This is a genomic window from Streptomyces sp. NPDC054783 (genome assembly GCF_053611725.1).
On sequence record NZ_JBSHAY010000005.1, the window covers coordinates 120546 to 175900 of the forward strand.

52 protein-coding genes and 3 pseudogenes (2 of these 55 cut by a window edge) are annotated in these 55355 nt (G+C 72.3%); 28 read left to right on the forward strand and 27 right to left on the reverse strand.

The window, feature by feature from the left end; all coding sequences use genetic code 11:
* Together ACWGJ5_RS12280 and ACWGJ5_RS12285 are read right to left on the reverse strand one after the other, a co-directional pair.
* Nucleotides 1–241 carry the 5' portion of a hypothetical protein gene (locus ACWGJ5_RS12280; protein ID WP_228622071.1) on the reverse strand. Its footprint begins 80 nt before the window's first position, so the window shows 241 of its 321 coding nt (coding positions 1–241); its start codon is at nucleotides 239–241; its stop codon lies beyond the left edge, outside the window.
* Nucleotides 242–498: 257 nt separating this feature from the next.
* A complete protein-coding gene (locus tag ACWGJ5_RS12285) occupies nucleotides 499–1707 on the reverse strand; it encodes a hypothetical protein (RefSeq protein WP_453309661.1) in 1209 nt (402 codons plus the stop codon).
* 184 nt (nucleotides 1708–1891) lie between these two features.
* Here ACWGJ5_RS12285 and ACWGJ5_RS12290 point away from each other — a divergent pair, with 184 nt between their 5' ends.
* The gene (locus ACWGJ5_RS12290) at nucleotides 1892–3337 is read left to right on the forward strand and encodes a glyceraldehyde-3-phosphate dehydrogenase (RefSeq protein ID WP_453309662.1); all 1446 of its coding nucleotides are present in this window, start codon (nucleotides 1892–1894) and stop codon (nucleotides 3335–3337) included.
* A gap of 76 nt (nucleotides 3338–3413) precedes the next feature.
* Here the strand turns inward: ACWGJ5_RS12290 and ACWGJ5_RS12295 are convergent, their stop codons facing one another.
* The 3 genes and pseudogenes from ACWGJ5_RS12295 to ACWGJ5_RS12305 all read right to left on the reverse strand — a co-directional run.
* Nucleotides 3414–5375 carry a collagenase gene (locus ACWGJ5_RS12295; RefSeq protein WP_453309663.1) on the reverse strand — a complete coding sequence of 654 codons (1962 nt, stop codon included), beginning with the start codon at nucleotides 5373–5375 and terminating at the stop codon, nucleotides 3414–3416.
* Nucleotides 5376–5523: 148 nt separating this feature from the next.
* The gene (locus ACWGJ5_RS12300) at nucleotides 5524–6477 is read right to left on the reverse strand and encodes a LysR family transcriptional regulator (RefSeq protein ID WP_453309664.1); all 954 of its coding nucleotides are present in this window, start codon (nucleotides 6475–6477) and stop codon (nucleotides 5524–5526) included.
* A 500-nt stretch (nucleotides 6478–6977) separates the two neighbouring features.
* Nucleotides 6978–7895: pseudogene (locus ACWGJ5_RS12305) on the reverse strand (His/Gly/Thr/Pro-type tRNA ligase C-terminal domain-containing protein); the annotation flags it as partial.
* A 4-nt stretch (nucleotides 7896–7899) separates the two neighbouring features.
* On the opposite strand from ACWGJ5_RS12305, the gene ACWGJ5_RS12310 reads away from it, so the two are divergent.
* From ACWGJ5_RS12310 to ACWGJ5_RS12325, 4 genes are read left to right on the forward strand one after another with little or no spacing between them, the layout of a single operon-like run.
* Complete coding sequence (locus tag ACWGJ5_RS12310; RefSeq protein WP_453309665.1) at nucleotides 7900–8118, forward strand: hypothetical protein; 219 nt, start codon at nucleotides 7900–7902, stop codon at nucleotides 8116–8118.
* A gap of 2 nt (nucleotides 8119–8120) precedes the next feature.
* Nucleotides 8121–8597, forward strand: a complete 477-nt coding sequence (locus ACWGJ5_RS12315) for a LacI family DNA-binding transcriptional regulator (protein ID WP_453309666.1) — start codon at nucleotides 8121–8123, stop codon at nucleotides 8595–8597.
* Nucleotides 8598–8645: 48 nt separating this feature from the next.
* The gene (locus tag ACWGJ5_RS12320; RefSeq protein ID WP_453309667.1) at nucleotides 8646–9215 is read left to right on the forward strand and encodes a TetR/AcrR family transcriptional regulator; all 570 of its coding nucleotides are present in this window, start codon (nucleotides 8646–8648) and stop codon (nucleotides 9213–9215) included.
* A gap of 24 nt (nucleotides 9216–9239) precedes the next feature.
* Entirely contained in the window at nucleotides 9240–10406 is a 1167-nt protein-coding gene (locus ACWGJ5_RS12325) for a GDSL-type esterase/lipase family protein (protein WP_453309668.1), read from the forward strand.
* Nucleotides 10407–10421: 15 nt separating this feature from the next.
* On the opposite strand, the gene ACWGJ5_RS12330 is transcribed toward ACWGJ5_RS12325, so the two are convergent.
* From ACWGJ5_RS12330 to ACWGJ5_RS12340, 3 genes and pseudogenes are all read right to left on the reverse strand, one after another.
* Nucleotides 10422–11168 (reverse strand): class F sortase, encoded by a 747-nt coding sequence (locus ACWGJ5_RS12330; RefSeq protein WP_453309669.1) that lies wholly within the window; start codon nucleotides 11166–11168, stop codon nucleotides 10422–10424.
* A gap of 213 nt (nucleotides 11169–11381) precedes the next feature.
* Nucleotides 11382–12224 carry a hypothetical protein gene (locus ACWGJ5_RS12335; RefSeq protein ID WP_453309670.1) on the reverse strand — a complete coding sequence of 281 codons (843 nt, stop codon included), beginning with the start codon at nucleotides 12222–12224 and terminating at the stop codon, nucleotides 11382–11384.
* A 178-nt stretch (nucleotides 12225–12402) separates the two neighbouring features.
* Nucleotides 12403–13302 (reverse strand): annotated as a pseudogene (locus ACWGJ5_RS12340) (aminoglycoside phosphotransferase family protein).
* A gap of 148 nt (nucleotides 13303–13450) precedes the next feature.
* On the opposite strand from ACWGJ5_RS12340, the gene ACWGJ5_RS12345 reads away from it, so the two are divergent.
* Entirely contained in the window at nucleotides 13451–14329 is an 879-nt protein-coding gene (locus ACWGJ5_RS12345; protein WP_453309671.1) for an SCO6745 family protein, read from the forward strand.
* Nucleotides 14330–14855: 526 nt separating this feature from the next.
* On the opposite strand, the gene ACWGJ5_RS12350 is transcribed toward ACWGJ5_RS12345, so the two are convergent.
* Together ACWGJ5_RS12350 and ACWGJ5_RS12355 are read right to left on the reverse strand one after the other, a co-directional pair.
* Entirely contained in the window at nucleotides 14856–16067 is a 1212-nt protein-coding gene (locus tag ACWGJ5_RS12350; RefSeq protein ID WP_453309672.1) for a cytochrome P450, read from the reverse strand.
* Nucleotides 16064–16777: a tRNA-dependent cyclodipeptide synthase gene (locus ACWGJ5_RS12355; protein ID WP_453309673.1), complete on the reverse strand. Its 714-nt coding sequence runs from the start codon at nucleotides 16775–16777 to the stop codon at nucleotides 16064–16066. Before ACWGJ5_RS12355 ends, ACWGJ5_RS12350 begins: the two co-directional genes overlap by 4 nt.
* 188 nt (nucleotides 16778–16965) lie before the next feature.
* On the opposite strand from ACWGJ5_RS12355, the gene ACWGJ5_RS12360 reads away from it, so the two are divergent.
* From ACWGJ5_RS12360 to ACWGJ5_RS12375, 4 genes are all read left to right on the forward strand, one after another.
* The gene (locus tag ACWGJ5_RS12360; RefSeq protein WP_453309674.1) at nucleotides 16966–17847 is read left to right on the forward strand and encodes a fructosamine kinase family protein; all 882 of its coding nucleotides are present in this window, start codon (nucleotides 16966–16968) and stop codon (nucleotides 17845–17847) included.
* 184 nt (nucleotides 17848–18031) lie between these two features.
* Complete coding sequence (gene tgmA, locus ACWGJ5_RS12365; protein ID WP_020938095.1) at nucleotides 18032–18223, forward strand: putative ATP-grasp-modified RiPP; 192 nt, start codon at nucleotides 18032–18034, stop codon at nucleotides 18221–18223.
* Nucleotides 18224–18239: 16 nt separating this feature from the next.
* Nucleotides 18240–19223, forward strand: a complete 984-nt coding sequence (gene tgmB, locus ACWGJ5_RS12370) for an ATP-grasp ribosomal peptide maturase (protein ID WP_453309675.1) — start codon at nucleotides 18240–18242, stop codon at nucleotides 19221–19223.
* Nucleotides 19224–19258: 35 nt separating this feature from the next.
* Nucleotides 19259–20161, forward strand: a complete 903-nt coding sequence (locus tag ACWGJ5_RS12375; protein WP_453309676.1) for a Gfo/Idh/MocA family protein — start codon at nucleotides 19259–19261, stop codon at nucleotides 20159–20161.
* A gap of 144 nt (nucleotides 20162–20305) precedes the next feature.
* Here ACWGJ5_RS12375 and ACWGJ5_RS12380 read toward each other — a convergent pair whose 3' ends face one another.
* The 3 genes from ACWGJ5_RS12380 to ACWGJ5_RS12390 are packed head-to-tail and all read right to left on the reverse strand — an operon-like array spanning nucleotide 20306 to nucleotide 22495.
* Nucleotides 20306–21151, reverse strand: a complete 846-nt coding sequence (locus ACWGJ5_RS12380) for a lipocalin-like domain-containing protein (RefSeq protein ID WP_453309677.1) — start codon at nucleotides 21149–21151, stop codon at nucleotides 20306–20308.
* An 11-nt stretch (nucleotides 21152–21162) separates the two neighbouring features.
* The gene (locus ACWGJ5_RS12385; protein WP_453309678.1) at nucleotides 21163–21540 is read right to left on the reverse strand and encodes a hypothetical protein; all 378 of its coding nucleotides are present in this window, start codon (nucleotides 21538–21540) and stop codon (nucleotides 21163–21165) included.
* A gap of 46 nt (nucleotides 21541–21586) precedes the next feature.
* Nucleotides 21587–22495: a GNAT family N-acetyltransferase gene (locus tag ACWGJ5_RS12390; protein WP_453309679.1), complete on the reverse strand. Its 909-nt coding sequence runs from the start codon at nucleotides 22493–22495 to the stop codon at nucleotides 21587–21589.
* A 261-nt stretch (nucleotides 22496–22756) separates the two neighbouring features.
* Here ACWGJ5_RS12390 and ACWGJ5_RS12395 point away from each other — a divergent pair, with 261 nt between their 5' ends.
* Nucleotides 22757–23863 carry a PP2C family protein-serine/threonine phosphatase gene (locus tag ACWGJ5_RS12395; protein ID WP_453309680.1) on the forward strand — a complete coding sequence of 369 codons (1107 nt, stop codon included), beginning with the start codon at nucleotides 22757–22759 and terminating at the stop codon, nucleotides 23861–23863.
* 12 nt (nucleotides 23864–23875) lie between these two features.
* Here ACWGJ5_RS12395 and ACWGJ5_RS12400 read toward each other — a convergent pair whose 3' ends face one another.
* On the reverse strand, nucleotides 23876–24316 hold the full coding sequence (locus ACWGJ5_RS12400; RefSeq protein ID WP_228622050.1) for an Lrp/AsnC family transcriptional regulator: 441 nt from the start codon (nucleotides 24314–24316) through the stop codon (nucleotides 23876–23878).
* A 33-nt stretch (nucleotides 24317–24349) separates the two neighbouring features.
* Nucleotides 24350–25699: a transaminase gene (locus tag ACWGJ5_RS12405; RefSeq protein WP_453309681.1), complete on the reverse strand. Its 1350-nt coding sequence runs from the start codon at nucleotides 25697–25699 to the stop codon at nucleotides 24350–24352.
* Between the two features lie 289 nt (nucleotides 25700–25988).
* On the opposite strand from ACWGJ5_RS12405, the gene ACWGJ5_RS12410 reads away from it, so the two are divergent.
* Nucleotides 25989–26456, forward strand: a complete 468-nt coding sequence (locus ACWGJ5_RS12410) for a hypothetical protein (RefSeq protein WP_453309682.1) — start codon at nucleotides 25989–25991, stop codon at nucleotides 26454–26456.
* A gap of 10 nt (nucleotides 26457–26466) precedes the next feature.
* Here ACWGJ5_RS12410 and ACWGJ5_RS12415 read toward each other — a convergent pair whose 3' ends face one another.
* A complete protein-coding gene (locus ACWGJ5_RS12415; RefSeq protein ID WP_453309683.1) occupies nucleotides 26467–26703 on the reverse strand; it encodes a hypothetical protein in 237 nt (78 codons plus the stop codon).
* A gap of 247 nt (nucleotides 26704–26950) precedes the next feature.
* Between ACWGJ5_RS12415 and ACWGJ5_RS12420 the strand changes: the two genes are divergently transcribed.
* Complete coding sequence (locus tag ACWGJ5_RS12420) at nucleotides 26951–28201, forward strand: serine hydrolase domain-containing protein (RefSeq protein WP_453309684.1); 1251 nt, start codon at nucleotides 26951–26953, stop codon at nucleotides 28199–28201.
* Between the two features lie 177 nt (nucleotides 28202–28378).
* On the opposite strand, the gene ACWGJ5_RS12425 is transcribed toward ACWGJ5_RS12420, so the two are convergent.
* Nucleotides 28379–29935 carry a helix-turn-helix domain-containing protein gene (locus ACWGJ5_RS12425; RefSeq protein ID WP_453309685.1) on the reverse strand — a complete coding sequence of 519 codons (1557 nt, stop codon included), beginning with the start codon at nucleotides 29933–29935 and terminating at the stop codon, nucleotides 28379–28381.
* A gap of 304 nt (nucleotides 29936–30239) precedes the next feature.
* Between ACWGJ5_RS12425 and ACWGJ5_RS12430 the strand changes: the two genes are divergently transcribed.
* Both ACWGJ5_RS12430 and ACWGJ5_RS12435 read left to right on the forward strand, forming a co-directional pair.
* The gene (locus ACWGJ5_RS12430) at nucleotides 30240–30860 is read left to right on the forward strand and encodes an L-threonylcarbamoyladenylate synthase (RefSeq protein WP_453309686.1); all 621 of its coding nucleotides are present in this window, start codon (nucleotides 30240–30242) and stop codon (nucleotides 30858–30860) included.
* Between the two features lie 188 nt (nucleotides 30861–31048).
* Nucleotides 31049–32248 (forward strand): glycoside hydrolase family 64 protein, encoded by a 1200-nt coding sequence (locus ACWGJ5_RS12435; RefSeq protein ID WP_453309687.1) that lies wholly within the window; start codon nucleotides 31049–31051, stop codon nucleotides 32246–32248.
* 69 nt (nucleotides 32249–32317) lie between these two features.
* Here ACWGJ5_RS12435 and ACWGJ5_RS12440 read toward each other — a convergent pair whose 3' ends face one another.
* The gene (locus tag ACWGJ5_RS12440; protein ID WP_453309688.1) at nucleotides 32318–34720 is read right to left on the reverse strand and encodes a M4 family metallopeptidase; all 2403 of its coding nucleotides are present in this window, start codon (nucleotides 34718–34720) and stop codon (nucleotides 32318–32320) included.
* 539 nt (nucleotides 34721–35259) lie between these two features.
* On the reverse strand, nucleotides 35260–35547 hold the full coding sequence (locus ACWGJ5_RS12445) for a DUF1905 domain-containing protein (protein WP_453309689.1): 288 nt from the start codon (nucleotides 35545–35547) through the stop codon (nucleotides 35260–35262).
* Between the two features lie 93 nt (nucleotides 35548–35640).
* Here ACWGJ5_RS12445 and ACWGJ5_RS12450 point away from each other — a divergent pair, with 93 nt between their 5' ends.
* The gene (locus ACWGJ5_RS12450; protein ID WP_453309690.1) at nucleotides 35641–37143 is read left to right on the forward strand and encodes a metallophosphoesterase family protein; all 1503 of its coding nucleotides are present in this window, start codon (nucleotides 35641–35643) and stop codon (nucleotides 37141–37143) included.
* Nucleotides 37144–37211: 68 nt separating this feature from the next.
* The gene (locus ACWGJ5_RS12455; RefSeq protein WP_453309691.1) at nucleotides 37212–38240 is read left to right on the forward strand and encodes an LLM class flavin-dependent oxidoreductase; all 1029 of its coding nucleotides are present in this window, start codon (nucleotides 37212–37214) and stop codon (nucleotides 38238–38240) included.
* Between the two features lie 110 nt (nucleotides 38241–38350).
* Here ACWGJ5_RS12455 and ACWGJ5_RS12460 read toward each other — a convergent pair whose 3' ends face one another.
* Complete coding sequence (locus ACWGJ5_RS12460) at nucleotides 38351–39346, reverse strand: TauD/TfdA dioxygenase family protein (protein ID WP_453309692.1); 996 nt, start codon at nucleotides 39344–39346, stop codon at nucleotides 38351–38353.
* Between the two features lie 663 nt (nucleotides 39347–40009).
* On the opposite strand from ACWGJ5_RS12460, the gene ACWGJ5_RS12465 reads away from it, so the two are divergent.
* The gene (locus ACWGJ5_RS12465; RefSeq protein WP_453309693.1) at nucleotides 40010–40840 is read left to right on the forward strand and encodes an aldo/keto reductase; all 831 of its coding nucleotides are present in this window, start codon (nucleotides 40010–40012) and stop codon (nucleotides 40838–40840) included.
* Nucleotides 40841–40854: 14 nt separating this feature from the next.
* On the opposite strand, the gene ACWGJ5_RS12470 is transcribed toward ACWGJ5_RS12465, so the two are convergent.
* Nucleotides 40855–41730: a helix-turn-helix domain-containing protein gene (locus ACWGJ5_RS12470; protein WP_453309694.1), complete on the reverse strand. Its 876-nt coding sequence runs from the start codon at nucleotides 41728–41730 to the stop codon at nucleotides 40855–40857.
* Nucleotides 41731–41890: 160 nt separating this feature from the next.
* Between ACWGJ5_RS12470 and ACWGJ5_RS12475 the strand changes: the two genes are divergently transcribed.
* The 4 genes from ACWGJ5_RS12475 (at nucleotide 41891) to ACWGJ5_RS12490 (ending at nucleotide 44977) form a co-directional block, all read left to right on the forward strand.
* Entirely contained in the window at nucleotides 41891–42754 is an 864-nt protein-coding gene (locus ACWGJ5_RS12475; RefSeq protein WP_453309695.1) for an oxidoreductase, read from the forward strand.
* A 57-nt stretch (nucleotides 42755–42811) separates the two neighbouring features.
* The gene (locus ACWGJ5_RS12480) at nucleotides 42812–43420 is read left to right on the forward strand and encodes a DNA polymerase ligase N-terminal domain-containing protein (RefSeq protein WP_453309696.1); all 609 of its coding nucleotides are present in this window, start codon (nucleotides 42812–42814) and stop codon (nucleotides 43418–43420) included.
* A gap of 6 nt (nucleotides 43421–43426) precedes the next feature.
* Complete coding sequence (ligD, locus tag ACWGJ5_RS12485; RefSeq protein WP_453309697.1) at nucleotides 43427–44437, forward strand: non-homologous end-joining DNA ligase; 1011 nt, start codon at nucleotides 43427–43429, stop codon at nucleotides 44435–44437.
* A 105-nt stretch (nucleotides 44438–44542) separates the two neighbouring features.
* On the forward strand, nucleotides 44543–44977 hold the full coding sequence (locus tag ACWGJ5_RS12490) for a cupin domain-containing protein (protein ID WP_453309698.1): 435 nt from the start codon (nucleotides 44543–44545) through the stop codon (nucleotides 44975–44977).
* Between the two features lie 19 nt (nucleotides 44978–44996).
* On the opposite strand, the gene ACWGJ5_RS12495 is transcribed toward ACWGJ5_RS12490, so the two are convergent.
* The 4 genes and pseudogenes from ACWGJ5_RS12495 to ACWGJ5_RS12510 all read right to left on the reverse strand — a co-directional run.
* Nucleotides 44997–47327, reverse strand: coding sequence for a SpoIIE family protein phosphatase (locus tag ACWGJ5_RS12495; protein WP_453309699.1), 2331 nt, complete (start codon nucleotides 47325–47327; stop codon nucleotides 44997–44999).
* Between the two features lie 123 nt (nucleotides 47328–47450).
* The gene (locus tag ACWGJ5_RS12500) at nucleotides 47451–47918 is read right to left on the reverse strand and encodes a peroxiredoxin (protein WP_453309700.1); all 468 of its coding nucleotides are present in this window, start codon (nucleotides 47916–47918) and stop codon (nucleotides 47451–47453) included.
* On the reverse strand, nucleotides 47915–48295 hold the full coding sequence (locus ACWGJ5_RS12505) for a DoxX family protein (RefSeq protein ID WP_453309701.1): 381 nt from the start codon (nucleotides 48293–48295) through the stop codon (nucleotides 47915–47917). The genes ACWGJ5_RS12500 and ACWGJ5_RS12505 overlap by 4 nt, the downstream gene beginning before the upstream one ends.
* Nucleotides 48296–48378: 83 nt before the next feature.
* Nucleotides 48379–48605, reverse strand: a pseudogene (locus ACWGJ5_RS12510) (hypothetical protein); the annotation flags it as partial.
* A gap of 174 nt (nucleotides 48606–48779) precedes the next feature.
* Here ACWGJ5_RS12510 and ACWGJ5_RS12515 point away from each other — a divergent pair.
* The 3 genes from ACWGJ5_RS12515 (at nucleotide 48780) to ACWGJ5_RS12525 (ending at nucleotide 50942) form a co-directional block, all read left to right on the forward strand.
* Entirely contained in the window at nucleotides 48780–49067 is a 288-nt protein-coding gene (locus tag ACWGJ5_RS12515) for a putative quinol monooxygenase (RefSeq protein WP_453309702.1), read from the forward strand.
* Between the two features lie 240 nt (nucleotides 49068–49307).
* Nucleotides 49308–49940, forward strand: a complete 633-nt coding sequence (locus tag ACWGJ5_RS12520) for a hypothetical protein (RefSeq protein ID WP_453309703.1) — start codon at nucleotides 49308–49310, stop codon at nucleotides 49938–49940.
* 186 nt (nucleotides 49941–50126) lie between these two features.
* Nucleotides 50127–50942, forward strand: a complete 816-nt coding sequence (locus ACWGJ5_RS12525) for an XRE family transcriptional regulator (RefSeq protein WP_453309704.1) — start codon at nucleotides 50127–50129, stop codon at nucleotides 50940–50942.
* A 170-nt stretch (nucleotides 50943–51112) separates the two neighbouring features.
* Here ACWGJ5_RS12525 and ACWGJ5_RS12530 read toward each other — a convergent pair whose 3' ends face one another.
* The gene (locus tag ACWGJ5_RS12530; RefSeq protein ID WP_453309705.1) at nucleotides 51113–51970 is read right to left on the reverse strand and encodes a LysR family transcriptional regulator; all 858 of its coding nucleotides are present in this window, start codon (nucleotides 51968–51970) and stop codon (nucleotides 51113–51115) included.
* A 147-nt stretch (nucleotides 51971–52117) separates the two neighbouring features.
* On the opposite strand from ACWGJ5_RS12530, the gene ACWGJ5_RS12535 reads away from it, so the two are divergent.
* From ACWGJ5_RS12535 to ACWGJ5_RS12545, 3 genes are all read left to right on the forward strand, one after another.
* Nucleotides 52118–52930 carry an EamA family transporter gene (locus ACWGJ5_RS12535; protein WP_453309856.1) on the forward strand — a complete coding sequence of 271 codons (813 nt, stop codon included), beginning with the start codon at nucleotides 52118–52120 and terminating at the stop codon, nucleotides 52928–52930.
* A 126-nt stretch (nucleotides 52931–53056) separates the two neighbouring features.
* Entirely contained in the window at nucleotides 53057–53815 is a 759-nt protein-coding gene (locus ACWGJ5_RS12540) for an IclR family transcriptional regulator (protein ID WP_453309706.1), read from the forward strand.
* 96 nt (nucleotides 53816–53911) lie between these two features.
* Entirely contained in the window at nucleotides 53912–55084 is a 1173-nt protein-coding gene (locus ACWGJ5_RS12545) for a PP2C family protein-serine/threonine phosphatase (protein ID WP_453309857.1), read from the forward strand.
* On the opposite strand, the gene ACWGJ5_RS12550 is transcribed toward ACWGJ5_RS12545, so the two are convergent.
* Nucleotides 55081–55355: the 3' portion of an ATP-binding protein gene (locus ACWGJ5_RS12550; protein ID WP_453309707.1), read on the reverse strand. It continues 148 nt past the right edge of the window; the window shows 275 of its 423 coding nt (coding positions 149–423); its start codon lies beyond the right edge, outside the window — the gene reads right to left on this strand; the stop codon is at nucleotides 55081–55083. The two genes, ACWGJ5_RS12545 and ACWGJ5_RS12550, sit on opposite strands and share 4 nt — an antisense overlap.

A 55355-nucleotide genomic window follows, 5' to 3' on the forward strand; every position in this document is an offset into this window, starting at 1 on the left:
GGGCGGAGCCGGCGAGCCGGCGGGCCTCCTGCTCTGCGTGCGGGCCGGTGTCCGCCTCGACGGACAGCCGGAGGGTGAAGGTGTTGTCCTCGTTGACACTGAGCACGTCCAGGCCCTCGGCGCTGCCCATCCGGGTGCCGTGCGGATCGGCGGGCCTGAGCGCCCTGGCCAGGCGGGTCCGGGCGTCCGTCCCGATGTCCGCGGTGAAGGTGCCGGGGACGCTGATCACGTAGGTCGTCATGACGGTCCTTTCCTCGGGCGTCCCCCCGCCTACCCCGATTCGCGGCCTTCGCACAGCGCCTGCGCGGACCGGCGTCGGCCGTCCGCACCGGGAACGGAACACGGACGGCACGTTCGCCGCGGAAAACACCGTGGCCGCCCTGCTGCTCGTCGCGATGCAGTCGGGCGCCGCCCGGGTCCCGTCCTGGGCGGCTCCGCGGTCGGCGGGGGGCTCGGCGGTCACGCGCCGGTCGAGGGCGGTGCCGAGCCGGTGGTGGATCACAGTGGGGAGTGGGCCACCACCGTCACGAAGGCACCGAACAGCAGGGACGCCACGGCGAGGCCGGCGTAGACGACCACCGCGTGGGCCGGCCGGACCCGCCAGGTCCGGGCCAGTGCTCGGGCCATGGGGATGAGCAGCGGGAAGGCGGGCAGCAGGAACCGCGGCTTGGAGGAGAAGGAGCCGGAGCCGCCGACGACGAGCAGGACCAGTACCCCGGCGAAGACCAGCAGGGCCAGCGGGGCGCGTTCCAGGCACAGCAGCGCGAACAGCAGCACGCCAGCCGCGACGATCACCACGGCCGCCGGATAGACGGCGCCGCCCCCGTGCAGCAGCAGGGCCTTGAGGAAGCGTGCCGAGCCGACGCCGAAGTCGAAGCGCGAGTCCCAGGCGCTCTGCACCTTGAAGTAGCCGCCGAGCAGGTCTCCCGTCTGGCTGCCCACCCACAGCACGTAGCCGAGCCAGCCCAGCGGGGCCAGCATGGCACCGGCCCACACGCTCGCCGGGGCCCGGCCGCGCTGCCGCACGACCTCGTACGCGGCCGCGATGCAGACGGCCCCCGCCACCGCGAAACCGCTCGGCCGCGACAGGCCCGCCAGCGCGGCCAGCGCGCCGGCCCACAGCCAGCGGCCCTTGAGGACGCAGTACAGGGACCAGATGGCGAGTGCCGCGAACAGCGACTCGGTGTAGGCGATGGTCAGTTCGACGGAGTGCGGCATCGCGGCCCACAGGGCGACCAGCGCGGTGGCGACCCCGCGGCCGTAGAGCAGGTGGCCGATGGCGTACACGCCGTACGCCGCCACGCCCGCGGCGATCCAGGAGATGAGCAGCGCGGCCTGGCCGGGGGTGAACGGCAGAACCGTGGTCAGCGCCCTGATCAGCCCCGGGTACAAGGGGAAGAACGCCCAGTCGCTCTGGACGGCCCCCTGCGGGGTGATCCAGATCTTGTGGCCGTAACCCTGGGCGGCGATGTGCAGATACCAGCGGGAGTCCCATGAGTGGGCGAGGCTTTTGACGAGCGGATGTCCCCTGACGGCGTTGGTGAGTATCACCAGGAGGATCCCGGCGAGCCTCACGGCCGCGAACAGGCCGAGGGCCGGGAGCGCCCCCTCGGGGATCCCGCGCCGGGTGATCCACGGGAGCGTCGGCGGGCGAAGGGGTCGGGACGGGGCGGCCGACTCGGGCCGCGGTACTGAGGAGGTGCTCACTCTCTTGACCTTGGGCACGCCAGGTAAGACGGGCAATCCGCGACTCGGGTTTCTTACGGACTTCCACCCTGATTCAGGAATCGGTCAAGGAAAGGGTGCAAATCCCTTACTCCACCACCCCCGGAAGGAGCACTTGAGAGGTGTGGTTACCATATGAGCGCTCCCTAGCTCGAAAGATGGATCCGTGACTGTCAACGACGACTCGTTCACCAACTGGAAGATCCGCGAGGAGATCGCGGAGGCCATGATCCCGCTCATCGGGAAGCTGCAGCGCGAGCGGGACGTGACCGTCCTGCTGCACAGCCGCTCCTTGGTGAACAAGTCGGTGGTCGGCATCCTCAAGACGCACCGTTTCGCCCGGCAGATCGACGGCGCGGAGCTGTCGGTCACCGAGACCATGCCGTTCCTCGAGGCCCTGACCACCCTCGACCTCGGACCCTCCCAGATCGACCTCGGCATGCTCGCCACGATGTACAAGGCCGACGAGCGCGGCCTGAGCGTCGAGCAGTTCACCGCCGAGGCCGTCGCCGGTGCCACCGGCGCCAACAAGATCGAGCGCCGTGAGCCCCGCGACGTCGTCCTGTACGGCTTCGGCCGCATCGGCCGGCTCGTCGCCCGCCTGCTGGTCGAGAAGGCCGGCTCCGGCAACGGCCTGCGTCTGCGTGCCATCGTGGTGCGCGGCGGCGGCGCCCAGGACATCGTCAAGCGCGCCTCGCTGCTGCGCCGCGACTCCATCCACGGCCAGTTCCAGGGCACGATCACCGTGGACGAGGACGCCAGCACGATCGTGGCCAACGGCAACGAGATCAAGGTGATCTACGCCGACGACCCGTCGCACGTGGACTACACCGAGTACGGCATCCGGGACGCCATCCTCATCGACAACACCGGCAAGTGGCGCGACCGCGAGGGGCTGTCCAAGCACCTGCGCCCCGGCATCGAGAAGGTCGTGCTGACCGCGCCGGGCAAGGGCGACGTCCCGAACATCGTGCACGGCGTCAACCACGACACCATCAAGCCGGACGAGCAGGTCCTGTCCTGCGCCTCCTGCACCACCAACGCCATCGTGCCGCCGCTGAAGGCGATGGACGACGAGTACGGTGTGCTGCGCGGCCACGTGGAGACGGTCCACTCGTTCACCAACGACCAGAACCTGCTGGACAACTACCACAAGTCCGAGCGCCGTGGCCGCTCCGCGCCGCTCAACATGGTGATCACCGAGACCGGTGCCGCCTCCGCCGTCGCCAAGGCGCTGCCGGACCTCAAGGCGAAGATCAGCGGCAGCTCGATCCGCGTCCCGGTGCCGGACGTTTCTATCGCGATCCTCAACTTGCAGCTGGCCCGCGAGACCACCCGCGAGGAGGTCCACGACTACCTGCGCGAGGTGTCGCTGACCTCGCCGCTCAAGCGCCAGATCGACTTCATCACGGCGCCCGACGCGGTCTCCAGCGACTTCATCGGCTCGCGCCACGCCTCGATCGTGGACGCCGGCGCCCTGAAGGTCGACGGCGACAACGCCATCCTCTACCTCTGGTACGACAACGAGTTCGGCTACTCCTGCCAGGTGGTCCGGGTCGTCCAGCACGTCTCGGGCGTGGAGTACCCGACGTACCCGGCGACGGCGGTCTGATCCTCCCTTCCGTCGAGACGCGTGCGGCCGCCGACCGGGGTTCCGGTCGGCGGCCGTTCTGCGGGGGCGCGTGCGGTCAGGCCTTGGCCGGCCTGGCGCAGGCTCCCGCGGCACACGCACTCAGCCACTGGTCGAAGTCGGCGTCGTAGCGGGTGCCGATGCCGTCGTGGTAGACGGCGTATCCGCCGGCGTAGTCACCGACGCGGAAGCGGGCGAGCATGCGCTGGAGGTCGTCGGGGTGGTTCTCGGCCATGTAGCGCACGGCGAGGTAGCCCCACGGGTAGGTACGGATCACGTCGCTGTTGTCATAGGTGTTCTCGAACAGGGTGCTCAGCTTGTACGTGTGCTTGCCGGCCTCCTGGATCGCCTGGTCGTCGGCGAGGCCGCGGTAGCCGTAGGACACGTACTCGGCGACGCCCTCGATCCACCACACGTCCGGCACGGTGATCTCCTGGGCGAAGTCGCCCTTCATGTCGTCGCGGCCGTCGAGGAAGTGCGTGTACTCGTGGTTGAGGTTCCAGATCCGGGCCGTGAAACCGTCGTCCGTGGGCTTCTGGTACATGATCGACGTGACGTGGTTCGCCGGGTCGGACGGGTCGCCGTCCAGGGTCATGCCGCCGTTGTCGGTGCTGATGCCGTAGATCGGGCCGGCGTAGGTCTGGTAGTCGGCGCGGCTGGCGAAGACCACGAGCTGGATGGTGGACACGTACTGGCCGGGTATCGCTGCGTCGGCCTTCACCACGCCGCGGAAGTAGGTGCTCTGGTCCAGGACGCTCGCGCAGGCCGCGTCGAGGTCGGCGGGGGTCAGCGACTGGGCGAGGATGCTGACGTTCGCGTCGCACTGGCGGTTGACCGGCAGGACGGCCCTGGTCAGCTTGGCGGGCAGGTCGCAGACGTCGTAGTAGGCGCAGTCGGTGCTGTCGTAGGCGTTCGCCTGGGTGGCCACGGCGACCCAGAGTCCGGCCGTGGGACCGGTCATCGCGGTCTCGTCCAGCAGATCCTTGGTCAACGGGCGGACGGTGTCCTGCAGTTCGGGGTGTTCGACGTAACGGGCCAGGTTCATCCCGGCGTTGGAGTCCAGGAACGCCTGGTCGGTGCCGAGCAGGTCGGTGTTGGCGATCGCGAAGTCGTACAGGGTGTCGATGATGCCCGGGTCGGCCTCGACGGCCTTGACGTAGTCGGGGTTCCAGTTGCCGCGCCACAGCGGTGTGTAGACGTCGTTGACGGCCCTGACCATGCTGTCCACCGAGTCGTAGGAGCTGTCGTAGTCGTTCAGCAGCCGCTGGTAGACGGAGAGGTAGCGGCCCTGCTGGTCGGCGCTGTCGGTGAGGATGACGGTCTCGCCGAGGATGTCGCCGTTGACCGCGGTCACATCACGCGAGTGCGCCCGGGCGAAGAAGGCGTCCAGGCCGGCCGTGACGGCCGTGGTCAGGCGGGGGGTGTACGGGCCGACGTCCGCGGAGTGGTTGAACTGGACGTAGTAGCCGGCCCGCAGGAAGAGGACCAGTTGTTCCAGGCCGCCGGAGTTGTCGCCGCGATACAGCTTGGCGGTGCGGGTGTAGGCGGCCGCGACGCTGAGCATCTGGGCCTGCCGGAAGACGTCGTGCGCGTCCGTTCCGGTCACCGAGAAGAGGGTGTTGACGCAGTCCGTGGACGAGGCCTTCACGAAGGACACGAGGGCGGAGCCGCTACGGCTGCCGAAGTCGCCCGGAGTGCAGGAGGCCGCCTTGGCCGCCCTTCGGGCCGGATGGGCCGAGAGGGGCTGCAGGGGCGGGAGTTGGGCCGGGCTGAGCCGTCGGGCCTGGCTCGCGGGACGTTCGGTGACGGGGGTGGTCGCGCCGGTCGGCGACGGCTGGGACGCGTGCTGCCGGGGCGTGGTGGCGGCGCGGGTGTGCGACTGCTGTGGTGCCGCCAGTGCCGGGGCGGACAGCAGACCTGCCACGGTGACACAGACGACCGCGGCGCCGGCCATGCGTGCGGCCGTACGGGGACGGCTGTGGCCGGGCATGCGTCTGGGCAGCGCGAAGCGATAGCGCATCTGGATTCCTCCACGAAGGGATGCGCCTCTGTGGGGTGTTGAGGCGTGTGAGGCACTGTCTCAGCGGGCCACCCGCCCCAACAATGCCGTGTGACATAGCACATGCCACTGCCCGCTCATAACATCGCGGTGCGCCTTTGACCTGTCGCTACGCTCCGGTGACGCTCCAGGTGCGCGAGGCCCAGGCTCGCAGATGGGGTGCCTGGGCGACGAGGTCGCGGTAGGCGGCGGTGGCGGACTGGGACAGTGCCTCCACGGCCTCGTCGGTGACGGTTTCCGGCCGCCAGGCCAGCACGTAACGGCACCACAGCGGGGAACCGGCCAACGGTTTGACCACGACGTGCGGGATCGGCCGGAGCGTCGGCTGTACGAGGGACACCCCGAGACCGTCGGCGATCATGCTCTGCAGCTGGGTCTGGTCACCGAGGAACTCGTGCACGGTGACCGGAGTGAACCCGGCCGCCGCACAGGCGTCGTAGAACACCCCCGGCCAGCCGGCGCCGTCGTCCGGCGTCACGAACCAGGCGTCCTCGGCCAGGTCGGCGAGCTGCACCTGGGCGCACTGCCGCAGCCGATGCCGGGCGGGCAGGGCCACGAACGTCGGCTCGGTGACGATCCCCCGGTGCCGCACCGCGCCCGAGTGGCGCAGCTCCATGCCCGGATAGTCGGCGGCGATGGCCGCGTCCACCGCACCCTCCTCCAGCAGCTCCACGATCCGCGAGGAGGCGTAGACGCTGGTGACGGCCAGGGACAGCTCCGGCAACCGGGTGCGGAAGCGGGAGACCGTGCCGGACAGCATGGGCGAGTTGGTCGCCGCCACGCGCAGGGTACGGCTCCCTCGCCCGGCGGCCGGGCGGTGGCCGATGGCGTCGGCGCGGGTCAGCACGTCACGGGCCTGGGCGACGACCTCGGCACCGTAGCGGGTGGGCCGCACTCCGCTCGTGCCGCGCTCGAAGAGGGGCTCGCCGAGGTGTCGCTCGATGCGCCGCAGCTGGGTGCTCACGGCGGGCTGCGAGTAGCCGAGCTGTGCCGCGGCGCGCCCCACGCTTCCCGCGTCGGCGATCGCGCACAGCACCCGCAGGTGCCGCAGCTCCAGCTCCATCGCTCCACTCCCCGTTCCCGTCCACGGTCCGCCCCGGGAGCTCCGTCCGCCTCTCCCGTTGCAACCAGTGCTCACCGCCACCGCCGACCGTGGTCGCGACCGGCGGACCGAAGCGTCGCACCCCGCCACGCCGGGACACAAGTCGCAGGTCAGCCGACCTCACTGCCCGGGCCACTGCCGAGCACGAGCGCCCTGGGCACCACCGGGGCGCCGGCGCACATCCGCCCCTCGCACGGCCCCGCCGCCCCGACAGAGGCCGCCCGGTCCATGGCCAGGCTCCACATCAGTGGTGCCCCTGCGTCTCCACCGGGCTCATCAGCCCGGGCGTGACACCCCTGGGTTCCGGCCCGACTCGACAGCCCGGGCGACACGGGCCGCCACACGGGCAGACCAACCCGACGGGAGCCCGCAACGCCGGACGGAGTGGCGGACCGCCCCGCCCCGGCGAGCCATGGAGTCCCTCTTCGGCTCCGCCCGCTCCCGTCAGTAGGCCCGCCCCCCACCGCCACGTTCCCCGGCTGGTCCTCACTCTCCGGCACCGAACCGTCCGCCGCGACCAGGCACCGCACGGACACGCCGCGTTCGGCGAGCCTGGCCTCGCCCTCCGGGCCCAGCGCGGCCCAGGGGACGCGCGCCCAGCCGCTGCCGGCGGCCTCCGCGGCCTCCTCGATGGTGGTCACTTCGACCGTGCGGTCCTCGCGGCGCCGGCGGGACTGCTCCAGCAGCAGCGCCTGGTCGTCCTCGAGCACCCCGGGCAGGAGTGCGGACAGCGCCTCGGCCGCGACCGGCTCCTTGGTGCCCGGGATACGGCGGACCAGCACGGCGGTGCCGTACTCCAGGTCGCGGGGTCCCACCTCGATCCGTACGGGCACGCCCTTGAGCTCCCAGTCGACGGCGCGCCGGCCGTACGGCACGTCCGTGCGGTCGTCGACGTGGACGCGTACGCCCGCCTCCCTCAGCCGGTCGCCGATCGCGCGGACGCCGGCCAGCACCTCCTCGTCGCCCTTGACGGCGAGGACGACCGCCTGGACCGGGGCCAGGCGGGGCGGGACGCGCAGTCCGTCGTCGTCGCCGTGGGTCATCACCAGCGCGCCGATCATGCGGGTGGTGGAGCCCCAGGAGGTCTGCCGGACGTGCTCCTGCCGGCCGTCCCGTGTCACGAACTGCGTGCGGAAGGCCTCGGCGAAGTTCTGGCCCAGCTCGTGGCTGGTGACCATCTGGAGGGCCTTGCCGTCGCCCATCATGCTCTCGAGCGTGAGGGTGTTGATCGCGCCGGCGAACCGTTCCCTGGCCGTCGTCTTGCGTCCGGAGACGAAGTCCATGGCGAAGACGCCGCGCAGGAACGCGCCGTAGACCTCGCTCTGGACGCGTGCCGCGAAGGCGCGCGCCTCCTCGTACGTGGCGTGCGCGGTGTGGCCCCAGGTGGGGCGGACCACGGCCGACGGGCCCCGCCGGTACGAGGTGCCGCTCGGCTCGATCGGTGCCCGCCCGGCCGATCGCGTCCGGGAGCTGTGGACCCGTACCGGCGTGCCGCACGACGGCCGGCACCTGACGGTCGACCTGACCGCCCATGGCGTCGCGCTCTGTCGTCTTGCGCAGGACGGCGTGCGTCCCGCCTCGGAGGACACCGGGCAGGAGTGAGCGTGGCGACGGTCCAGGACGTGGCGAAGGCGGTCGGCGTGTCCACGATGACCGTCTCCAACGTCATCGACGACCACCCCCACGTCCGTCCCGCGACCCGCGAGCGCGTCCTCGCGGCGTCGGCCCGGCTCGACCACCGGGTCAACGTGGCGGCCCGCAGCCTCCGCAAGGGCCGCACCGGCACCATCGGCCTCGCGGTGGTGCTCCTCGGCGAGCGGATCTTCGGCGGGCCCGTGGACCATGTCGGCATGCCCGACGTCGAGGCGTCGGCGGCAGACACCCGGCACCTGATCGAGCGGGGCTGCCGACGCGTGGCCGTCGTGTGCGGGGGAGCTGCGGGGCGAGGTCGACGCGTCGACTGCGGCACAGCGGGTACCGGCAGGCGCCGTCCGCCGCCGGTCTGCCCGAGGACCCGGAGCTGGCACGGAGCGTGCCCGCGCTCACACCCTTCTGGCTACAGCACACCCACGCTTGCCTAAAGGCTTTAGGTAATTGCATAATCTCATACGACAGGAAGGGGAGTGCTTATGGTTCGCGTCGGTCTGACGGCCGATCGCCTGGTCCGTGCCGGCGCGGAGCTGGCCGACGAGGTCGGCTTCGACCAGGTGACCGTGTCGGCGCTGGCCCGGCGGTTCGACGTCAAGGTCGCGAGTCTGTACTCGCATCTGAAGAACTCCCAGGACCTGAAGACGCGGATCGCGCTTCTCGCCCTGGAGGAGCTGGCCGACCGCGCCGCCGACGCGCTCGCCGGCCGGGCCGGCAAGGACGCCCTCGTCGCGTTCGCCGACGTGTACCGCGACTACGCCCGCGCACACCCCGGCCGCTATGCGGCGACCCGCCACCCGCTGGACCCCGAGGCGGCGGCCGCGAGCGCGGGCGGCCGGCACGCGCAGATGACCCGGGCGATCCTGCGCGGCTACGACCTCGCCGAGCCCGACCAGACCCACGCGGTCCGTCTCCTCGGCAGCGTCTTCCACGGCTACGTCAGCCTCGAGACGGCCGGCGGATTCAGCCACAGCGCCCCCGACTCGCAGGAGTCCTGGACCCGGATCCTCGACGCCCTCGACTCCCTGCTGCGCAACTGGCCCACCCCCTGACCCCTGGAAACGCAGGCCGACACCATGCACACCACCCCGCTCATCCCCGACCTCGTGCGCGGCGCCCTCGATCTGGAACGCACCGCCCGCGGACTGCTGCCGCACCGGCTGCCGGCCCGCGCCCGCGCGCAGTGCGCCGATCCTCAGCTGGCCATGGCGGAGTCCCAGCCCTCCGGTGTACGGCTGGTCTTCCGCACCCGTGCGACCACCGTCGAGCTGGACACCCTGCCGACCAAACGGGTCTACGTCGGTGCGCCGCCGCGCCCGGACGGCGTGTACGACCTGCTCGTCGACGGACTTCCGGCCGGCAGCGGCCGGGCCGCCGGCGGCAACACGCTCACCATCGACATGACCACCGGTACGGCCGAGCAGCGGCCCGGCCCGGTCGCCACCGTGCGCTTCTCCGGGCTGCCCGGCAGCGTCAAGGTCGTGGAGATCTGGCTGCCGCACAACGAGACGACCGAACTCGTCGCCCTGCGCACCGACGCGCCCGTGGAAGCAGTACCGCACCAGGACCGCATGGTGTGGCTGCATCACGGCAGTTCCATCAGCCACGGCTCGGACGCCGCGAGCCCGAGCACCACCTGGCCGGCGCTCGCCGCGTCCCTGGGCGGGGCGGAGCTGATCAATCTGGGGCTCGGCGGCAGTGCCCTGCTCGACCCGTTCACCGCTCGCGCGCTGCGCGACACGCCGGCCGACCTGATCAGCGTCAAGCTCGGCATCAACGTGGTCAACACCGATCTGATGCGGCTGCGGGCGTTCTCTCCCGCCGTCCACGGCTTCCTCGACACCATCCGCGACGGACATCCCGACACGCCGCTGCTCGTCGTCTCGCCGATCCTGTGCCCCATGCACGAGGACACGCCGGGTCCCAGCCTCCCGGACTTCTCCGCGCTGAGCGAGGGCCGACTGCGGTTCCGGGCCGCCGGGGACCCGGCGGAGAAGGCGAGCGGGAAACTCACCCTGGGGGTCATCCGGGAGGAACTGGCCCGGATCGTGCGCGAACGGTCGGCGCAGGACCCACGGCTGCACCACCTCGACGGCCGGGAGCTGTACGGCGAGGCCGACTTCGGCGAATTGCCGCTGCCGGACGGCCTGCACCCCGACGCCGCCGCGCACCGCCGGATCGGCGAACGGTTCGCGGCGCTGGCGTTCGCGCCAGGTGGTCCCTTCGGGGACGGCGTCGCCTGACCGGTACGGGCCGGCTCACACCAGGTGGGCGAAGACCACGAGGTTGTCCTTGTAGTCCTTCGCATCGTGGTCGTAATCCCCCGCGCAGGTGATCAGCCGGACCTCGGGGCGCTGGGTGTCGGCGTAGACGCGCTTGCTGGGGAAGTCGTCCTTGGCGAAGGTCTCGGTGTCGTCCACGACGAATTGCGCATCGCGTCCGTCGGCGCGCTCCACGGTGAAACGGTCGCCGCGGCGCAGGCCGTCGAGGTTGGCGAAGACGGCCGGGGAGGTGGCCGTGTCGACGTGCCCGGCGATGACCGCGGTCCCCTTCTCACCCGGCGAGGCGCCCTTGGCGTACCAGCCGACGAGGTTGGTGTCGCCCGCCGGCGGCGGTTCGAGGTGCCCCGAGGAGCCGATGGACAGGGTGGTGAAGGGGGCGTCCACGGAGATCTTCGGGATGCGCAGACGGGTCGGTGCGGACCTGGGCAGCTCCGGGTCGGCCCGCTCCGGGTCGCCCTGCTGCGGATCGGCCTGCTTCGGGTCGGTCGGCTGTGGATCGACCTGCTGGGTGTCGGTCTGCTGCGGGGCGGTCTGGGTGGCGGCGCTCGCGCCCGCGGCACGGGACGCCGGCGGGGAGCCGTCCGAGGTGTGGTGGCCGCCGAACACGCTGACGGCGACGAGGACGATCGCCACGCCCCACAGCGTCAGCCGCCCGCCACGGCCGGAACTCCGCCCGTCCGCCTGCGGTTCCGCGGAGGTCGGGGAGGAGGGATCTGCTGCCATCGGACACCACCTCACTCGGGCACGGCAGCACGGGGGATCTGGACAAGTGCGCCGGAACATGCCCCGGCGCACGGTAAGGGACGTACAGGGGGCCTGCGCAGGGGGACCGTGTGCGCACCGGCGTGACAGACGCAGGGGAAGGCCAGCGGGTGCGGGCCGCCGACACGGTGGGCGCGTCGGCGGCGGCCGCAGCCTCTGGCTCGGGTCGTTCCGTCAGGACGCCGGCTGGCCGGCCTTCTTGCGCCGCAGCATGTACATGCCGCCGGCGCCTACGGCCAGCACGGCCAGGCCGCCCGCGGTGACGCCCGGAGTGGCAAGCGCGCCGCCGCCGGTGTGCATGCCACCGCGCGGCTTCTCGTGCTCGCCCCGCTCGTCGTGGTCACCGCCCCCGTCACGACCGCCCTCTTCGCCGCCGTCACGACCGCCGTCACGACCCCCGTCCCGGCCGCCGTCCTGGGAGTTGTCGTCGCCACCCGAGCCCCAGTCATCACTGTGCAGCGCGGCGAGCGCACCGCCACCCGCGTGCACACCGCCACGCGGTCCGTCGTGTCCGCGGCCCTTGCCGTGGCCGCCCCGACCCTCGTCGTGGTCGCCCCAGCCGCCGTGATCGTCGCCCCGGCCATGGCCGTCCTCGCGACCCTGGTCCTGGTCCCGACCATGGCCCTCGTCGTCGCCCCGGTCGTCACCCCCTCCGTCACCACGCACCGCGGACAGCGCTCCGCCACCCGTGTGGATTCCGCCGCGCGGCCCGTCGTGTCCGCGGCCCTTGCCGTTGTCGTCTCCGTGATCATTGTCGTGACCACGGCCCGAGTCGTTGTCGCGCCCCTGGTCGTTGTCTCCGCCGTGGTCGTTGTTTCCGCCTTGGTCGTTGTTTCCGCCTTGGTCGTTGTTTCCGCCGTGGCCCTCGTCGGACCCCTGGTCGTGGTCCTGGCTGTAAGAGGAATCGTCGCGGCCTCCGTCGTCTCCCGCGGAAGCGGCGAAGGCGGCACTGGGTGCGCCGAAGGTCAGTGCGGCCGTGGTGGCCGCCGTGGCCAAAAGCATGCGGGCAGAACGCATAGCGATGTCCTTCCGCCGTGGCCGGGCAGCGGATCCCTCATCAGCTGGACAGACCCGGCCTCGACATGAACCACCGTCAGGGAGTACGCAAACTCCCACCATCCGAGCCACCCAGCCGGGTCACCGTGCCACCCGTCTGCCCCAGCACTTACGCCACGCGGCTCCCCGTCGGGGCGAATCACCCGGCGCGTCGCGCCGCTCTCAGACGGTCGAGCGCCGCACGCCCCGCCCTGGCCCACCCCGGCTGCCCGCCGGGCAGCCCCCGCTCGTGGGCCCTGCCGATCCCCAGCAGTGACAGAGCCCGCAGCACGGCCCAGCCCCGGGCGCGGCGAAGAGTCGCCTCGTCGACCGGCCCGTACGACCGGAAGAACCACGGAACCGCCCCCGACGGCAACAGCAGCCACACGGCCGCGAGATCGGCCGCCGGATCACCCGCACAGACGTCCCCGAAATCGAGCACACCGGCGAGGGTGCCGTCCGTGACGACGACGTTGGCCGGGTGAAGATCGCCGTGCAGCCAGACCGCTGCTCCGGTCCACTCCGGCGCCGCGAGAGCCTACTGCCAGACGGAGCACACGTCGGACAGCTCCGCGCCGGTCAGCAGGTCCGCGACGGCCCCGAGACGTTCCTCGAACTCGGTCCCACGGCCGGAGAGCAGTCCTCCGCGCACCTCGTTGACCGGTGCCTCGGCGGGCGCGGCCTCGTGCAGCGCGGCGAGGAAGCCTGCCAGCCGGACGGCGGCATCGTCGCCGCGCGTGAGGGTCGCCCGATCGCCGGGTTCTCCGGGGACCCAGGTCACGACGGCCCACGGGCGCGGGAAGGCGGCCGAGGGCGCACCGGTGCGTATCGGTACCGGTACCGGCAGGGGCAGCCGTGGGGCGAGCGCGGGCAGCCACCGCTGCTCCTTGCGCAGGAGATCCGGGGCGCCCGGGGTGCGCGGAAGCCGTACCGCCGACTCGCCGCCCACCCGCCACAGCCGGTTGTCCCAGCCGCCCGGCACCCGACGCACCTCCAGGCCGGCGAGATCCGGGTGCTGTGCACGCAGCAGCGAGCGGACGAGGGAGGCGTCGATGTCCATGGCACACCCTTCCGACGGAAGTCGTTCGTGGTCGTAGTGTCGCCGGTGCCGGGCGTGAGACCCGGCCGCCCGCCCCTTGTTATGACCGGTGTCATAACGCAGTCTTGTGTCGACAGCACGTAGCAGGTCGCAGCGATGGGAGGAAGCGGTGGCGGACGCGATGGCGCGGGCCCTGTGGGAGCGGTACGAACCGGTGCACGACCTCGTGTACTTCGCGCCCGAGGTACACCGGACGGCGCAAGCGCTCGGGATGCGCGGATTCTGGATGGGGTACTTCGCGCTGCGCGCCGCGCCCCTCGGCGCGGTCCCTCCGTCCGTCGTGACGAGCGGTTTCTACGTCTTCCACCCCGCCCGGGTGGCCCGGGCCCTGCCGGACGCCTGGACGTACGCGGCTCCCGCCGATGTGCTGGCCGCCCGCCTGGACGCCCTGGACACGGCGATGACCGGCCTGTTCGGACCGGACACCGTCGGCTCGGCCGAGTTCGCCGAGGCCGCCGACCTCGCCTGGGAGGCGGCTGCGGGGGCGGACACCTCGGGCCGCGTACTCGCCGCTGCCAACCAGGCGCTGGAGCGCCCGGACCGCCCCACCGCACGGCTGTGGCAGGGCCTGACGACCCTGCGCGAGCACCGGGGCGACGGGCATGTCGCGGTGCTGGTGAGTCAGGGACTCGGGCCGGTCGAGGCGATGGTGCTCAAGGCGGCCGCCGGCGAATCCGACGGGGTGTTCCTGCGGGAGACGCGCAAGTGGGAGCAGGCGGACTGGGATGCGGCCGGGGTACGCCTGCGTGAGCGGGGCCTGCTCGAAGCCGACGGGTCGCTCTCTCGGGCCGGAGCGGCCGTGCGCGCGGAGGTGGAGGCGCTGACGGACGCGGCGGCCGAACGGCCCTGGGCCGCCCTCGGCACCGACCGCACCACACGCCTGGCCGGCCTGCTGGATCCCCTGGCCCGCATGGTCGAGTCCTCGGGCCTGCTGCCGCCGGGCAATCCGGTGGGCCTGACCAAAGGGACGTACTCGCCCGTCCGCTGACCGATCCCCGGCCGGCCCGCCGGGGATCGCCCCGAGGCCCGCACCCGCGCGCGCCCGGCGACCACCCCCCGACCGAACCAGCCGGCGCCACCCGACCGGCAACCGGCAATGCCGGCCGCCCCCTCGGGAACACGCCCGAAGCCCCACCCCGACGACCGCGACCCTCCCCCGGCCGAACCCATCAGCCCCGGCCCGGCCCAGAACCCCAACCGGCCGACAACGGCACCCCGAACAGCGCGTCGGGAACTCCTCCCTGAGGCCCGCCCCAACGACCGCCGCCCACCCTTCCAGCCACATCCGTCGGCGTGGCCAGCCCGCCCCCACCGCACCCCGGCCGACCCATCGGGAACCACGCCGGAAGCTCCACCCCCGATCCACCAGCACCGACCCTCCGGTCGGTCGAGACCATCGGAATCCAGGCCCTGGAGCCCTCGCACACCGCCACACGCTGCCCCGGCAGACCCGTCGGCGCCCCCGCCCGGGATTGCCGGGTCGGGGGCGCCGTACGGACGGCCGGGTGGTGCGGTTACCAGGTCACGGGCAGCCGCTCGGGGATTCGCTTCATGAAGCCCGTGCGCCACACCAGTTGGCCGGGGGGTACGGCGAGCGCGAGGTCGGGCATGCGGTCGAGGAGGACCTCCAGGGCGATGCGGGCGTGTGCGCGGCCGAGTGCGGTCGCGGGGCAGTAGTGGGCGCCGCCACCGAAGGAGAGGTGGTCGGCGGTGTTGTCGCGGTGGACGTCGAAGCGGTGCGGGTCGGGGAACTTCTCCGGATCGAGGTTCGCGCCCTCCACCAGCACCAGGACGAGTTCCCCCTGCTTCACCTCGACGTCGCCCAGCCGGACGTCCTCCAGGGCGAGGCGTGGCAGGGCGTCGCCGATGGAGAGGTTGACCCGCAGCAACTCCTCCACGCCGGGCCCGATCAGGTCCGGGCGGTCGCGCAGGAGGTCACGGGCGATGGGGTGGGTGAGCAGGTAGACCAGGGCCATCGCGAGGAAGCCGGAGGTTGAGATCACGCCGGCGCCGAACATGGTGACCCCGACGGTGGCCAGCATCTCGTCGGTGAGGTGGGCGTAGTCGGGGTCGTCGCGCAGCGCGGCGAGTTCGCCCATCAGGCCGTGCGTCGCCGGGTCGTCGAGCAGGGCCGTCATCCGGGCGATGTCCCGGTCCCAGTTGACCTTCGCGCCGGTGATCGGGCACGGCGAGTTCATGAAGGCGATGTCGAGGCTGCGCAGAAAGCCCGGGGCCTCGGTCTGCGGAATGCCGAGGATGCGGCAGTGCATGCCCGCCGAGTACGGCTCGCAGAACGCGCCACGCAGGTCGGCCGTCGGGCCGTCGGCCAGCAACCGGTCCGCCAGCCGGTGCGCCTCCCCGCGCAGCCACTCCATCAGGCCCGGCGACTTCGGGTTCAGCGCCTTCAGCACCGCCCGGCGCAATCCGGCCCCGGTGATGTTGCCCATGTTGTTCACGACCTCGGGAGGGATCGTGAGCGCGTACTGCCGGGGGACTCCGGGGGCGGAGGTGTCCTTGAGGGAGAACCGGTCGTCCTTGAGGACCTGGGCGCACAGGTCGTACGACGACACCAGCCAGGCCTCGTCGCCGGCGAGGGTCCGCACGCGCCGTACGGGGGTTGTGGTGCGCAGGTCCTCGACCTCGGCGGGAACCCTGGTGCCGTCCCAGGAGAACGGGAAGTCCAGCAGGGGCGGGTGGTCGGCGCGGGCGCCGGGGGCGGTCGTCATGCGGCGGTTCCTTCGAGGGCGGCGGCGGGGGTGACGATGGCGTGGCCCTGGTTGCGGGAGGCGCGCAGGCCGGCGCCCCGGGAGTACAACAGCTCGGCCATCGGCAGCAGTTGGTGGTAGCAGTTGAGCGAGGAGGGCACCTTGAGGATGGCGGGGGTGTCCAGGAACAGCGGCGCCTCGGCGCACACGTACTCCAGGCACACGGCCCGCTGCCGCTCGGTCGGTGTCTCGCCACGCGCACTGAGGAAACGATTCACCAGGGCGTCGCAGACGGCCCGGAAGGCCCCGTCGGAGGCCAGGCGCGCCTTGAGCTGACGGTGGATGTCCTGGTAGGCGGGGTTGGTGCGGAACTCGGACATCGGGTGCCAGTCCGTCCGCAGGCCCTCCGGGTCGGCCGCCGACACCGCGTCACGGACCTTGGCACGCACCCCGCGCAGGTTCTTCACCGCCTTGCGCCGGGCCTCGTCCGGTGGATAGCCGGACGCCTCGTACATCTCGGCGACGTACAGGTCGGTGTAGACGAAGTCGACCCTGTCGAAGTGGTCCAGTCCCCAGCGGGCGAGGTCGTGCAGGCGGCGGGCGGAGAAATAGCTGTTGCCCGGGGACACACCGATCACGGCGTGCGCACCCTCACCCAGGATGACCTTGCAGTGGGAGGTGTACGGCTGGACTTCGAAGACGTCGGCCATCAGCACGGATGCTGTGGTCAAGGGGGATATCCTCCGCCGCGCGCTAGTCCCGGCGGGGCCCTGTGCCCCTGGTGTGGCGACGCGGCGCCCTCACGCTAGCGGTACGGAATCAGCACGGGTAGTTACCGCCTGGGTTTGGCTGAAAACAGTCGTATCAATGGTCGAAGTCGCCTACCACCGGCCTCTGTTGCGGGACGTACGCTGGGGCCGTGGTCAATCGAGACGAGGATCGCGAGGAGCCGGGACAGGCGGCGTCCCGGCTCACCGGACGCCAGGTCACCGATGCACGGGCGGCCTCCGGATCGCCGGCCGAGGTGACCCTGGACGGCGGCACGCCGGTGATGGTCAAGCGGGGTGACGCTCCCGGGGCGGTGCGCGCGGAGGTGGCGGGGCTGCGCTGGCTGGCCGCGGCGGACGCGGTGCGGGTGCCGGCGGTGCTCGGTCACGACGAACGCTGGATGGTGACGGAGCGGGTCGCGACCGGGCGGCCGGATCCCGAGACGGCGCATCATTTCGGCCAGGCCCTCGCCGCCCTGCACGCCGCGGGTGCTTCGGATTTCGGAGCTCCGCCGCCCGGCGGCCCCGAGGACGCGTTCATCGGCCTCGCACCCATGCGCAACACACCCGGAGACGACTGGCCCGGCTGGTACGCCGAGCACCGGGTGCTGCCGTATGTGCGCGGCGCGGTCGACAGCGGCAGCCTCCGCCCGGGCGAGGCGACCGTGTTCGAGCGGGTCTGCGCGCGACTGCCCGATCTGGCGGGACCCCCCGAGCCGCCCGCGCGCCTGCACGGGGACCTGTGGAACGGCAACGTGTTGTGGGGCGCCGACGGCGAGGTCCGGCTCATCGACCCGGCCGCGCACGGCGGACACCGGGAGACGGACCTGGCGATGCTCCAGCTCTTCGGCTGCCCCCACCTGGACCGGGTGCTCGCCGGGTACGCGGAGACGGCACCGCTCGCGCCGGGCCGAGACGACCGGGTGGGCGTGCACCAGCTGTTCCCGCTGCTGGTCCACGCCGTGCTGTTCGGACGCGGATATGCGGAACAGGCTTTGACGGTGGCACGGAGCGCACTGTCGCTCGCGGGGTGACCACCCCGTTTGTCCGAAGCGGCGCAACGTCTTGGGCTTCACCGGCGTCATCGGCCATGCGGGCACGCTGTCCCGTCCTGCGGCGCCCGCCGGCACCCCCTCCGGCCTGTGATTACTCAGAGTGAGGAAACCAATCACCCGTTCGATTCGTATAAGGACGTGAAAGCCTAATCAGGGAGAGACCATGCAACCGTTCACGCTCAACTACGCGCGGCCCGCTGTGCAGTTGGACGTCACCACTCCGTACGCGTACGACTCCGGACTGCAGTTGAACGTCCTCCCGGACGGGCGGATCGCCGCCACCGACCACGCGACCCTGAGGGCGCTGGGGACCACGACCTCGACGGCGGGTTCCAAGACGCACTTCGACGACTGAACGCGGGCCTTGGAAGATGACCGTGCTCATCCTGACCAGTGAAGAGGACGTGACGGCGGACATGGTGGTCCTCCGGCTGGGCGAGGCCGGGGTGCCCGTCGTCCGGCTCGATCCCGCCGATCTGACCAACGGGGTGGCTCTGTCGGGCGAGTACGTGCGGGGCGCCAGCCGCGGACATCTGTCCGTCGGCGGGCGCCTGGTGAGCATGGGCGGCCTGCGCTCCGTCTGGGTGCGCAGGCCCGGCGACGCCGCCGCCCGCGCCGCCCAGCCGTCCGCCTGGCTGACGGAGGAGGCGTCGCAGGCGCTGTACGGCATGCTGCGCACGACCGACGCGCGCTGGATGAACCATCCGGACGCGGCCCGCCGCGCCCGCCACAAGCCCTGGCAGCTGCATCTCGCCCAGGGCAGCGGCCTCGCGGTCCCGGCCACGCTGATCACCACGTTCCCGCAGGCGGCCCGGGAGTTCGCGGAGCGCTTCCCGGATCTGGTGGTCAAGCCGGTGTCCGGGGCGCATCCGCAGGAGCCGCCGCGTGCGGTGCCGACCAGCCGGGTCGCACCGGACACCGACTTCTCGGCGGTGGCCTTCGGCCCGACGCTGCTGCAGCGGCGGATCAACAAACGGGCCGACATCCGGCTCACCGTCGTCGGCGACACGCTGCTGGCCGCGCGCAAGCCCGCCGACCCGGACGCCCACCCGGACGACGTGGACGTCCGCTTCGCCCCGTCGGTCTCCCCCTGGCTCCCCGCGGACGTGCCCCCGCGCGTCGCCGAGGGCGTACAGCGGTACATGAGGGGCGCGGAACTGGCTTACGGCGCATTCGACTTCGCCGAGGACGCCGACGGGATCTGGTGGTTCCTGGAGTGCAACCAGTCGGGACAGTTCGGGTTCGTCGAGATGGACACAGGTCAGCCCATCGCCGCCACGATCGCCAAGTGGCTTGCCGCCGACGGGGATCCGGACGGCAGGTGTGCGCAGGGCGACCGGAGCGCAGGCTCTTGAGGGCGCGGGGATCGGCTCGGAGAAAGGAACGCCACATGCGTATCGGACTGCTGGGGACGGGCCCGTGGGCCCAGGCGGCGTACGCCCCCGCTCTCGCCGGGCACCCCGGTGTGGAGTTCGCCGGGGTGTGGGGCCGCCGGCCGGAGGCCGTCACCGCGCTGGCCGAGCAGTACGACGTCCCCGCATACGACGACGTGGACGCGCTGCTGGCCGGCGTGGACGCCGTCGCCGTGGCCCTGCCGCCGTCCGTGCAGGCGGAGTTGGCGGTGCGGGCGGCCCGGGCGGGCCGTCATCTGCTGCTGGACAAGCCGCTGGCGGTGTCGGTGGCCGACGGGCGGGCCGTCGTGGCCGCGGTCGAGCGGGCCGGGGTGGCCTCGGTGGTCTTCTTCACCGCGCGCTTCCAGAAGGAGCCGGACGCCTGGATCGAGGAACAGGCGGCCGTGGCGGGCTGGTTCACGGCCCGCGCGCAGTGGCTCGGGGCCGTGTTCACCTCCGACAGCCCGTTCGCGGCCTCACCGTGGCGGCGGGAGAAGGGCGCGCTGTGGGACGTCGGTCCGCACGCCCTGTCGGTGCTGCTGCCGGTCCTCGGCGACGTACGGCAGGTCGTGGCGGCGGCGCACGGCCCGGCGGACACCGTGCATCTGGTCCTCGACCATGCCACCGGCGCGTCGAGCACGCTCACGCTGAGCCTGACGGCGCCGCCGGCGGCGGCCGGGGCCGATGTGGAACTGCGCGGCGAGGCGGGCGTGGCGCTGATGCCCGGCAGTTCCGAGGGGGCGGTCCCCGGGCTCTCCCGCGCCACCGACGCCCTGCTCGCGGCCGCCCGCACGGGCCGCTCCCATGCCTGCGACGCCGCGTTCGGCCTCCGTGTCACCGAGATCCTGGCGACAGCGCAGGCCCGCCTGACGGACGGCAGGGATCCGGGCCCGACCGACTGACCGGTGACGGGGGGCGGCACACCCCCTGATGTCCCGTTGCCGGTCGCTCGGCCACGGCCGGCGTCACGCGCCGTCGGCCGTGGATACCGGCGCTCGGGGTGAGACGCATCGCTCCGGCTCACCCCGAGGCCGGAACCCGGGACCTCAAGCGCCGATGACGTCCGTGAAGCCGTGCCCGGCGATCTCCTCTCCCTCGAGCGTGCCGGTCACCTGGCATGCGCCGGTGTAGGCGCCCTGCGTGGCGAACAGCTCTCGACGGGTGATCTCGAGGGACGCGTCGAGGCTCGGAACAGTCAGCAGCCAGTGCCCGTCCCGGTCGGTTCGCCGAGCCCGGGTGATCAGGTGTGAGCCGTCCGGCCTGAGCTCGGTGAGCCAGGAGTTGCCGTCTCCCACGGCGTCCCAGACGCTCAGGTACCGGCCCGCGCCGAGGTCGAGTCCGAGCCAGGTGAACCGTGGCATCTCGGTGGCTCCGGAAACCCACTGGCGGTCGAACCAGGTGCGTCCGGCGACCTGGTGCGTGACCCCCTCCACGGCGACGGTTCCCGACGTGGTCAGGCCGGGCAGCGCGTACTGCCCCGTCGTCCCGCCGAAGAAGGGGAACACTCCGGCGCCGCCGTTGTAGAGAACGGGGCCCTCGCGCCGAAGGGTGAGCCGGATCGAGGCGGTGTCCGTGGCACCGGACAACTCCAGCTCGTCCAGGTCCCCGCTCAGGGTCAGGATCGATGTCTTCACGTCGAGCGTGTCCGCGGACACCGTCACGCTGTCCTTGGCCTCGATCGCGTGCTTGTCGCCGGTGCGGCCGTCCGGTTCCTGCAGCAGCGCGACCGTGCTGAGACAGGCGCCGTTCATCTCCATCGCGTGGATCTTCACCCAGAAGACCTTCTCGTGGTCGTGCAGCCTGGCGCTGAACCACCAGGAGTCGGCGTCGACCGCGGAGTTCGCGGCGAGTCCGCCGGCGGCGTCGATGAGTGTGGGGCGGGTCGTGGTCATCCAATCTCCTGTCACCGGGCGGCCGTTGACGGCCGGGCTCCTTGATCAAGGGTAGAACTCCCCGGCTGCGCAAACGGCTCCTGCTGCCAGCGGAACCACGCCCGGTCGCCCTCGATGTGCAGCAGGAACTCGGCGACCGGGCCGTCCGGTGACGACAGGGAGACTTGGCGCTGCACCTCGTCGTACGCTCTCTCCCATTCCTCCCAGCCCAGTTCGTCGGCCTGTTCCAGCAGGGCCAGTTCACGGGCGAAGAGGTCCCGCACGGCGGCGAAGCCGGGGCCCGCGGTGAATGTGCCCGACAGCCATGGGAAGTCGGCCTCGTCGATCACGATGTCGCCGACCGCCTCCTCCCCCGCGCGCACCCGCCACACCCCGCCGTCGAATCCCATGGTCCCTCCCCCGTCGCACGGCCGATCACCACTGGCGCCCAGCATGTCACCCGCCACTGACAACGCGGTCGGCCCAGTAGTTGATGCGCTCCCGTACGACGGGGTAGCCGGCCCGGGTGAAGTGTGCGGCCATGGGGAAGTTGGTCCGGTCGGTGGCGGCGGCGATGAAGTCGGCGCCCTGCGCCGCCAGGAACTGGGTGCATTCGGTGAGCAGGTCGTAGGCGTAGCCGTGGCCCCGTTGTTCCGGCACGACGCCGATGAAGGCGACACAGGGTCCGGACGGATTGCGGGCGGGGATGTGGATGCCGACCGGCTCCCCCTCGGGGGTGCGGGCGGTCTGCCACCAGGCGCGCGGGGACGGAAGCCAGTGGAAGAGGTCCAGTTCCTGCTGTGCGGCCAGGTCCGGGCCGCCCTGTTCGAGGGCCCGGCGGGCGTGGGCGTCGAGGGTGACCGAGTGGATGCGGCGCAGCAGGTCGTGGAACACGGCGTCGTCCGGCTCGGCGGCGAAGACGAGCCGGCCGGGTCGCTCCGGCAGGCCCCGGTCCGGGGTCCAGCGGTACAGGAAACGCTCCACCAGTGGCGTGTAGCCGGCCGCGAGCGCGGCGGCGGCCCGCGTGTCCACGGCGGTCCGCTGCCGGGGGTCGGTGCGCCAGCCGGAGGGCAGGTCGAGTTCGAGTTCGTCGGTGTGCCAGGGCGCGGTCCGCAGGAGTTCGGCTCCGGCCTCCTCCTCGCCCTCGGCCACGTCGAACCAGTTGATCAGGAGCGGCTCGGGGTCCTCGGGCCGGCCCCACCAGGCGGCGCGGGCCACGGTGCGGCCGTCCCGGACGGCGATGCGCTGCCACTCGGGGCGGAAGCGGGTCTTCCGGTGCTTGTCGCGGAACGCCAGCGGGTCGGGCATGGTGTCGAAAAGGTGCGCGGTGCTCTCGTCGAGCGCGCGGACGACCAGGGTGGTCATGGATTCCTCCGGGATGCGTGCCGCGGTACGGCGGCGGGGACGCGCTCCCGGTCAGGCGTGGCACACCCGGGTGACGGGGAGGCGGGAGCGCAGAATGACAGTGGCCATGACGCTCGCCTCCTTCCGTCCGTCGGGCGTGCCGGCTCAGACTATGCGGGCCGCGCACGGGGCGTCCATCGCTTTGCGCGGACCGCGGGCGGGACGAGGGGCCGCTGTCCTCCACGGGGAGCCCCGGTGCGGAGGGCGGCGTAGCTTGGGGATGTGAGATCGGTGCGCGACGGGTCGTCGCATCGGGACCTTGAAAATCGCGGCTGGTTGCGGGGCGCGCCGCCGCCGTGGTGGGTACGGGTGCTGCCCGTGCTGCTGCTCGCGGGCGTCACCGTGGCCACGGTGATCACTCCTCACGCACAGGACGCCGGTTTCGTGCTGGGGGCGATTCCACCGCTGGCCGTTCTGTCGTACGGCCCGCTGGCCACCGCGCTTCTCGGCGCCGGGGTGGTCGTGGTGCTGAACATCCCCGCCACCCATCTCAACCGCCCCGGCAACACCGATCTGCTCACCATCGTTTTCGTGGCCGCGCTGAGTGTGTTCGTGTCCTATGTGCGCAGCCGCCGGGACGCCCAGCTGGACACGGAGCGGGCGATCGGGGAGGCCGTCCAGCGGGCCGTGATGCCGCCGCTGCCGGAGCGGGTGGGCGGCGTGGGGTGCGCGGGTTTCTACCGGGCCGCGGAGGACGGGACGCTGGTGGGCGGGGACTTCTTCGACGTGCGGGACGGTCCGTACGGGGTCCGCGTGGTCATGGGGGACGTGCGGGGGCACGGGCTGTCGGCGGTCGCGACGGTGGTGACGCTGTTGGGCGCGTTCCGGGAGGCGGTACTGGACCAGCCGGACCTGGAGTCGGTCGCCGCCCGGATGGACCGCAGGCTGGCGGTGGACTCGGCGGGCGTACGGAACGCGGAGCTGTTCGCCACCGGGGTGCTGCTGGAGTTCTCCCCCGACGGGCGTGCGGCGCGGGTGGTGGCCTGCGGTCATCCGGCGCCGGTGCTGCTGCACGAGGAGGAGGCCCTGGAGATGACGGTCGTGCCGGGGCCGCCGCTGGGGCTCGGGCTGGTCGACGTCGACACGCCGAAGGGGGTCACGGTGACGCTCGGGCCGCGCGACCGGCTGTTTCTGGCCTCCGACGGGGTGTGGGAGGCACGGGACGCCGACGACGCCTTCTATCCGCTGCCCGCGCGGCTGGCCGCCCTGTCCGGCACGGCGTCCGCCGAGCTGCCCGGGGTGGTGTGGGCGGACCTCGTGCGGGGGCGCTACGAGATCCGGGACGACGTCACCATGCTGGTGCTGGCGCCTCGGCCACCGGATCCCTGACGGTCGCGCCGGTCAGCCCACGTCCCACAGGAAGCGATGGGTGTGGATGCCGAAGTAGGGGAACGACTGGATCTCGCGGACGCCCTCGAGAGGCCGCACCACGTCGTTGACGAAGTCCAGCAGGGCCTTCGGGCCGGGGGCGACCACCTCGGCGAACAGATCGAATCCGCCCGAGGTCAGCACCGAGTAGACGACCTCCGGGCGTTCGGCGAGTGCGTCGGCGACGGCGCGGGGGTCGCCGTCGACGCCGATGCCGAGCAGGGCCATGGCCTGTCCGCCCATGGCCATCGGGTCGGTCACCCCGACCACCTGGACGGCCTTGGAGTCCAGCAGGCGCTGCAGCCGCTGCCGCGCCGCCGAGGCGGACAGGCCGACCTTCGGGCCGAGGTCGGCGTACGCGATACGGCCGTCGGTCTGCAGCTCGCGCAGGATGGCCCGGTCGATCTCGTCCACGCTTGTCCTTTCGTGCGGGTACGACCGCGGTTCTCAGTCCGCCAGTTCGGCGAGGGCGGCGGCGAAGACCTCGGTGTGGGTGTCGACGTCCTGCTCGGTGGTGTCCGGGCACATGAGCGCCATGTTGTGGAACGGGGTCAGCAGGATGCCCCGGTTGGCGAGGTAGAGGTGGAGGAAGTCCTCCAGCTCCGGGTCGGAGACGGCCGCGGACCGGCTGCCGGTGCGCGGCGCCGGGCTGGTGAAACGGTACTCGGTGCGGGCGCCGAGCCGGCTCACGGACCACGGCAGCCGGTGGGTCTCGATGCCTGCCCGGACGCCCGCCTCGAAGCGCTCGGAAAGCTTGTCCATCCGGTCGAACGCCTCGTCGGTGAGGACGTGTTCGAGGGTGGCCCGCACCGCGGCGACCGACAGCGCGTTGCCGGCGAGGGTGCCGCCGACGCCGCCCATGTCGACAAGGTCCAGGTCGGTGCGGGCCAGGAGCCGCTCGGCGAGTTCGGCGGACAGCCCGTACGCTCCGGCCGGGATGCCGCCCCCGATCGCCTTGCCGATGGTCAGCAGGTCGGGTTCGAGGTCCCAGGCGGCCGTGCAGCCACCGGGTCCGGCGGAGAAGGTGTGGGTCTCGTCGTTGATGAGCAGGCTGCCGTATCGCCTGGTCAGCTCGCGTACGCCGGCGAGGTAGCCGGGCTCCGGCAGGACGATGCCGATGTTGGTGAGGGCCGGCTCCATCAGCACGGCGGCGACGTCGCCGTGGGCCAGTTCGCGCTCCAGTCCGGCGAGGTCGTTGAACTCCGCGACCCGGCTCGTCTGCGTGACGTCGCACGGCGCGCCGACGTTGCCGGGTCGGGTGGTGCCCGTGCCGTCCGGACCGACGACGATCAGGGACTCGTCGACGCTGCCGTGGTAGCAGTAGCTGTTCACGAGGATCTTGGGGCGCCCGGTGACGGCCCGGACGAGCCGGATCGCCCACCGGTTGGCGTCGGTAGCGGTGAGCGAGAAGCTCCAGCGCGCCAACCCGAACCGGCGGGTCAGCTCGGCGCCGACCCACTCCGCGTCCTGCGTCGGCAGCATCGCCGTTGCCCCACCCAGCTCGGCGAAGCGCCGCTGCACGGCACTGGTGACCGGGGCGGGCGAGTGGCCGGCCATCGCGCCGGTGTCGCCGAGGCAGAAGTCGATGTACTCGTGCCCGTCCACATCGGTGACCCGGGCGCCGCGCGCCCCGGCCAGATAGCGGGGAAAGGCGCCGGCCGTCTTGTTCATCCAGGTCATCGGCACCCGGCCGAAGAGGTGGTCGGCGCCCGCGTAGGCCGCACGGGAGCGCGGGTTGCGACGCTCGGCCTCGGCGCTCTCGCGGGCCAGGAGGGCGTGCAGGCGCGTGCGGTCCATGAAGTACCTCGCTGGAGACGGTGACGAATGACGTGACCATACGACCGAAACAACAATAAAATCAATCCTCAACGCGTGATTCGATTGCCAGGCCGACTGAACCAAGCGTGTCGCCGGTATGCGACCCCCGCGCGGGTGACGCATCCCCCTTCCTCAATTGACGAACCCGTAGCCGGAGTTCGAACGTCCCCACAAAAACGCCAGGCCGCGCCACCCCTTCCGCCATGTAGAAATATCTACGAGCATGCATATGCCGAGGGCAGGCGGACGAGGACACCCGGAGCGGTGCATGACGAACACGATGTGGACGCGGAGCGTGGAATGGCTGGCCGCAGCGTCGGCGGACCCACGCTCCTGCAAATGGGAGTGGGATCACGGCGAGGGCATCGCACTGCTGGAGGCGGGCCGTTTCTGGGACGTGCTGAGCGTTCCCGAGCGACTGGGGCTGCTCACCCTCGACCTGCTGTGGCGGCCCGGGATCTCCGCGCCGGGGCCGACGCTGGTCGACACGGCGGCGGGCCGAGTCGGGTTCTTCCTGCCGCCGGACCCCTCCGGGGGCTGGGTGGGAGCCGGTCTGAGGTACGCGACCAAGGGTGCCTGGGTCGCCGTACCGCCGCCGTACCGGCCCGCGCGTTTCCTGGAATGGCTCGTACCGCCGGACGGCTCCGGCACGCTCCACTCGCCCGGCGACCTGGAGGAGGCGCTGCGGCAGGCCAACGGCACCCTGGCCGTGCTCTCGCCGCCGCGCGGGCAGTGACCGTTCGGACTCAGGCGCGCTCGGGCGCGGGCCGCGCACCCGAGCCGGCCCCGGGGAGGACGGCCGACAGCGCGTCGGGGTCCGCGGGAACAGTGCGTCCCCGCGCACGCCATTCCTCGACGAGGCCGGCGTAGATCGGCTCCCGGGCCCGGTCCGCCCGCGCCGGCCGGCCCGCGCGGCGCATCCGGTCGAGCCGTTCGATCCGGTCCAGCGAATCCAGGCGGTACCCCGGGTCCAAGCGGTTCATGCCGGGGCAACGCCCGTGGCCCACCGCCGGTACGGCCCGCCCCGCAGGCTCACCGGGTCGGGTGAGGCCATCGCTCGAACGAGGTCTTCCGCCTGTCGGACAAGCATCCCGCCGGGAGGCGGCGAGCGGGGCGGTCGCCCCCTTCGCCCGGCGGGCGCGGCGGGGAGTGCGCTCCTATGCTGGGTAGGCCAGGGCTTGGACGTCCCGCTCATCGCACGCTCACCCCTCACGTGCTTGGAGTCAGCCCATGTCGCGTACGTCCGCACGCCTGCCGAGGGGGGCCGCGGTCGCCGTCACGGTGGGGACGCTGCTGGCACCGGTCGCCGCCGGGCCCGTATGCGCGTCCCCGGCCTCGGTGCCGGCCGCCCTCGCCGCCGACTCGCCCAGCCCGAGTCCCTCGACAGCGCCCGTCCGTGACCTCACCCCCAAAGTGGCACGCCAGCTGGACGCCGCCGTACGCAAGGTGATGCGCGAGGCGAGCATTCCCGGCGTGACCGTCGGCATCTGGACGCCGGGACAGCAGAGTTACGTCCGCTCGTTCGGCGTCGCCGACAAGAGCTCCGGGCAGAGGATGGCACCGGACCTGTACGTGCGCATCGGCAGCGAGACCAAGACGTTCACCGTGACCGCGTTGCTGCAGCTGGTGGACCAGAAGAAGGTCGGTCTGGACGACCCGATCGGCAAATACATCGGCGGTGTACCCGACGAGAACAGGATCACGCTGCGCCAGCTCGCCGGCATGCGCAGCGGACTGTACAACTACTCCGAGGACCCCGGCTTCGACAAGGCGCTCACCTCGAACCCGCAACGGCCCTTCACGCCCCAGCAGTTGCTCGCCTATTCCTTCAGGCATCCGCTGATGTTCCAGCCGGGGCAGAGGTTCTCCTACTGCAACACCAACCTGATCCTGCTCGGTCTGGTGGTGGAGAAGGAGAGCGGGCAGCGCCTCGGGGACTACATCAAGCAGCACATTCTCGATCCGGCCGGCATGCGGCACACGGCCTTCCCGACCGGCAACGAGTTCCCCTCCCCGCACGCGCAGGGTTACACCCGGCAGACGGCGAACGGCAAGGAAGCCGACGCGGCCGGCTGGAACCCGTCCTGGGGCTGGGCCGCCGGCGCGATCATCTCGGACCTCCGGGACCTGCGCACCTGGGCGCCCACGGTCGCCACGGGCCGGTTCCCGGACGGGACGACCATGGTCAGCACCGCGACGCAGCAGCAGCGGCTGACCACACCGCAGGCGGGCGCGATGAAGGGCACCGGATACGGCCTGGGCATCTTCGACGTGCAGGGATGGATCGGCCACAACGGCTCCCTGCCGGGCTACGAGACGGTGACCGTCTACCTGCCGTCGACCCGGACGACACTGGTGGCGCTCCTGAACACCGACACCGACTACGGGTCCCGGGAGCCGAGCACCGTCCTGGTGGAAGCGATCACGAAGATCATCTCCCCGGCGCACGTCTACAACCTGCCGGTCACGCGCACCGGATGAGGCGGCGCGTGCCGCGATCAACACCCGCAGGAGGCGCCGGTCCGGCAGGGCGCCACAGCCGAACGCGGGGCCGCGACCGGTCCCCCGTTCCGGTCGTGCCCCGCGGACTGCGGAAACGGTACGTGTGCTGCCGCAGGCGGGGTAGTGCACGTGTGCCCGGCAGGGCCTGCACGGGACTCACCGGTGCACAGAGGAGTCCGGTTGGTCCGGGTTCGGCGTGCCGGGACCGGGGATACCGACGTCGGGTACGGGAAGCTCACCGGTGACGAGCTGGGCGAGGACGACCTCGTACAGGTCGGTGCCGCCGGCCGTCAGCCGGCGTTCCAGGACGGGTTCGGCGGCCCGGACGTGTTCGCGCACGGTCTGGGCGTGTACGCCGAGCACCTGGGCGGCGCGTTCGGCGTGCGCGTCGGCGCCGGTCCAGGCGCGCAGGGTGCCGCGCAGGTCCCGGCCGTCCTCGTCGAGGCGGCCGAGCAGCCCCTCCGCCCAGGAGCGCAGCGCGCTCGTCCCGAGCAGCTCGGTGAGCCGGGTCCGGGTCGGCGGACCGGGTGCGCCGCCGGAGAGGTCGTACGGGCCCTGCGCGGCCTCGGTGTTGAGGGCGGCGTGGGCGACGGCGCGGACGGGCAGCCTGGAGAGGTCGGCGCCGAGCAGCGCGGCGACCCGGTCCATCCGGGCCCGGACGGTGTTGCGGCTGACGCCGAGCACCTTGGCCGCGTTCACGGCGGTGAACTCCAGGCCCAGCCGGGTGGTGGCGAGCAGCTCGGCGCGCACGTGGTGCGGCAGCTGGTCGAGCGGGCGCAGCACGGCGGCTGCCCAGGCCCGCAGCGCCGCGGGGTCCATGAGCCGTGCGGGGCGCGTGCGGGCGGCGTAGACGGCGTACCGGTCGGACCGGAAGCGGGCCACGGCCAGGGCGGTGACGGCCTGCCCGTAGGCGGTGGCGGTCAGGGCGAGGCGTTGCCGGGGGCTGCCGCCGAGGAAGGTGCCGCGCCGGTCGGCGACGAGGGACCGCAGCCGCTCCCCCACCTCGGCGGACGGGCCGACGACGATGACGTGTTCGTCCACCGCGGGGCAGCGCACGACCAGCGCGCGGCCCTCGGTGGCGTCCACGCACGCGTCGGCGAGCCGGTCGCGTGCCACGGCGGTGCCCTCGAGGACGTACACCCGGGCGCTGTCCTGTTCCAGCAGCCCCGGCCACAGCCCGGCGGCGACCCGGCGGGCGGAGACGGTGTCCTCCACCATGAGCAGTTGCAGGATCGCCAGCCGCAGATCGGCCGTGGCCCGCTGCAGCCGCCGCCCGGACTCGGCCGACTCCCGTTCCCTGAGCAGCAGTTCCAGTACGCCTGCGGTGCGGCTGAGGATTTCGGTGGTGCGCCGGTCGAACGGCTCCGGGCGGGCCACGGCGAGGACGGCTCCCGACGCCGGTCCGGGCCCGGGACGCCGTATCCCGACCAGCCGCACATGCCGTGCCCCGTCGTCGAGGGACGCGGCGGAGACCCGGCCGGCGGCGACGTCGGTGAGGACGGCGGAGTCGAGCGACAGCCGCTCACCGGCGAGCAGGCCACCGCGGTCGTCCTGGAGGCACACCGAGGCGCTCACGGTCCGGGCGAGCCAGTCGACGAGCCGGCGTGGATCGCGTCCGGTGGGCCGCAGCTGGTCCAGCAACTCCTGCGCCCAGGCGTTGTCCCCGCCGTACGGCGACTGGAACGCCTGGTCCCCGTCCGGTCGGCCGGCCACGTTCTGGTCTCCTCGCCTCCGTGTTGACCTGGGCTTACGCATCCGCACGTTACCGGACTCGCCTGCGCTCCCGCGCCGGACACGGCTCCGCCGGCGGCCCGGGGGGGGGTGGGACGCCGGCGGAGATGTCGCGGTCCGGGGCCGGGGGGAGGCCTCGGACTGCTCAGGGTCGCATGCCCCGGAATCCGGGAAGTACACAAAGACGTCCTGCGGCGGCCGGCCGGAAGCGGCGCACTCCGCCTCGGCCGCCGCCGTGGAGCGAGCGGTGCACGCCCGCCGGCCGCCGGCGGATTAAGCTCGGTGAATGGCGAAGTACTTCGACGTGCACCCCGAGAACCCGCAGCCGCGCAGCATCGCCCAGATCGCCGACGCGGTGCGCTCGGAAGCGCTCATCGCATACCCGACCGACTCCTGTTACGCGCTGGGCTGCCGGCTCGGCAGCCGGGACGGCATGGACCGGATCCGCTCCATCCGCCATCTGGACGAACGGCACCACTTCACCCTGATGTGCCGGGACTTCGCGCAGCTCGGCCAGTTCGTACGGGTGGACAACGACGTCTTCCGGGCCGTGAAGGCGTCCACGCCCGGCAGCTACACCTTCATCCTCCCGGCCACGCGCGAGGTGCCGCGCAAGCTGCTGCACCCGAAGAAGAAGACCGTGGGCGTCCGCATTCCCGACCATGTGGTCACCCAGGCGCTGCTGGCGGAACTGGGCGAGCCGCTGCTGTCCAGCACGCTGCTGCTGCCGGACGAGGAGGAGCCGCTGACGCAGGGCTGGGAGATCAAGGACCGGCTGGACCACGCGGTGGACGCGGTGGTCGACTCGGGCGACTGCGGCACCGAGCCGACGACGGTCGTGGACTTCTCCGGCGGCGAGCCGGAGATCGTACGGCGGGGCGCCGGGGACACCAGCCGCTTCGAGTGAGCCCATGGCCCTCCCGGTGGCCGGGGTCCGGCATACCGGGGAGGCCCACCCGGGCGCCGAGCACGGGCACCGTAATCCGGCCCGCCGCTTGTATTGACATGCACGCGTCCTGGTACCAGCCTGAGAGCGCTCTCAAACAGGTACGGACCAATATCCGTACGACCCCGACCCCACACGGAGGCAAGAGAGTGCCGCATCAACTCACCCGCCCCGCGCTGCCGCTGGCCGCCGCCGCGGCCCTGGTCGGCGGGGTGCTCGCCCTCGGCGCGCCGGACCGCGCCGGTGCCGCGGTGCCGGACACCATCCCGCTGAAGATCACCAACAACTCGGGCCGCTCCGAACCGGTCTACGTCTACGACCTCGGCACCCAGCTGTCCTCCGGACAGCAGGGCTGGGCCGACGCGAACGGAGGCTTCCATGCCTGGCCGGCGGGCGGCAACCCGCCGACGCCCGCCCCGGACGCGGCGATCGCCGGTCCGGCCCCCGGACAGTCCACGACCATCCGGATACCGAAGTTCTCCGGCCGGATCTACTTCTCCTACGGCCAGAAGCTCGACTTCCGGCTGACCACCGGCGGCCTGGTGCAGCCGGCCGTGCAGAACCCGTCCGACCCCAACCGGAACAACCTGTTCAACTGGTCCGAGTACACCCTCAACGACTCCGGACTGTGGCTGAACAGCACCCAGGTGGACATGTTCTCCGCGCCGTACGCGGTCGGCGTGCAGCGCTCCGACGGCAGTGTGAGCACCACCGGGCACCTGAAGTCCGGTGGATACACCGGCTTCTTCAACGCGCTGCGCAGCCAGCCGGGCGGCTGGTCCGGCCTCATCCAGACCCGCTCCGACGGCACGGTGCTGCGTGCCCTGTCACCGCTGTACGGCGTGGAGACCGGCGCCCTGCCGGCGAGCGTGATGGACGACTACGTCAACCGGGTCTGGCAGAAGTACGCAACGTCGACGCTGACCGTCACGCCGTTCGCCGACCAGCCGAACACCAAGTACTACGGCCGGGTCTCGGGAAACGTCATGAACTTCACCGACGCTTCGGGTGCGGTGGTCACCAGCTTCCAGAAGCCGGACGCGGACAGCGTCTTCGGCTGCCACAAGCTGCTCGACGCGCCCAACGACAAGGTGCGGGGCCCCATCTCCCGTACTCTGTGCGCCGGTTTCAACCGCTCGACCCTGCTCGTGAACCCGAACCAGCCGGACACCTCGCCGGCCGCCTTCTACCAGGACGCGGTGACGAACCAGTACGCGCGTGCGGTGCATGCGCAGATGGCCGACGGCAAGGCCTACGCCTTCGCCTTCGACGACGTCGGCAACCAGGAGTCGCTGGTCCACGACGGCAGCCCGCAGCAGGCGTATCTGACGCTGGATCCGCTGAGCTGACGTACGAGGTGACATGCGAGGGTCCCGCACTCCGGCCGGCGGCCGGGGTGCGGGACCGTCATGTGTGGGTCAGCCGGTCGTCAGGGCGGTGTCGTCCACGACGAAGCTGGTCTGCAGCGAGGAGTCCTCCACGCCGTTGAACTTCAGGGTGACCGTCTGGCCCGCCAGCGAGGACAGGTCGAAGGTCTTCTGGCTGTAGCCGGAGGCCGCGTTGAGGTTCGAGTAGGTCGCGAGGGTCTTCGAACCCGCGGTCACCGTCAGCTTGTCGTACTGGGTGCTGCTGGTGGTCTCCGAGGTGTCGATGTGCAGGTAGTAGGTCAGGGTCGCCTTGCAGCCCGCGGGGATCGTCACCGACTGGGACAGCGTGTCGGTGTGGGTGGTGCCGTAGCCGTCGAGCCAGGCCTTGTACGAGCCGCCGTGGGCCGCCTCGCCGGTGTCGTTGGTGATGACGCCGCTGGTGGCGCTCCAGCCGGTGCCTCCGGACTCGAAGCCGGGGTTGCTCAGCAGCTGGGTCGAGGTGCAGCCGCCGCCGCTGGAGTTGACCGTCCAGGTGAAGGTCGCGGTGCCGGTGGCGCCGGTGGAGTCGGTCACCGTCACCGTGGTGTTGTAGGTGCCCGCCGTGGTGGGCGTGCCGGTGATCAGACCGGTGGAGCTGTTGATCGACAGGCCCGCGGGCAGGCCGGAGGCGCTGTAGGACAGGGCTCCGCTGTTGGTGCTGCTGGCCTGGACCTGGAGGCTGACGGCGGTACCGACGGTGGAGGTCTGGTTGCCCGGGTTGGTGACCGTCACCCCGTTGCCCGGCGGGGTGACGTGGCTGCCGACGTTGATGCCGGCGAAGGCGTTGGCGACTCCGGCGTACTGGGCGGAGTTGGCGCCGTACAGCGCGGTCGCCGCGTTCAGGGCGGCGGTGCGGGCGGCGGCGTAGTTGGTGCTGGACGTCATGTACGCCGTCAGCGCCTTGTACCAGATCTGCAGCGCGGCGGCGCGGCCGATGCCGGTGACGGCGACGCCGTCGGACGTCGGGCTGTTGTAGGTCACGCCGTTGATGACCTTGGTGCCGCTGCCCTCGGAGAGCAGGTAGAACATGTGGTTCGCCGGGCCCGAGGAGTAGTGCACGTCCAGGCCGCCGACACCGGAGTACCAGCTGTCGGCCGACGAGCCGTCCTTGCTCGGCTTGTCCATGTACCGCAGCGGCGTGCCGTCGCCGTTGATGTTGATCTTCTCGCCGATGAGGTAGTCACCGGGGTCGGAGCTGTTGTTGGCGTAGAACTCCACACCGGTGCCCATGATGTCGCTGGTGGCCTCGTTCAGGCCGCCGGACTCACCGGTGTAGTCCAGGCCCGCGGTGTTCGAGGTGACGCCGTGGCTCATCTCGTGGCCGGCGACGTCGAGCGAGGTCAGCGGGTCGTTGTTGCCGGAGCCGTCGCCGTAGGTCATGCAGAAGCAGCTGTCGTCCCAGAACGCGTTCACGTACGAGCTGCCGTAGTGGACACGCGAGTAGGCGCCGACACCGTCGTTCCTGATGCCGCTGCGGCCGAAGGAGTTCTTGTAGAAGTCCCAGGTCTCCTGCGCCCCGTAGTGCGCGTCGGCGCCCGCGGTGGCGGCGTTGGAGTTGGTGCCGTCGCCCCAGGTGTCGTTGGTCTGCGAGAACAGCGTCCCCGTGCCCGAGGTGCCGTGGTTGAGGTTGTACGTCTTGTGCCCGCCGCGCGTCCCGTCGGTCAGGGTGTACGTCGAACCCGACTGGGTCGTCGTCAGCGTGACCTGGCCGCTGTAGTGGGTGTTGCCGACGCCGGTCTCGATCGCCTGGTACCGGTACAGCTCCTTGCCGGTGGCGGCGTCGGTGATGACGTGCAGCCGGCTGGGCGTGCCGTCGTCCTGGAAGCCGCCGATCACCGTCTCCCAGGCGAGCTTCGGGGTGCCCGTGCCGGCCCAGATCACCTTGCGGGCGCTGTCGGCGGTGGGTTTCTTGGCGGCGAGGGACTTGGCGGCCTTCAGGGCCTTGGCCTCGGCGGCCGACTTGGTGAAGGTCGCGGTGGTGGAGGCGACCTGGATCTTGTGCTTGTTGTTGTACGTGGTGCTCACGGTGCCCGCGGCGAGGGAGGCGGGCGGGGTGTGCACGACGAGGTCGCCACCGAGGACGGGGAGGCCGGCGTAGGTGCGCTCGTACCGGGTGTGCAGGGTGCCGTCGTTGTCCTTGACGACGTCCTTGACGACCAGCTTCTCCTTCGCACCGAGCCCCAGGGTGCGGGCGGTCGCGGCGGTGTGCTGCTGGGCGCTCTCGATCAGCGCCTGGTGCTGGGCCGGGCTGAGCTTGGCCTCCAGGCCGCCGGTGCGCAGCGGGCTGGGGTGGTTGGCGGCAGGCTTGGCGACGGCCGGGGCGGCCTGCATGCCGAGGGTGAGCAAGGCCGCGGTGGAGACCAGGGCGGCTCCGACCGTGGCACGCTTGTGGGGAAGGCGTCTGTGGGGTCTCACTCGTACTCCTCCTGCTGCGGCCGCCGGGTCGCGACCGGTGACAGACGGGCAGACGGGTCTGCTGCCCGTGAGCTGAGCTGTGCGGGACCGTGGATCCATGTGCGGGGTGTGAAGGATCGACGTGCGCACGGAGGATGACAGGATTGACTAGTCCATGTCACCACAGTTGCGGTCAATCGAGGGTTTTCCCTATGAGGTGGCTCAAGGCCGGGTGACGCCCAAGTGCCTGCGCAGGAACCGTACTTGGTGCCGGAGCAGATCGTACGTGACCTCGCTGCCGATGGGCTGGTGTCCGGCGCGGGCAGGAGAAATACCTCGTGCGGCCGGCCCGCGGCGAGCAGCGCGCCGGACAGCCTGATGGTGTGGGAGGGCGGGACCTCGGGGTCCGCGAGGCCGTGGACGAGCACCAGGGGACGGGTGAGCCGGAGCGCCTCGCGGAGCAGGGAGCAGGCGGTCCATCGCTCTTCGGCTCGACGCCGCACGCAGCTACGAGTGGCGAAGGCCCGGCCGGGTCACGGGTCCGGGGTTCGCCGCGGGCCTCACAGCCGTACGGTCATCGCGACGGTCACTTCGTCACCCGGCGCGAGCTCCTCCGGCCGGCGGACGGCACTCTTGAGCGGCAGCAGGTACCCGCCGTCCCTGGGGAAGAGGGACGTGGTGAAGTCCGTGCCGCCGATCCTGGCCTCGACCGGGATCACGCCCCAGCCGTAACTGGCCAGCGCGGCCACGTCACGGATGTCGGCGCACTCCGCGTCCGGCACGGCGACGAAGTAGTACGGCGCCGGTCCACGCCACTCCACGACCCGTCCGGCGAAGGCGAGTTCCATGGTCTGCCTGCCCCTCTCGCTCAGCGGCTGCACAGCGTACCGGCCGAGGCCCCGCCAAACTCCCGTGACCGGTGCGTTGTTACTGTGCAGGGCGTGTCTGACTCCTCGCGCGATACCGCCCAGGGCGCCGGCTGGGGCTCGGCCGAGCCCGGCACCTACAAGCAGCTGATGCCGGACCACGTCGAGAAGCTGTCGTGGCTGAATCCACGGACCCTGTGGGCCGCCCGCAACGGCGTGCTGGCGTCCTGGTTCGGCGACCCGACCGGCCGTACCCGCAGCCGCTGGGTGGCGCGCCGGGAGGCGGCCGGGGCGCCCGCCGACAAGGTGATCGAGCGGGAGACCGACGACTGGTTCTCCTTCATGGTCATCGGTGACACCGGGGAGGGGGACGACCCCCAATACGCCGTCGTCCCGGGGTTCCTGAAGGCGAGCGAGGACACCGACTTCGCGGTGATCGCGAGCGATGTGATCTATCCGGTGGGCAGCGCCGACGACTACGGCAGCAAGTTCTTCCGGCCCTACCGGGACTATCCGGCCCCGATATACGCGATACCGGGCAACCACGACTGGTACGAGGATCTCGGCGCCTTCATGCGCGTCTTCTGCGCCGACACCCCGCCGCTCGACCCCGAGCCACGGCCCCGCCCGCTCGGCCGCGCCTGGTGGCGGGCCCTGCTGTGGCACCGGCCGCAGCCGGCGGACGAGCAACGGCTCGCAGCGGCAAGGCAGTTGCGGTCGGCTCCCGGCCAGCAGGCCGTGCAGCCGGGGCCGTACTGGGCGATCGACGCGGGTCCGCTGCGGATCGTCGGCATCGACACCGGTCTGCTCGGCACGGTCGACGCCGAACAGGGCGCCTGGCTGCGCGAGGTCTCCCGGGGACCGCGGCCGAAGATCCTGATCACCGGGTCACCGCTGTACGTCGACGGCGAGCACCACCCGTGCCCGATCGAGGGCGCAGGGACGGTGGACGACATCGTCCGGGACCCGGAGCACCACTATGTGGCCGCGATCGGCGGCGACATCCACAACTACCAGCGCTATCCGGTCGACGTGGACGGGCGGACCATCCAGTACGTGGTCGCGGGCGGCGGCGGGGCGTTCATGCACGCCACGCACACCATCCCGCGGGTCTCGGTCGCGGGTGTCACCGAGCGGGACTTCCGCTGCTATCCGCTGCGCGGCGACTCCCTGGCCTTCTACAGCCGCCTGTACGGCCGCCGGCTGCGGCTGCGCCGCTTCTTCACCCTGACCGAGGCGGAGGCTACGGCGGTCGTCGCCGAGCGCCTCGGTATCGAGCCGGGCCGCAAGCCGGGCCCCGAGGCCCGGGTCACCCGGCGCACCCGGCTGATCGCGAGCCTCCTCGGCACCGGCGGCCGTCCGGACCGTACGTCCCGGTTCCGGTTGCCCGTGCGCAAGGCGTACACCCAGCTGTTCTCGCCCGGCTCGGCCACCTACAGCCCGCCGTTCTTCAAGTGCTTCCTGCGGCTGGACGTCGCTCCGGAGGCGGTCCGGCTGCGCTGTTTCGCCGCGACCGGCAACCGGACGCAGGAGGCCGATCCGCCGGTGGAGGACGAGATCGTCATCCCCCTGAAGTGATCACACGGTTGTCACACTCGCCTGCCAGAATCGAAAGGCGAAGCGCCTTACGACCGCTGGAGGAGCCCGTGCCGTCCACCGCCCGCCCCCTGCGCAAGCTGGGCTTCCTCACCATCGGCCTGTTCGACCCGGCGGATCCGGCCCGGGGCCACGAGTCCACGCTGGAGATCATCGAGCTGGGCGAGCGGCTCGGCTTCGACAGCGCCTGGCTGCGCCACCGCCATCTGCAGCACGGCATCTCCTCCCCGGTCGCCGTCCTCGCCGCCGCCTCCCAGCGCACCCGCCGCATCGAGCTGGGCACCGCGGTGACGCCGCTCGGCTGGGAGAACCCACTGCGTCTCGCCGAGGACCTGGCGACGGTTGACGTCCTGTCCGGGGGCCGGCTGAACCCGGGCGTCAGCGTGGGCCCGCCGATGCACTTCGAGCAGGTCAAGGACGCCCTGTACCCGGACACGGCCGACGCCGAGGACTTTGGTTACGAGCGGGTGCGGCGGCTGCTGGACCTGGTGCGGGGCAAGCCCGCGAGCGACTTCAGCGGGGTCGAGGGGTTCGAGGTGTTCAGCGATGTGGTGCAGCCGCACTCCCCGGGGCTCGGCCGGCGGATGTGGTACGGCGGCGGCAGCCTGCGCTCGGCGCGCTGGGCGGGCGAGCACGGCATGAACTTCCTCACGAGCAGCGTGGTCAAGGCGGAACAGCCGGACGGTCCATGGGACTTCGCCGAGATCCAGCTGGCCCTCGTCCGGGAGTTCCGCGACCATCACCCCGACGGCGAGGCGGCCCGGGTCTCGCACGGCCTGGTCGTGATACCCACCGACTCCGCGAGCCCGGAGCAGCGCGCCACGTACGAGGCGTACGCGGCGAAGCGGCTGCCGCGCACGGCCTCCCCGCAGGGGCCGGGGCGACTGCTGTTCGCCCCGGACCTGGTCGGCACCGCCGAGGAGATCGCCGAACGGCTGTACGCGCACGCCGCGTTCCTGGAGGTGGACGAGGTGGCGTTCGCGCTGCCGTTCACCTTCGAGCACGAGGACCACGTACAGATCCTGACGGACATGGCGACGAAGCTCGGTCCGGCCCTGGGGTGGCGGCCGGCGGGCTGACGGCCGGCCTCCGGCACCAGGTGGCATCCGGACCCGTTCACCGACGGCCGGTCCCGGGCACCCTGGGGCCGTTCCCCGGTGCACACCCCGGTCGCCGCACCGAGCCGGTTTCACCAGCGGCCCGGTTCCGTACCCACCACCGCCTGCGAGGGCTTGCCGTCCACGCCCACCGGTACCTCCCCCGCCAGCATCACCCGGTGCATGATCCGGGGCGAGCCGACGTGGGCGTGGTCGCTCGGGGCCAGGTGGATGGTGGCCCGGTTGTCCCAGAAGGCGACGCTGCCCGGCTCCCAGCGGAAGCGGACGGTGTACTCGGGGCGGACCGCCTGCTCCACCAGCATCTCCAGGATCGCCGTGCTCTCCGGACGGGAGAGGCCGACGATCTCCTCCACGTAGTAGCCGTTGACGAACAGCACCCGCTCCCCCGTCTCCGGGTGCACCCGCACCAGGGGGTGTTCGGAGACGACCTGGTGATCCAGGAGGTGACGGGCATAGGCGTCGTCTCCGGGCCGGGGCTGGTAGCCCACGCCGAGCCGGTGCTCGGCGCGCAGTCCGTCCACGAAGGCCCGGACCGGCGCCGACAGACCGGCGTAGGCGGCGGCCAGGTTGGCCCAGGTGGTGTCGCCGCCGTAGGGCGGGACGGTCTGGGCGCGCAGGATGGTCGCGGCCGGCGGGTCGACACGGGTCCCGTAGTCGCAGTGCCAGCCGCGCAGCAGGGTGTGCCGGCGGCGGTGCAGCCACTCGTCGTGCTCCATGCCGTAGCGTCCGGCCAGTTCCAGCCGGTCGGCCGTCGTCTCGACCTCCGGGAAGTCCGGCGGCGAGTGCGGACCGCGGCGCGGCAGCACGACGGGCTCGCCGAAGCGGCGGGCGAAGGCGACATGCCCGGCATGGTCCAGTTCCTGTCCGCGGAAGAAGACCACCTTCCAGCGCAGCACGGCCTGCCGGATCAGGGCCACGAGGGCGGCGTCCAGCGGCCCGGCGAGGTCGACGCCGGTGATCTCGGCGCCGATGTGCCCGGCGACCGGCATCACCTCCACGCCTGGAACCTTCCCCGCCACGCCCTCGACCCGTTCCGTCTGGTCCGCGGTGGCCCTGTGCGTGGTCATGCGCGCTCCCGTGCTCGTCCGAACCGGCTCCCCCGAAGATCGTGACACCCCGGCCCTCACACGGCGAACTCCCGGACGGCCGCGTTTCGGAACACCGCCGTGCCGCCGGCCGCGAAGAGGACCGGCCGGTCGCGCCGGGAACACCATCGGACCGCCCTGGCCCCGACACCGGCCGGCCCCCGACGACGCGGGCTGCCAGATTGTTCCGCGACCCATTCCTGTTCCGGCAGCCGGGCGGCGCCGGGCGCCGATCGGCGATGGCCACGCCGACGGCACCCCGTCGGTCCTGCTGTACGACTGCGGGCAGCTGAGCGCGTGGCGGTCCGGCGGCGTCCTGCCGGACGGCCACGACCCGGTGGCCGTAGGCGCGTTCGGTGACGAGGCGGTCGGCCGGGAGTGCCCACAGCTGTTCGCGACGAGCGGCGACGAGCACGTGCCGGTGATGTCCCCGTGCGACGGGGCTTCAGCTGGGCGCCGGCCCGCCGGATGCGCTCCTGGGCGGCCGGCGGGAGGTTTCCCTCGGCGCGGCCGTTGAAGACCGGCCGTGCCGTTGCCGTCCCCGCCGCCCATGCCGTCCGCTGCCCTCTCCCCACCCGTCCGGTTGATCACCGCTCACCCTTCCGTGAGGCTGGGGGGACGACACTGTCGAGGGAAGGTCCCATCGTGAACGGCATTCCGGCGCACACGCTCAACGACGGTACGGCGGTCCCCGCCATCGGCCTCGGCACCTGGCCGCTGGACGACACGGCGGCCGAGCGGGCCGTACGCTCCGCGCTCGACCTGGGCTACCGGCTGGTGGACACCGCGACGAACTACGGCAACGAGACCGGTGTCGGTCGGGGCATAGCGGGCAGCGGCGTACCCCGCGAGGAGGTGGTCGTGACCACCAAGCTGCCCGGCCGCCACCACGGCTACGAGGAGACCCTCGCCTCCTTCGAGGAGTCCCGGCTGCGGCTCGGCCTGGAGTACGTGGACCTGTATCTGATCCACTGGCCGAATCCCCGGGTCGGCAAGTACGCCGACTCCTGGAAGGCCATGATCAAGCTGCGCGAGGACGGGCTCGTCCGCTCGATCGGTGTCTCGAACTTCACCCCCGAGCACATCACGCGGCTCGAGAAGGAGACGGGGGTGCTGCCGTCGGTGAACCAGATCGAGCTGCACCCGCTGTTCCCGCAGGAGGAGCTGCGCGCCTTCCACGCGGACAAGGGCATCGTCACCGAGAGCTGGAGCCCGCTGGGCCGGGGCAGCGATCTGCTGGACGATCCCGCGGTCGCCGAGGTCGCCGAGGCGCACGGGGTGACCCCCGCCCAGGTGCTGCTTCGCTGGCACCTCCAGGTCGGCGCGCTGCCCATCCCGAAGTCGGCCGACCCGGGCCGGCAGCGCGCCAACCTGGACGTCTTCGGCTTCGAGCTGGACTCCGGCCAGCTGGCGGCGATCGGCCGCCGCCCCCCGCGCAGGCTCGGCGGGGACCCCGACAGGCACGAGGAGTTCTGAACCGGGCCGGGCCGCTACTGCTCCTCGATCCGTTCCTGCGCGCTGCCCGGCCGTGCACGGTCACCGGCCGGTGCGGCGAGGCTGCCGAGGATGTCCAGCAGTTCGGCGCTGCGGCTGCCGGGCTCGGCGTGGAAGACGACCAGGGTGAGTCCGTCGGTGCCTTCCACGGACAGCTTGTTCGACTGCACGTCGAGGTCGCCGACCTGCGGGTGGGTCAGATGGCTCATCCGGCCGCGGCGGGGCCGTACCTCGTGCCTCGCCCACAGGGTGCGGAAGCGCTCGCTGCGCAGGGACAGCTCGCCGACCAGGTCCCGCAGCCGCGGGTCGTCGGCGTCCGCTCCGGCCTCGGAGCGCAGCACGGCCACGCCCTCCTCGGTGAGGTCGTCCCAGTCCCGGCGCAGCTCGCGCTCGGCCGGGTCGAGGAAGACGGCCCGCAGGAGGTTGACGCCGGGCCGGTAGTTCGGGGTGAGCGCGGTGGCGAGGGCGTTGGCGGCCAGGCAGTCGGTGTAGCGGTTCTGGACGTAGGCGGGGTTGCGCGGCCAGCCGTCGATGAGCTGCACCAGGCTCGCCGGGACCTGCTGGGTGCGGCGCCCGGACCGTACGCCGGAGCCCGGCCGGTCCTGGGCGAGGCCGACGAGGTGGGCCGTGGCGTCGGCGTCGAGCCGCAGCACACCGGCGATGGCCTGGAGGACCTGCACGGACGGGTTGCGGTCGCGGCCCTGCTCCAGCCGCAGGTAGTAGTCGGAGCTGATGCCTGCCAGCATCGCGACCTCCTCGCGGCGCAGCCCCGGCACCCGGCGCAGGCCGCCACCGGGCAGCCCCACGTCCTCGGGCCGTACCAGCGCCCGGCGGGCGCGCAGGAACTCGCCGAGCGCGTTCGTTCGGTCCATGGCCCCACCGTACGGCGGCCCGGCCGGCGGTGACTGGCCCTGTCACTCCCAGGATCGACGGGGTACTGCAACGGCGGGCGCGGCGGGCGCAGGGTGGAGAGCGGGCCGCCGGCGGAACCGGTGGCCCGGACATCTCGAGCATCATCCTGAGAGGCACGACATGACTGCACAGCTCGGCGGCACCCTCACCCCGGCCGAGGGCCTGACCCTGACGCGGATCGGATACGGCGCCATGCAGCTGGCCGGGCCGCACGTCTTCGGCCCGCCGAAGGACCGTGACCGTGCGCTGGCGGTGCTCCGTGCGGTGGTGGAGGCGGGCATCACGCACATCGACACCGCCGACTTCTACGGCCCCGTGGTGGTCAACGAGCTCATCCGGGAGGCCCTGCACCCCTACCCCGAGGAGCTGCACATCGTCACCAAGGTCGGCGCCCGCCGGGGAGCCGACGGCAGCTGGATCCTGTCCCGGCACCCGGAGGACCTGAAGGCGCAGGTGTACGACAACCTGCGGAACCTCGGTGTGGACTCGCTGGACGTCGTCAATCTGCGGGTGGGTGACGTGGAGTCCCCGAACGACGAGTCCGTGGCCGAGAAGTTCGGCGCGCTGGCCGAGCTGCGGGAGCGGGGGCTGGTCCGGCACCTGGGGCTGAGCACGGTGACCGCGGCGCAGCTGGACGAGGCGCTGGCGATCGCGCCCGTGGTGACCGTGCAGAACCTGTACAACCTTGCCAACCGGCAGGACGACGCCCTCGTGGAGCGCACAGCGGCCGAGAACATCGCCTTCGTGCCCTACTTCCCGCTCGGCGGCTTCACCCCGCTGCAGTCCGACGCGCTGGCGAAGGTCGCCGCCAGGCTGGGGGCCTCGCCGCAGCAGGTGGCGCTGGCCTGGCTGCTGCGCCGGTCGCCGAACATCGCGCTGATCCCCGGCACCTCCTCCCCCGAGCACCTGCGCGAGAACATCGCCGCCGCGTCCCTGGTGCTGCCGGACGACGCGGTCGCCGAGCTGGACGGCATCGCGGGCTGAACGGCCCCGTCCGGGGTACCCGGGGCCCGTGCGGCGGTCGTACGGAAGGAGCCTCAGGTGGCAGCGGAGGACCGGCTGCGGACGTACCGCGGCAGGCGCGACTTCGAGCGGACCCGCGAGCCGTCGGGGCAGGAGCCCCGGGCCGGGGGTGACGAGCCGCATTTCGTGGTGCAGATCCACGACGCCGGCCGGATGCACTTCGACTTCCGGCTCCAGGTCGACGACGTCCTGAAGTCGTGGTCGGTCCCGAAGGGCCCGTCCACGGATCCCGGGGACAAGCGGATGGCCGTGCCTACCGAGGACCATCCCCTGGAGTACGAGGAGTTCGAGGGTGTGATCCCGGAGGGTGAGTACGGCGGCGGGACCGTGATCGTCTGGGACAACGGCACGTACGAGCCGCTCAGCCACGACCGCAAGGGGCGCCCGGTGGACTTCGCGGCATCGCTGGAGCACGGGCACGCCACCTTCCGGCTGCACGGCAGCAAACTGCGCGGCGAGTACGCCCTGACCCGCTTCCGCGGAGACCAGGGTGAACAGGAGGCCTGGCTGCTGGTGCGCAAGGGGCCGGCGCGGTCGGGCGGGCACGGCACCCCGGACCCCCGGCGGGCCCGCTCGGTGCGCACCGGACGTACCCTCGCGCAGGTCGCGTCCGCCGGCGAGGAGTGAGGCGCGGTGCCGGGGCTGCTGGACGCGCTGCCGGCCGAACGACGGGAGCTGTTGCGCCCGGCCGGGCCGGGCGCCGAACTCGCGGCGGCACCGATGCTGGCCACGCTCAGCGACCGGCGGGACTTCGGCGGGGGCTGGCTGTTCGAGCGGAAGCTGGACGGTGTCCGGCTGCTGGCGGTGCGCGAGGGCGACCGGGTACGGCTGCTCTCGCGCACGGGCCAGCGGCTGAACGACACCTATCCGGAGATCGTCGAGGCGCTCGCGGCGCAGGAGTGCACCGACTTCACGGTGGACGGCGAGGTCGTCGCGTTCAGCGGCGGCCGTACCGACTTCGCGCGGCTGCAGCGGCGGTCGGGGCTGACCCGGCGCCGGGACATCGAGGCGTCCGGGGTCGCGGTGACGTACTACCTCTTCGACCTGCTGCGTCTGGAGGGCGCCGACACCCGTCAGCTCCCCTTGCGCGTCCGTAAGTCGCTGCTGCGCCGGGCGCTGTCCTTCCGCGCCCCGCTGCGGCTGACCCCGCATCGCAACGCGGGCGGCGCCGAGTTGCTGGCCGACGCCTGCGGCCGGGGCTGGGAGGGGCTGATCGCCAAGCGGGCCGACGGGCCGTACCGGACGCGCAGGTCCCCGGACTGGCTGAAGCTCAAGTGCGCCCAGGGGCAGGAGTTCGTGATCGGCGGCTTCACCGAACCGGCGGGCAGCCGCGTCGGGTTGGGGGCGCTGCTGCTCGGCTTCTACGACGGTGACCGGCTGCGGTACGCCGGCAAGGTCGGCACCGGCTTCGACCGGCGCACCCTGCTGGAGCTGCGCGAGCGGCTGGACGGGCTGCGCCGCGGCACCTCGCCCTTCACCGGTGCCGAGCGCGAGGCCCGGGCCCGCTGGGTGAAGCCGGCGCTGGTCACGCAGATCGCCTTCACCGAGTGGACCCGGGACGGGATGCTGCGGCACCCCCGCTACCTGGGACTGCGCGAGGACAAGCGGCCACGGGACGTGGTCCGCGAGCACGCGGCGGCCTGAGACCCACGGTCACGTACGCATACGGATCTTCGGGTTTGGGCCCCAACTCCCCTCCGGTGCCTTTATGTTCACGGCGACACCCCGCTCGCCTCCGAAAGGCCCCGCATGCGTACCGCTCTCCGTGCCGCCGTCACCGGCGCGCTGACCGTTGCCACCGTTCTGGCCTGCGGCACCGCGCAGGCGACCCCGCCCGGCCCGGGTGTGACGGCCCGGATCATCAGCCAGACCACCATCGACGGCACCGACTACACCCTACGGGAGATCACCGTCCCGCCCGGCCAGAGCACCGGCTGGCACTACCACGACGGCCCGCTGTACGGCGTGGTGAAGCAGGGCACGCTCAGCCACTTCGACTCCGCCTGCGCCTCGGACGGCGTGTACCGCAGGGGCGCGACGATCCAGGAGCCGGCCGGTGCGGACCATGTGCACATCGGGCGGAACCTCGGCGACACCCCGCTCGTGCTCGATGTGCTGTACGTGCTGCCGCACGGCGCCCCGTTCTCGGAGGACGCGCCGAACCCGGGCTGTCCGTTCCAGTGATCGGTGCCGGGGCGGACGGTCAGGTGCAGGGCAGTGCCTGCTCGGCCCAGATCGTCTTGCCCCGGCCCGTCTGCCGGCTGCCCCAGCGCTGGGTGAGCTGGGCGACCAGCAGCAGTCCGCGGCCGCCCTCGTCGTAGGCGTGCGCCCGGCGCAGATGTGGTGAGGTGGAACTGGCGTCGGAGACCTCGCAGATGAGCGCGCGGTCGCGGATCAGCCGGAGCTGGATGGGCGGTTCGCCGTAGCGGATGGCGTTGGTGACGAGTTCGCTGACGACGAGTTCGGTGATGAAGGCGGCCTCGTCCAGCCCCCAGGCGGCCAGTCGTTCGCCCACGGCCTGGCGGGCGGCGCCGACCTCGGCGGGGTCGGGCGGGATGTCCCAGGTGGCGACCCGGTCGGCGCCGAGCGCGCGGGTGCGCACGAGCAGCAGGGCGACGTCGTCGCAGGGCTGGTCGGGCAGGACCGCCTTCAGGACGTCGTCGCACAGGGCCTCGAGGGAGCGGGTGGGTACGCTGAGGGCCCGGCGCAGTTCCTCGGTGGCACCGTCGACTTCCCGGTCCCGGTCCTCGACCAGGCCGTCGGTGTAGAGCGCGACGACGGAGCCCTCGGGCAGTTGCAGCTCCGTCGCCTCGAACGGCAGGCCGCCGACGCCGAGCGGTGGTCCGGCGCTCATGGCGACGGTCTCGGCGGTGCCGCCCGGCAGGACGACGGCCGGGGCCGGGTGGCCGGCGGCGGCCAGGCCGAGCCGCCGGGAGACGGGGTCGTACACGGCGTACAGACAGGTGGCGCCGAGTTCGGCGATCTCCTCGCGGCTGTCCTCCGCGGCCAGGTGGGTGACCAGGTCGTCCAGGTGCGTGAGGAGTTCGTCGGGCGGCAGGTCGACGTCGGCGAGGGTGCGTACGGCCGTGCGCAGCCGGCCCATGGTGGCCGAGGACTGGATGCCGTGGCCGACCACGTCGCCCACGACCAGGCCGACCCGGCCGCCGGAGAGCGGGATGACGTCGAACCAGTCGCCGCCGATACCAGCCACGGAGCCGGACGGCAGATACCGGTGGGCCACCTCGACCGCGGCCTGCCGGGGCAGGCCGCACGGCAGCAGGCTGTGCTGGAGGGCGAGGGCGGTGGAGCGTTCGCGGGCGAAGCGGCGGGCGTTGTCGATGCAGACGGCGGCGCGGCTGCCGAGTTCCTCGGCGAAGACGGCGTCGTCGGGGCCGTAGGCGTCCGGGTGGGCGATGCGGACGCACACCGCGACACCCAGCGTGGTGCCGCGGGCCCGGAGCGGCACCGCGACCAGGGAGTAGGCGTCCTGCCGGTAGGACCGGCCCTGCGGCGAGCGGGCGTCGCGCTCGGCGAGCCACTCGACGAACTCGGGCTCGCCGGCCTGGCTGAGCACCGCGCGCCCGTCGCGCAGGGCGCGGGCGGGCGCGGAGTCCGGCGGGTAGACGTCGGCCTCGCCGAAAGGGACGGCCGCACCGGGGTCGCCCTCGCGGGTGGAGCCGTGGGCGATGCGGTGCAGGACGACACCGCCGTCGGGGGTCATCGGGGGCTCGTCCGCGCCGAGCACCCAGTCGAGCAGGTCGACGCAGGCGAAGTCGGCGTAGCGCGGGACGAGGACGTCGATCAGTTCCTCGACGGTGCGCACCACGTCCAGGGTGGTGCCGATGCGGGTCGACGCCTCGTTGAGCAGGGCCACGCGGCGCCGGGCCCAGTACTGCTCGCTGCTGTCGAGGGCTGCCATGGCGACCCCGGTCAGCTCGCCGGAGCCGGCGCGCAGCGGCCACATCTCGATGCTCCACAGATGTTCCCGGTTCAGCGCGGGCGCGCCGGCGAAGCTCTCGTAGCGGACGGGCCGGCCGGTCTCGGCGACCTCCCGGAGGTGGCGCAGGAAGCCCGCGTTGTATTCGGCGTCCTCCACGGTGTCCGGGAAGAAGCGGCCGGTGAGCGCGGACTCGGGGACGCCCATCACTTTGCAGGCGGCGTCGTTGAGCCGCAGATAGCGCTGCTCCAGGTCGAAGACCGACATGGACACGGAGGCCTGCTCGAAGGCCTCGGCGGCCAGGGCGCTGCCGGGCGGGCCGGCGGTGACGACGAACCCGGTGGGCTCCCCGTCGGCTCCGGCGACGGGGCAGGCGGTGAGAGCCACGTCGACGCGGTGGCCGTCACGGTGGCGCAGCGCGACGGTGCCGGCCCGCGCGGCGAGCGTGGCATCCGGGACGTCCCCCGCGAGCAGCCCGGCCGCGGGCCGGCCCACGACGTCCGCGGCCGAGTGGCCCGTGAGCCGCCGCGCGCCCTCACTCCACCCGGTCACCGTGCCCAGAGCGTCGATGATCGCCACGGCGGCGCCATGCTTCATATGCCCAAGGATGTTCCGATTGCTCCGGCACATCAAGCAAGGGTGCCCCGGCGCATGGAGCGCGAGGGCGCTCCGGCAGATCGAGCGCCGGAGCGTTCCGGGCCCCTTGCGGACGGGAGGCGTTCAGTCCTGGTGGGCGCGCAGGGCGGCAAGGGCCCGGTCGGCGTGGGTGTTCATGCGCAGTTCGCTGCGGACGATCTCCAGCACCGTGCGGTCCTGGGCGATCACGAAGGTGACGCGCTTGGTGGGGGCGAGGGAGAAGCCGCGCTTGACGCCGAACCGCTCGCGGACCGTGCCGTCGGCGTCGGAGAGCAGCGGCATGCCGAGGCCGTGCCGGCCGGTGAACTCCTGCTGCTTTTCGACGCTGTCGCCGCTGATGCCGACCGGCCGGGCGCCGACGGCGGCGAATTCGGCGGCGAGGTCGCGGAAGTGGCAGGCCTCCGCGGTGCAGCCGGGAGTGAGGGCGGCCGGGTAGAAGAAGAGGACCACGGGCCCGTCGGCCAGCAGTTCGGTGAGCCGGCGGACGGTGCCGGTCTCGTCGGGCAGGGCGAAGTCCTCGGCCCTGTCCCCGACCTCGATGTGTTCCGTCATGACTGTCCCTCCTCGTTCCGGGCGATTCCCCGGGCCCAGAGCACCAGCGGCACCTGCAGCGGCAGCCGTGCCAGGGCCGCCGTCCGCAGCGGTGCGGGCCGGTGCCGCCAGTCCGCGGCCATCTGTACGTTCGCCGGGAACACCCCGACGAAGAAGGCCGCGGCCGCCTTTGCGGCGACCGCGCGTGTGCGGGGTGCGGCGATCCCGGCCGCCAGGGCCAGCTCCATGGCCCCGCTGCCGTACGTCCATGCCCTGGGCGTGCCCGGCAGCCCGCGCGGAACGATGGCGTCGAACTGTCGTGGGGCGGCGAAGTGGGCGATGCCGGCCGCGGCCAGCAGGCCGGCGAGCAGCAGGGGCGAGCGTTCGGACCGGGGCACGGTTCCTCCTCTGATGGCCTGCCGCCGGATATTACTGGACGGTAGGCGGGGAGGGTGACCCGGTTGCCGCAGGACGCCGGCCGTCACGCCGTGGTGAGGGTGCCGTCCGCCTCCCGGCCGGGGTCCTCGTCGGTCGTGTACGCGAGGAAGTCGTCGACCATGCGGTGGAACAGGGCCGCCATCCGCCGCAGATCCTCGGGCCGCCGGCCGGCGAGGGCGAGCTGCATGCGCCGTGCCGGCTCCCCGGACGCAGCGCCTCGGAGTCGGCGATCTGCCGCAGCAGGGCTGCCGCAGCCCGGTCCAGCGGCACCCGGCCAGCTCGTTGCGTAAGTCAGGTAAGTTCCGGCACGGGCTCTCGGGCCGTCCTCGACGGTCGCCCCTCCTCCGACGTGGTCGCGTGTCGTACGGACCACCCCTCGGCGGAAGCATGCTGGAATCGGCGGGTCCACCCCTTGGGAACACCTTGGAACACCGGAGGAATGCCATGGCCTTCGCCGTCGTCGCCCAGTACCAGTGCGCCCCCGCCGACGCGGACACCGTGCGCGACGCGCTGCGCAAGATGCGCGAACTGGTTCGGTCGGAGCCCGCGAACCTCGGCTACGAGGCGCACGAGGTCGTCGACCAGCCCGGATCCTTCGTGCTGTACGAGCGCTACACGGACCGCGCCGGCTTCGAGGCGCACAAGGAGACGGAACACTTCGCGGAGCTGATCCGGGGAACGGTGTTCCCGCTGCTGAAGGAACGGACGATCACCTTCGCCGAGACGCTCTGACCGTCACGGACGGCTCCGGGCGCGGGACGCCTCACCCGTTCGTGCAAGGAGACCGCCGGAGACGGCGGAACGCCTCGTCGCCGCGGACCGGGTGTGCGCGGCCGTGCCGCGGGCGCCCGTCCCGTGGGACGTCCCGGCCGTCCCGGGGGACGCGGAAACGACATTCTGACGGCTCGTCACGGAAACCCTGACTGTCGTGATCACTGCTCGTGGTCACGAGAACGACAGCCGGAGGCTTCCATGATCCGACGGACTCTCAAGAGCGGACTACTGGCGACGGTCGCGGTGCTCGCGTTCCTGCCCACGGCGGCCGGCGTCAGCACGGCGAGCGCCGCCACGCCGCGCCCGGTCCCCAGCGCCACCGCCCAGCACCACACCCACCGCGCCCAGCACCGCACCGGCCGGCGCGTCCACCACCGCAGGTACGTCACCACCCACCGGCACCACCGCGCCCACCTCCGCACGCACCACAGCCGCCGAGTGCACCGGATCCACCGCCTCGCGGCCCGCCGAGCGGCACACCGCTTCCTGCCGCAGACGGCGGCCTATCGTCTCGTCGTACAAGCGGCGCCCTACCGGCTCGCCGCACACCGGATGCAGTACCGGCTCGCTCGGCGGTGGATGACACACCGTCACATCCAGCCCCTCACCGGCCGGGTCGCCACCCGCCACGCCCCGCTCAACGTCCGCTCCGGTCCCGGGACCGGCTACCGGGTGATCGGCCACCGGCAGACGGGCCGGGTCCTGGCCCTCGCCTGCAAGACACGTGGCTCCTCGGTGCACGGAAACCGCACCTGGTACCGGCTGGCGCACCACGCCGGCTACGTCTCAGCCCACTACGTCCGCCCCGCCCACACCCTCCCCTGGTGCTGACGGCCCTTCACCGCAGCATCATCCAGCCACCGAAGGCCCGTTCGACGACCCCCGAACGGGCCTTCGGTACGCCACACCTCACGTTGCTCATACCTCACCGCGTGTTGCAGCCGCCGTCCTCCAGGGAATCCATTCCGACAACAGGGGCGAACCAGCCCATAGCGGAAAGGGAGTCGAGGACGCACGATGCGGCACCCCCAAGCATCGACCACGCCGGACGAGGCACTGGCGGTGGGACTGCGCGAGCTGAAGGACCGTACGGGGCTGAGCCTGGCGGCGCTGGCCGCGCGCACCCCGTACAGCAAGTCCGCGTGGCACCGCTATCTGTCCGGCGGCACACCGCCGCCGCGGCAGGCCGTGGAAGCGCTCTGCCGCCTCGCCGGCGCCGACACCGAGGCCGTACTGGCGCTGTGGTCCGCGGCCGAGCCTCCCCCGCCCGGGGCCGACGCACCCGGGGCCGCGCCCGAGGAGTCCGGCTCCGGCCGGCGGCTCGGCGGGCTTGCGCCCCCGCCCCCGAGGCGGCTCCCGTCATGGCTGCCGCTGTCCCTGTTCGCGCTGTTCGGTACGGCGACGGCGGTGGCCGCCGCCACTGTCGCCCTGTCCACGCGGCCGGGTACGGCGCCCGCCGCGCAGCCCCTGCCGGCGGTGTCCCGCTGTCACGGCCGGTCCTGCCAGGGCCAGTTGCCCGACGCCACGGTGTGCGCCCGGGACGCACGGACCACGAGCGCGGTCACCGACCCCGCCTACACCGTGCGGCTGCGCTGGTCCCCGGCCTGCGGGACCGCCTGGTCCGAGGTGCGGCTGCGGTCGCCCAGGGCCCGTGAGGTGTCGGTGCGCGCGGGCCGGGACGTGATGTCGGCCGGATATCCGGCGGACGACCCCGCCGGGGACAGCAGCCCGATGCTCTCGGTGTCCTCGCCGCGCGGCGTGGAGGCGTGTGCCGAGGTGGCCGGGGGGCTGGCCTGCACGGGCCTGGACGTGGAGCCGGAAGCACAGGGATGACACCGTGCAACGCGTACGGCGCCGTCGCCTTGATCTCCTGAAGGGCCTTCCCCTCGCGCCGGGCCTTGGCGGACTCGCCGCGTGCCGTCCCCGAGTGAGTGCCTGTCGAACGTAGATCCAGCCAAAACAAGATTGTCAACGATTTTGTCCGTGCTTCCGGTGCCGATCGTTCAGCCCGTCCGGTATAGCTCACTGAGCAGTTCGAGGACCGCCTGGAGGGCCGGGTGCGGGTCGTCGCGCCACCAGGCGAGCCGTACGGCGACGGGTTCGGCGTCGCGCACCGGCCGGTAGACGACACCGGGCCGCGGGTACTGGTTCGCGGTCGACTCCGCGGTGACACCGATGCCGCGTCCGGCGGCGATGACGGTGAGCCAGTCGTCGACGTCGTACGTCTCCTCCACGGCGGGGCGGGAGTCCGGCGGCCACAGCTCGGGCGTGGTGGTGCCGGTGCGCCGGTCCACCCAGAGGATCCGGCCGGTGAGATCGCCGAGCCGTACGGACCGGCGCCGGGCCAGCGGATCGTCGGCCGCCATGGCACACAGGCGCCGCTCCAACCCCACGATGGCGGTGTCGAACCGCCGGTCCTCCAGCGGCCGGCGGACCACCGCGAGGTCGCAGGCGCCTTCGGCGAGACCGGCGGACGCCGTGTTGACGCGGACGAGATGCAGATCGATTCCGGGGTGGGCGGCGGTCCAGCGGCGCTGGAAGGCGACGGTGTGGCGGCCGACGGCCGACCATGCGTAGCCGATGCGCAGCCGGGTGTGCCCCGATGTGGCCTCCTGGACCAGTACGGCTGCGTCCGCCAGCACCCGCCGGGCCTGCGCCACCACCCGCAACCCGGTCGCCGTCGGGGTCACCACACGCGAGGTTCTCCTCAACAGCCGTACACCCAGGGCCCGTTCGAGACCCGCCAGGGTGCGTGAGACGGCCGCCTGGGACACCCCCAGGGCGATCGCCGCGTCGGTGAAGGTGCCCTCGTCGACGATGGCGACGAGACAGCGCAGCTGCCGGAGCTCGATCTCATCCATACGTCAAGCGTATAGATCGTATGGTGCATGCATTTTGTGCAAGAACCGGGCCGGGCGGACGCTCCTCGCATGCGACAAGCTCTCGGACAGCCCGCGGACAAGACGTCCCGCGCGATCCAGAACCCCGCGCCGGGGCGGCCGGCGGGCGTGGCGGCCATGTTCGGCAGCGGCCTGGCCAACCAGACCGGCGCGGCGATCGGCGCGCTGGCCTTCCCGGTCCTCGGTCCGCTCGGCGTGGTGGCGGTACGCCAGTACGTCGCCGCGCTGGTCCTGGTGGCCGTCGGCCGGCCGCGCCTGCGCGACTTCACCCGGCGCCAGTGGTGGCCCGTGCTGCTGCTCGCCGGGGTCTTCGGCGCCATGAACCTGAGCCTGTACAGCGCGATCGACCGGATCGGCCTGGGGCTGGCGGTGACCCTGGAGTTCCTGGGCCCGCTCGGCATCGCGCTGGCCGCCACGCGCCGTCGACTGGACGCGGGATGCGCGGCGCTGGCCGGAGCCGGAGTCGTGGTGCTGATGCGCCCTCAGCCCTCCGCCGACTACCTGGGCATGGGGCTGGGCCTGATGGCGGCCTGCTGCTGGGCCTCGTACATCCTGCTCAACCGGGTCGTCGGGCTGCGCATCCCTGGTGCCCAGGGGTCGGCCGCGGCCGCGTGCGTGTCGGCACTGGCCTTCCTGCCGATCGGAGTCGTCCTCGCCGTACGGCATCCGCCGACGGCCGGGGCGCTGCTGTGCGCGGTGGCGGCGGGTGTGCTGTCGTCGGCCGTGCCCTACCTGACCGATCTGATCACCCTGCGCAGGGTGCCGGCCCAGACCTTCGGTCTGTTCATGAGCGTCAACCCGGTACTGGCGGCCGTGGTCGGCTGGATGGTCCTCGGTCAGCACCTGGGCGGCGCGGAGTGCACGGGCATCGGCGCGGTGGTGGTGGCCAACGCGGTGAGCATCGTGAGCACGCGCCGCTGAGGACGACCGGCACGGACGCTCCGGCGTTCCGCTCACCTTGCCGGGCGGGATCGTGGGCGTCGGCCTGGCAGCCCCCGGGGTGCGCCCTGCCTTGCCCGGGTCCGGCGCCCGGCGCACTCTTGTTCCATGGGTGCTCAGGACGGCCCCACGCTGATCACGTCTGTGCAGCGGGCCTTCCGTCTGCTGGAGGCGGTGAGCGCGCACGAGAACGGCGCGCCGGCGAAACAGCTGGCACGCGAGACGGAACTGCCGCTCGCCACCGCCTATCACCTGCTGCGCACCCTCGTCCACGACGGGTACGTGCGAAAGCTGGCCGACGGCGGCTTCGTCCTCGGCGACAGGCTGGACTCCCTGAACACGGCGGGCCGCGCGCAGACGCTGCTCAGCCGTGTGCGCCCGACGCTGGCCGCCCTCCGCGACGAGCTGGCCACTGCCGCCTACCTCACGTTCTACGAGGAGGGCGAGATCAGGGTGGCCGAGATCGTGGACGGCCCCCGCACGCCGCGGGTGGATCTCTGGGTGGGTTTCGAGGACGCCGGACATGCCACCGCACTGGGCAAGTCCGTGCTGCGGGAGCTGGACGAGGACGCCCGCCGGGACTATCTGTCCAGGCACCACCTCGCCGATCTCACACCACGGACGATCACCAGTCTTCCCCAGCTGCTCCGCAGGCTCGCGGCGCCCCCCTTGGCACCGGCCGTCACGGACCTGGAGGAATACGCGCTGGGCACCGTCTGCGTCGCCGTGCCCGTCTACCGCGGGAGCACGCCCGGCTCGCTCGGCGTCTCCCTGCCGGTGGAGCGGCAGGCCCAGCTCCAGGAGATCCGGGCACGCCTGCTTCCGGTCGCGAGCCGGGTGACCAGGAGTCTCTCGCTCACTATCTGAAAACCCACTCCTTGTGGCCTCCCTCACCCAGCCCGTTCGATTGATGAAACGGACATTCCGGGTGTGAACCCCGTACAGGCGAGGACTGCGGACGAGATGCTCCAGGCCCGAGAGCATGGCGGCGACCATGCACCGACGCGGCTGTTCAGGAACTGTGTGGCCGAAGCGCGGGATCCGGGTCGCCGGTGTGCCGCCGGGCAACTGGCCGCCGGGCTTCCGGTGCTGGTCGTGGCCGTCGTCGCGCTCGTCGACGTCGCCGTGGGCGGGGGGCTGGTCTGGCTGCCGCTGCTGGCCGTCTGCCCCGCTCTGGCGGCCGCCACCAACGGGCCGCGCGGTGTATTGGGCGTGGGACTGCTCGCCGTGGCGACGGGCGCGGCGCTGGGCACGGGGTACGGGGTACCGGCCGGCGAGCTGGCGGGCGTGCTCGCCGCCCTGCTGGCCGTCACCGCGGCGAGCGGTCTGGCCGGGGCGCTGCGTGGCCGTCGCGAGCGGGTCCTCGCCGCCGTCCGCTCGGTCGCCGAGGCCGCCCAGCACGCCCTGCTCCAGCCGGTCCCGGACACCATCGGCCCGTTCCAGGTGGCCGTCCGCTACAGCGCCGCGGCGGCGGAGGCGCGGATCGGCGGGGACCTCTACGCCCTGGTGCCCACGCCCCACGGGATCAGGCTGATCGTCGGCGACGTGCGCGGCAAGGGGCTGCCCGCCGTGCGGACCGCTGCCCTGGTGCTGGGGGTCTTCCGTGAGGCCGCCTACGACGAGCCCGACCTGCTCGACGTCGTCGCGAGGATCGAACGGAGCCTGGCGCGCGACCTGGGTCCCGACGACTTCGTCACCGCTGTGGTCGCCGGACACCCCGAGTCGGGACACCTGGAGATCGTCAACTGCGGACATGCCGCGCCGCTGCTGATATCCGGCTCAGGAGAGGTCGCGATGGTGGAGCCCACCCATCCCGCTCCGCCCCTCGGGCTGCGGGCCCTCTCGGGCCAGACCCCCCGCCTGCAGCGGCTGCCCTTCGCGGTCGGGGATCAGCTGCTGCTGTACACCGACGGGGTCACGGAGGCCCGCGATCACGCGCGCGACTTCTATCCGCTGGCCGACGGGGTGGCCCGCCATGTCTGCGACGAGCCGGCGCGCACGCTCACCGCGCTCCATGACGAACTGCTGGGACATGTGGGCGGCCGCCTGCACGACGACGCCGCCCTGCTCCTGCTCCGGAAGCGGACCGCGGACGAGGCGGAGTGCGTGCCGTCATGGTGCGAGGCCGCACTCTAGTGCGCGCCGAGTTCGGCCCAGCGGGTGACTCCGTCGAGGTGGGTGCGTATGCCGTGGCGAGTCGCCAGGGCGTGGACGATCGTCTCGCCCCTGCCGTGCTCGTCGGGGTCGATTCCGAGGGACGGCCCCACCGGCAGGGTGGGTCCGGCGTCCGTGACCTCGACGCGCAGGTTGCTGCCACCGTCGCCCCGCACCCACGACAGCCGGAGCACGGCCGGCGGCCGGGCGTGCACGATCGCGTTGGTGACGAGCTCCGACACCACGAGCAGCG

Coding starts and splice junctions, on each gene's coding strand:
- ACWGJ5_RS12295 (WP_453309663.1), bottom strand. CDS start 5,375: ATGCGCTATCGCTTCGCGCTGCCCAGACGCATGCCCGGCCACAGCCGT.
- ACWGJ5_RS12300 (WP_453309664.1), bottom strand. CDS start 6,477: ATGGAGCTGGAGCTGCGGCACCTGCGGGTGCTGTGCGCGATCGCCGAC.
- ACWGJ5_RS12320 (WP_453309667.1), top strand. CDS start 8,646: ATGGTTCGCGTCGGTCTGACGGCCGATCGCCTGGTCCGTGCCGGCGCG.
- ACWGJ5_RS12325 (WP_453309668.1), top strand. CDS start 9,240: ATGCACACCACCCCGCTCATCCCCGACCTCGTGCGCGGCGCCCTCGAT.
- ACWGJ5_RS12330 (WP_453309669.1), bottom strand. CDS start 11,168: ATGGCAGCAGATCCCTCCTCCCCGACCTCCGCGGAACCGCAGGCGGAC.
- ACWGJ5_RS12335 (WP_453309670.1), bottom strand. CDS start 12,224: ATGCGTTCTGCCCGCATGCTTTTGGCCACGGCGGCCACCACGGCCGCA.
- ACWGJ5_RS12350 (WP_453309672.1), bottom strand. CDS start 16,067: ATGACGACCGCCCCCGGCGCCCGCGCCGACCACCCGCCCCTGCTGGAC.
- tgmA (WP_020938095.1), top strand. CDS start 18,032: ATGCAACCGTTCACGCTCAACTACGCGCGGCCCGCTGTGCAGTTGGAC.
- tgmB (WP_453309675.1), top strand. CDS start 18,240: ATGACCGTGCTCATCCTGACCAGTGAAGAGGACGTGACGGCGGACATG.
- ACWGJ5_RS12375 (WP_453309676.1), top strand. CDS start 19,259: ATGCGTATCGGACTGCTGGGGACGGGCCCGTGGGCCCAGGCGGCGTAC.
- ACWGJ5_RS12380 (WP_453309677.1), bottom strand. CDS start 21,151: ATGACCACGACCCGCCCCACACTCATCGACGCCGCCGGCGGACTCGCC.
- ACWGJ5_RS12385 (WP_453309678.1), bottom strand. CDS start 21,540: ATGGGATTCGACGGCGGGGTGTGGCGGGTGCGCGCGGGGGAGGAGGCG.
- ACWGJ5_RS12390 (WP_453309679.1), bottom strand. CDS start 22,495: ATGACCACCCTGGTCGTCCGCGCGCTCGACGAGAGCACCGCGCACCTT.
- ACWGJ5_RS12405 (WP_453309681.1), bottom strand. CDS start 25,699: ATGGACCGCACGCGCCTGCACGCCCTCCTGGCCCGCGAGAGCGCCGAG.
- ACWGJ5_RS12410 (WP_453309682.1), top strand. CDS start 25,989: ATGACGAACACGATGTGGACGCGGAGCGTGGAATGGCTGGCCGCAGCG.
- ACWGJ5_RS12415 (WP_453309683.1), bottom strand. CDS start 26,703: ATGAACCGCTTGGACCCGGGGTACCGCCTGGATTCGCTGGACCGGATC.
- ACWGJ5_RS12420 (WP_453309684.1), top strand. CDS start 26,951: ATGTCGCGTACGTCCGCACGCCTGCCGAGGGGGGCCGCGGTCGCCGTC.
- ACWGJ5_RS12430 (WP_453309686.1), top strand. CDS start 30,240: ATGGCGAAGTACTTCGACGTGCACCCCGAGAACCCGCAGCCGCGCAGC.
- ACWGJ5_RS12445 (WP_453309689.1), bottom strand. CDS start 35,547: ATGGAACTCGCCTTCGCCGGACGGGTCGTGGAGTGGCGTGGACCGGCG.
- ACWGJ5_RS12460 (WP_453309692.1), bottom strand. CDS start 39,346: ATGACCACGCACAGGGCCACCGCGGACCAGACGGAACGGGTCGAGGGC.
- ACWGJ5_RS12470 (WP_453309694.1), bottom strand. CDS start 41,730: ATGGACCGAACGAACGCGCTCGGCGAGTTCCTGCGCGCCCGCCGGGCG.
- ACWGJ5_RS12475 (WP_453309695.1), top strand. CDS start 41,891: ATGACTGCACAGCTCGGCGGCACCCTCACCCCGGCCGAGGGCCTGACC.
- ACWGJ5_RS12490 (WP_453309698.1), top strand. CDS start 44,543: ATGCGTACCGCTCTCCGTGCCGCCGTCACCGGCGCGCTGACCGTTGCC.
- ACWGJ5_RS12495 (WP_453309699.1), bottom strand. CDS start 47,327: ATGAAGCATGGCGCCGCCGTGGCGATCATCGACGCTCTGGGCACGGTG.
- ACWGJ5_RS12500 (WP_453309700.1), bottom strand. CDS start 47,918: ATGACGGAACACATCGAGGTCGGGGACAGGGCCGAGGACTTCGCCCTG.
- ACWGJ5_RS12515 (WP_453309702.1), top strand. CDS start 48,780: ATGGCCTTCGCCGTCGTCGCCCAGTACCAGTGCGCCCCCGCCGACGCG.
- ACWGJ5_RS12520 (WP_453309703.1), top strand. CDS start 49,308: ATGATCCGACGGACTCTCAAGAGCGGACTACTGGCGACGGTCGCGGTG.
- ACWGJ5_RS12525 (WP_453309704.1), top strand. CDS start 50,127: ATGCGGCACCCCCAAGCATCGACCACGCCGGACGAGGCACTGGCGGTG.
- ACWGJ5_RS12530 (WP_453309705.1), bottom strand. CDS start 51,970: ATGGATGAGATCGAGCTCCGGCAGCTGCGCTGTCTCGTCGCCATCGTC.
- ACWGJ5_RS12540 (WP_453309706.1), top strand. CDS start 53,057: ATGGGTGCTCAGGACGGCCCCACGCTGATCACGTCTGTGCAGCGGGCC.
- ACWGJ5_RS12545 (WP_453309857.1), top strand. CDS start 53,912: ATGCTCCAGGCCCGAGAGCATGGCGGCGACCATGCACCGACGCGGCTG.